At 65.0% G+C, this 54957-nt stretch carries 54 protein-coding genes and 1 other RNA gene (2 of these 55 running past the window's edge); 28 read left to right on the plus strand and 27 right to left on the minus strand.

The genetic code is table 11. The annotated features are described in order from the left end of the window. Both ACP16H_RS13440 and ACP16H_RS13445 read right to left on the minus strand, forming a co-directional pair. On the minus strand, nucleotides 1–164 hold the start of the coding sequence (locus ACP16H_RS13440; protein WP_425072823.1) for a 2-hydroxyacid dehydrogenase. 775 nt of this gene lie to the left of the window's left edge; the window shows 164 of its 939 coding nt (coding positions 1–164); the start codon lies at nucleotides 162–164; its stop codon lies off the left edge, out of view. Beyond that, nucleotides 161–1342, minus strand: a complete 1182-nt coding sequence (locus ACP16H_RS13445; protein WP_425072824.1) for a pyridoxal phosphate-dependent aminotransferase — start codon at nucleotides 1340–1342, stop codon at nucleotides 161–163. Before ACP16H_RS13445 ends, ACP16H_RS13440 begins: the two co-directional genes overlap by 4 nt. 332 nt (nucleotides 1343–1674) lie before the next feature. Here ACP16H_RS13445 and ACP16H_RS13450 point away from each other — a divergent pair, with 332 nt between their 5' ends. From ACP16H_RS13450 to ACP16H_RS13460, 3 genes are all read left to right on the plus strand, one after another. Next, a complete protein-coding gene (locus tag ACP16H_RS13450; RefSeq protein ID WP_425072825.1) occupies nucleotides 1675–2586 on the plus strand; it encodes a sugar ABC transporter substrate-binding protein in 912 nt (303 codons plus the stop codon). A gap of 117 nt (nucleotides 2587–2703) precedes the next feature. Continuing rightward, on the plus strand, nucleotides 2704–3819 hold the full coding sequence (locus ACP16H_RS13455; RefSeq protein WP_425072826.1) for an ABC transporter permease: 1116 nt from the start codon (nucleotides 2704–2706) through the stop codon (nucleotides 3817–3819). 97 nt (nucleotides 3820–3916) lie between these two features. Next, on the plus strand, nucleotides 3917–4687 hold the full coding sequence (locus tag ACP16H_RS13460; protein WP_425072827.1) for an ATP-binding cassette domain-containing protein: 771 nt from the start codon (nucleotides 3917–3919) through the stop codon (nucleotides 4685–4687). A gap of 74 nt (nucleotides 4688–4761) precedes the next feature. Here ACP16H_RS13460 and ACP16H_RS13465 read toward each other — a convergent pair whose 3' ends face one another. The 6 genes from ACP16H_RS13465 to ACP16H_RS13490 form a co-directional block, all read right to left on the minus strand. After that, nucleotides 4762–5517, minus strand: coding sequence for an SDR family NAD(P)-dependent oxidoreductase (locus tag ACP16H_RS13465; RefSeq protein ID WP_425072828.1), 756 nt, complete (start codon nucleotides 5515–5517; stop codon nucleotides 4762–4764). A 109-nt stretch (nucleotides 5518–5626) separates the two neighbouring features. Continuing rightward, nucleotides 5627–6598 (minus strand): D-erythronate dehydrogenase, encoded by a 972-nt coding sequence (denD, locus tag ACP16H_RS13470; RefSeq protein ID WP_425072829.1) that lies wholly within the window; start codon nucleotides 6596–6598, stop codon nucleotides 5627–5629. Continuing rightward, the gene (locus ACP16H_RS13475; RefSeq protein WP_425072830.1) at nucleotides 6595–7512 is read right to left on the minus strand and encodes a sugar kinase; all 918 of its coding nucleotides are present in this window, start codon (nucleotides 7510–7512) and stop codon (nucleotides 6595–6597) included. The genes denD and ACP16H_RS13475 overlap by 4 nt, the downstream gene beginning before the upstream one ends. Further along, nucleotides 7509–8630, minus strand: coding sequence for a fumarylacetoacetate hydrolase family protein (locus tag ACP16H_RS13480; protein ID WP_425072831.1), 1122 nt, complete (start codon nucleotides 8628–8630; stop codon nucleotides 7509–7511). The genes ACP16H_RS13475 and ACP16H_RS13480 overlap by 4 nt, the downstream gene beginning before the upstream one ends. A gap of 67 nt (nucleotides 8631–8697) precedes the next feature. Next, entirely contained in the window at nucleotides 8698–10086 is a 1389-nt protein-coding gene (locus tag ACP16H_RS13485; RefSeq protein WP_425072832.1) for an FAD-binding oxidoreductase, read from the minus strand. Then, on the minus strand, nucleotides 10079–10678 hold the full coding sequence (locus tag ACP16H_RS13490) for a LysE family translocator (RefSeq protein ID WP_425072833.1): 600 nt from the start codon (nucleotides 10676–10678) through the stop codon (nucleotides 10079–10081). Before ACP16H_RS13490 ends, ACP16H_RS13485 begins: the two co-directional genes overlap by 8 nt. A gap of 168 nt (nucleotides 10679–10846) precedes the next feature. On the opposite strand from ACP16H_RS13490, the gene ACP16H_RS13495 reads away from it, so the two are divergent. From ACP16H_RS13495 to ACP16H_RS13505, 3 genes are all read left to right on the plus strand, one after another. Then, complete coding sequence (locus ACP16H_RS13495; protein ID WP_425072834.1) at nucleotides 10847–11608, plus strand: SDR family oxidoreductase; 762 nt, start codon at nucleotides 10847–10849, stop codon at nucleotides 11606–11608. Nucleotides 11609–11695: 87 nt separating this feature from the next. After that, complete coding sequence (locus ACP16H_RS13500) at nucleotides 11696–12616, plus strand: NAD(P)-dependent oxidoreductase (protein ID WP_425072835.1); 921 nt, start codon at nucleotides 11696–11698, stop codon at nucleotides 12614–12616. Nucleotides 12617–12646: 30 nt separating this feature from the next. Then, nucleotides 12647–13537, plus strand: coding sequence for a phytanoyl-CoA dioxygenase family protein (locus tag ACP16H_RS13505; RefSeq protein WP_425072836.1), 891 nt, complete (start codon nucleotides 12647–12649; stop codon nucleotides 13535–13537). Nucleotides 13538–13652: 115 nt separating this feature from the next. Here ACP16H_RS13505 and ACP16H_RS13510 read toward each other — a convergent pair whose 3' ends face one another. Continuing rightward, nucleotides 13653–14351 (minus strand): RraA family protein, encoded by a 699-nt coding sequence (locus tag ACP16H_RS13510; protein ID WP_425072837.1) that lies wholly within the window; start codon nucleotides 14349–14351, stop codon nucleotides 13653–13655. Between the two features lie 9 nt (nucleotides 14352–14360). After that, nucleotides 14361–14840, minus strand: coding sequence for a hypothetical protein (locus ACP16H_RS13515; protein WP_425072838.1), 480 nt, complete (start codon nucleotides 14838–14840; stop codon nucleotides 14361–14363). 228 nt (nucleotides 14841–15068) lie between these two features. On the opposite strand from ACP16H_RS13515, the gene ACP16H_RS13520 reads away from it, so the two are divergent. Both ACP16H_RS13520 and ACP16H_RS13525 read left to right on the plus strand, forming a co-directional pair. Next, nucleotides 15069–16850, plus strand: coding sequence for an IlvD/Edd family dehydratase (locus tag ACP16H_RS13520; protein WP_425072839.1), 1782 nt, complete (start codon nucleotides 15069–15071; stop codon nucleotides 16848–16850). Nucleotides 16851–16942: 92 nt separating this feature from the next. Continuing rightward, nucleotides 16943–17686 carry an SDR family oxidoreductase gene (locus ACP16H_RS13525; RefSeq protein ID WP_425072840.1) on the plus strand — a complete coding sequence of 248 codons (744 nt, stop codon included), beginning with the start codon at nucleotides 16943–16945 and terminating at the stop codon, nucleotides 17684–17686. Nucleotides 17687–17726: 40 nt separating this feature from the next. Here the strand turns inward: ACP16H_RS13525 and ACP16H_RS13530 are convergent, their stop codons facing one another. The 8 genes from ACP16H_RS13530 to ACP16H_RS13565 form a co-directional block, all read right to left on the minus strand. Beyond that, complete coding sequence (locus ACP16H_RS13530; protein ID WP_425072841.1) at nucleotides 17727–18635, minus strand: DMT family transporter; 909 nt, start codon at nucleotides 18633–18635, stop codon at nucleotides 17727–17729. A gap of 56 nt (nucleotides 18636–18691) precedes the next feature. Beyond that, a complete protein-coding gene (locus ACP16H_RS13535) occupies nucleotides 18692–19414 on the minus strand; it encodes an SDR family oxidoreductase (protein ID WP_425072842.1) in 723 nt (240 codons plus the stop codon). A gap of 22 nt (nucleotides 19415–19436) precedes the next feature. Then, nucleotides 19437–20498 carry a Gfo/Idh/MocA family protein gene (locus ACP16H_RS13540; protein WP_425072843.1) on the minus strand — a complete coding sequence of 354 codons (1062 nt, stop codon included), beginning with the start codon at nucleotides 20496–20498 and terminating at the stop codon, nucleotides 19437–19439. Nucleotides 20499–20647: 149 nt separating this feature from the next. Beyond that, complete coding sequence (locus ACP16H_RS13545) at nucleotides 20648–22141, minus strand: UxaA family hydrolase (RefSeq protein ID WP_425072844.1); 1494 nt, start codon at nucleotides 22139–22141, stop codon at nucleotides 20648–20650. Nucleotides 22142–22289: 148 nt separating this feature from the next. Beyond that, nucleotides 22290–23240, minus strand: coding sequence for a phytanoyl-CoA dioxygenase family protein (locus tag ACP16H_RS13550; protein ID WP_425072845.1), 951 nt, complete (start codon nucleotides 23238–23240; stop codon nucleotides 22290–22292). A gap of 117 nt (nucleotides 23241–23357) precedes the next feature. Then, on the minus strand, nucleotides 23358–24950 hold the full coding sequence (locus ACP16H_RS13555) for a TRAP transporter large permease (RefSeq protein ID WP_425072846.1): 1593 nt from the start codon (nucleotides 24948–24950) through the stop codon (nucleotides 23358–23360). Then, nucleotides 24950–25759 carry a TRAP transporter small permease subunit gene (locus tag ACP16H_RS13560; protein ID WP_425072847.1) on the minus strand — a complete coding sequence of 270 codons (810 nt, stop codon included), beginning with the start codon at nucleotides 25757–25759 and terminating at the stop codon, nucleotides 24950–24952. The genes ACP16H_RS13555 and ACP16H_RS13560 overlap by 1 nt, the downstream gene beginning before the upstream one ends. A 99-nt stretch (nucleotides 25760–25858) precedes the next feature. Continuing rightward, nucleotides 25859–26869: a TRAP transporter substrate-binding protein gene (locus tag ACP16H_RS13565; RefSeq protein ID WP_425072848.1), complete on the minus strand. Its 1011-nt coding sequence runs from the start codon at nucleotides 26867–26869 to the stop codon at nucleotides 25859–25861. 226 nt (nucleotides 26870–27095) lie between these two features. Here ACP16H_RS13565 and ACP16H_RS13570 point away from each other — a divergent pair, with 226 nt between their 5' ends. The 7 genes from ACP16H_RS13570 to ACP16H_RS13600 all read left to right on the plus strand — a co-directional run bounded on the left by ACP16H_RS13570 (nucleotide 27096) and on the right by ACP16H_RS13600 (nucleotide 35091). Continuing rightward, complete coding sequence (locus ACP16H_RS13570; RefSeq protein ID WP_425072849.1) at nucleotides 27096–27788, plus strand: GntR family transcriptional regulator; 693 nt, start codon at nucleotides 27096–27098, stop codon at nucleotides 27786–27788. A gap of 46 nt (nucleotides 27789–27834) precedes the next feature. Next, nucleotides 27835–28680 carry a fumarylacetoacetate hydrolase family protein gene (locus ACP16H_RS13575; RefSeq protein ID WP_425072850.1) on the plus strand — a complete coding sequence of 282 codons (846 nt, stop codon included), beginning with the start codon at nucleotides 27835–27837 and terminating at the stop codon, nucleotides 28678–28680. 193 nt (nucleotides 28681–28873) lie between these two features. Continuing rightward, entirely contained in the window at nucleotides 28874–30034 is a 1161-nt protein-coding gene (locus tag ACP16H_RS13580; RefSeq protein ID WP_425072851.1) for an acyl-CoA dehydrogenase family protein, read from the plus strand. Continuing rightward, nucleotides 30034–32145 carry an acetate--CoA ligase family protein gene (locus ACP16H_RS13585; protein WP_425072852.1) on the plus strand — a complete coding sequence of 704 codons (2112 nt, stop codon included), beginning with the start codon at nucleotides 30034–30036 and terminating at the stop codon, nucleotides 32143–32145. The genes ACP16H_RS13580 and ACP16H_RS13585 overlap by 1 nt, the downstream gene beginning before the upstream one ends. 1 nt (nucleotide 32146) lies before the next feature. Continuing rightward, a complete protein-coding gene (locus tag ACP16H_RS13590; RefSeq protein ID WP_425072853.1) occupies nucleotides 32147–33058 on the plus strand; it encodes a 3-keto-5-aminohexanoate cleavage protein in 912 nt (303 codons plus the stop codon). Between the two features lie 127 nt (nucleotides 33059–33185). After that, nucleotides 33186–34328 carry a Gfo/Idh/MocA family protein gene (locus tag ACP16H_RS13595; protein ID WP_425072854.1) on the plus strand — a complete coding sequence of 381 codons (1143 nt, stop codon included), beginning with the start codon at nucleotides 33186–33188 and terminating at the stop codon, nucleotides 34326–34328. A 208-nt stretch (nucleotides 34329–34536) separates the two neighbouring features. After that, the gene (locus ACP16H_RS13600) at nucleotides 34537–35091 is read left to right on the plus strand and encodes an NADPH-dependent FMN reductase (RefSeq protein WP_425072855.1); all 555 of its coding nucleotides are present in this window, start codon (nucleotides 34537–34539) and stop codon (nucleotides 35089–35091) included. Nucleotides 35092–35179: 88 nt separating this feature from the next. Here ACP16H_RS13600 and metF read toward each other — a convergent pair whose 3' ends face one another. Then, nucleotides 35180–36046 (minus strand): methylenetetrahydrofolate reductase [NAD(P)H], encoded by an 867-nt coding sequence (metF, locus tag ACP16H_RS13605; RefSeq protein ID WP_425072856.1) that lies wholly within the window; start codon nucleotides 36044–36046, stop codon nucleotides 35180–35182. 133 nt (nucleotides 36047–36179) lie between these two features. Here metF and ACP16H_RS13610 point away from each other — a divergent pair, with 133 nt between their 5' ends. Beyond that, nucleotides 36180–37085, plus strand: a complete 906-nt coding sequence (locus tag ACP16H_RS13610; RefSeq protein WP_425072857.1) for a LysR family transcriptional regulator — start codon at nucleotides 36180–36182, stop codon at nucleotides 37083–37085. Between the two features lie 3 nt (nucleotides 37086–37088). Here ACP16H_RS13610 and ACP16H_RS13615 read toward each other — a convergent pair whose 3' ends face one another. The 3 genes from ACP16H_RS13615 to ACP16H_RS13625 form a co-directional block, all read right to left on the minus strand. Beyond that, nucleotides 37089–37454, minus strand: coding sequence for a hypothetical protein (locus tag ACP16H_RS13615; RefSeq protein WP_425072858.1), 366 nt, complete (start codon nucleotides 37452–37454; stop codon nucleotides 37089–37091). Between the two features lie 146 nt (nucleotides 37455–37600). Continuing rightward, a complete protein-coding gene (locus ACP16H_RS13620) occupies nucleotides 37601–37936 on the minus strand; it encodes a hypothetical protein (RefSeq protein WP_425072859.1) in 336 nt (111 codons plus the stop codon). Nucleotides 37937–38063: 127 nt separating this feature from the next. After that, nucleotides 38064–38270: a cold-shock protein gene (locus ACP16H_RS13625; RefSeq protein ID WP_425072860.1), complete on the minus strand. Its 207-nt coding sequence runs from the start codon at nucleotides 38268–38270 to the stop codon at nucleotides 38064–38066. A gap of 249 nt (nucleotides 38271–38519) precedes the next feature. Here ACP16H_RS13625 and ACP16H_RS13630 point away from each other — a divergent pair, with 249 nt between their 5' ends. Next, on the plus strand, nucleotides 38520–38834 hold the full coding sequence (locus ACP16H_RS13630; protein ID WP_425072861.1) for an arsenate reductase family protein: 315 nt from the start codon (nucleotides 38520–38522) through the stop codon (nucleotides 38832–38834). Between the two features lie 25 nt (nucleotides 38835–38859). Here the strand turns inward: ACP16H_RS13630 and ACP16H_RS13635 are convergent, their stop codons facing one another. The 5 genes from ACP16H_RS13635 to thrS form a co-directional block, all read right to left on the minus strand. Continuing rightward, complete coding sequence (locus ACP16H_RS13635) at nucleotides 38860–39426, minus strand: DoxX family protein (protein WP_425072862.1); 567 nt, start codon at nucleotides 39424–39426, stop codon at nucleotides 38860–38862. After that, the gene (locus ACP16H_RS13640) at nucleotides 39423–40184 is read right to left on the minus strand and encodes a putative DNA-binding domain-containing protein (protein WP_425072863.1); all 762 of its coding nucleotides are present in this window, start codon (nucleotides 40182–40184) and stop codon (nucleotides 39423–39425) included. The genes ACP16H_RS13635 and ACP16H_RS13640 overlap by 4 nt, the downstream gene beginning before the upstream one ends. After that, the gene (locus tag ACP16H_RS13645) at nucleotides 40181–41053 is read right to left on the minus strand and encodes a DUF692 domain-containing protein (protein WP_425072864.1); all 873 of its coding nucleotides are present in this window, start codon (nucleotides 41051–41053) and stop codon (nucleotides 40181–40183) included. The genes ACP16H_RS13640 and ACP16H_RS13645 overlap by 4 nt, the downstream gene beginning before the upstream one ends. 55 nt (nucleotides 41054–41108) lie before the next feature. Then, on the minus strand, nucleotides 41109–41411 hold the full coding sequence (locus tag ACP16H_RS13650) for a DUF2282 domain-containing protein (RefSeq protein ID WP_425072865.1): 303 nt from the start codon (nucleotides 41409–41411) through the stop codon (nucleotides 41109–41111). A 391-nt stretch (nucleotides 41412–41802) separates the two neighbouring features. Further along, nucleotides 41803–43746: a threonine--tRNA ligase gene (gene thrS, locus ACP16H_RS13655; protein ID WP_425072866.1), complete on the minus strand. Its 1944-nt coding sequence runs from the start codon at nucleotides 43744–43746 to the stop codon at nucleotides 41803–41805. A gap of 116 nt (nucleotides 43747–43862) precedes the next feature. Between thrS and ACP16H_RS13660 the strand changes: the two genes are divergently transcribed. The 11 genes from ACP16H_RS13660 to rnpB all read left to right on the plus strand — a co-directional run. Next, entirely contained in the window at nucleotides 43863–45107 is a 1245-nt protein-coding gene (locus tag ACP16H_RS13660) for an MFS transporter (protein ID WP_425072867.1), read from the plus strand. Nucleotides 45108–45140: 33 nt separating this feature from the next. After that, nucleotides 45141–45812, plus strand: a complete 672-nt coding sequence (locus ACP16H_RS13665; protein WP_425072868.1) for a DNA-3-methyladenine glycosylase I — start codon at nucleotides 45141–45143, stop codon at nucleotides 45810–45812. A 186-nt stretch (nucleotides 45813–45998) separates the two neighbouring features. Continuing rightward, nucleotides 45999–47441 (plus strand): hypothetical protein, encoded by a 1443-nt coding sequence (locus ACP16H_RS13670; protein WP_425072869.1) that lies wholly within the window; start codon nucleotides 45999–46001, stop codon nucleotides 47439–47441. 245 nt (nucleotides 47442–47686) lie between these two features. After that, nucleotides 47687–48427: an alpha/beta hydrolase gene (locus ACP16H_RS13675; RefSeq protein WP_425072870.1), complete on the plus strand. Its 741-nt coding sequence runs from the start codon at nucleotides 47687–47689 to the stop codon at nucleotides 48425–48427. Further along, nucleotides 48424–49335, plus strand: coding sequence for an alpha/beta hydrolase (locus ACP16H_RS13680; RefSeq protein ID WP_425072871.1), 912 nt, complete (start codon nucleotides 48424–48426; stop codon nucleotides 49333–49335). The genes ACP16H_RS13675 and ACP16H_RS13680 overlap by 4 nt, the downstream gene beginning before the upstream one ends. A 31-nt stretch (nucleotides 49336–49366) precedes the next feature. After that, nucleotides 49367–49801 carry a VOC family protein gene (locus ACP16H_RS13685; RefSeq protein WP_425072872.1) on the plus strand — a complete coding sequence of 145 codons (435 nt, stop codon included), beginning with the start codon at nucleotides 49367–49369 and terminating at the stop codon, nucleotides 49799–49801. Nucleotides 49802–49980: 179 nt separating this feature from the next. Then, the gene (locus ACP16H_RS13690) at nucleotides 49981–50943 is read left to right on the plus strand and encodes an ester cyclase (RefSeq protein ID WP_425072873.1); all 963 of its coding nucleotides are present in this window, start codon (nucleotides 49981–49983) and stop codon (nucleotides 50941–50943) included. A gap of 296 nt (nucleotides 50944–51239) precedes the next feature. Further along, nucleotides 51240–52355, plus strand: coding sequence for a LysM peptidoglycan-binding domain-containing protein (locus tag ACP16H_RS13695; RefSeq protein WP_425072874.1), 1116 nt, complete (start codon nucleotides 51240–51242; stop codon nucleotides 52353–52355). Nucleotides 52356–52358: 3 nt separating this feature from the next. Continuing rightward, on the plus strand, nucleotides 52359–53411 hold the full coding sequence (locus ACP16H_RS13700; protein ID WP_425072875.1) for a transporter substrate-binding domain-containing protein: 1053 nt from the start codon (nucleotides 52359–52361) through the stop codon (nucleotides 53409–53411). A gap of 212 nt (nucleotides 53412–53623) precedes the next feature. After that, on the plus strand, nucleotides 53624–54334 hold the full coding sequence (locus tag ACP16H_RS13705; protein ID WP_425072876.1) for an alpha/beta fold hydrolase: 711 nt from the start codon (nucleotides 53624–53626) through the stop codon (nucleotides 54332–54334). 267 nt (nucleotides 54335–54601) lie between these two features. Further along, an RNA gene (rnpB, locus tag ACP16H_RS13710) (RNase P RNA component class A) lies at nucleotides 54602–54957 on the plus strand; it runs 58 nt beyond the window's last position.

A 54957-nucleotide genomic window follows, 5' to 3' on the forward strand; every position in this document is an offset into this window, starting at 1 on the left:
GGCAGGTGGCCCTTGTAGGCTATGGCGCGGACCTCGGTGCGCAGGGTCATGTCCATGGCGGCGATGTCCGCCGGGGTGCCGACGAAGGCCGAGGCATGGGCGGCGGAGAGGCGGGAGCGTTCCTCGTCCGTGAAAGGGTTGCCGACGATCAGAAGATTGGTCATGCGCGTTGCTCCAGCAGGTTACGGATGCGCCGCAGCGCTTCCTGGATGTTCTCGGTGGAATTGGCGTAGGAAAAGCGCAGGTAGCCCTCTCCGTACTTGCCAAAGGAGGTGCCGGCCACGGTGGCGACGCCGCCTTCTTCGAGGAACAGAGTCTGGGCCTCCATCGCGGAAAGTCCAGTGCCCTCGATGTTGGGGAAGGCGTAGAAAGCGCCGCCCGCGTCGGCGCAGCGCACGCCGGGCAGGGCGTTCAGGCCGTCGACGATGACGCGGCGGCGTTCGTCGAAAGCGGCGTTCATGGTGTCGACGCTGTCCTGCGGGCCTTCGAGCGCGGCGATGCCTGCGAATTGCGTGGCGGAGTTCACGCAGGAGTGGTCGTTGACGCAAAGACGCGTGACATGCGGCACCAGTTCATCGGGCCAGACGGCATAGCCCAGCCGCCAGCCGGTCATGGCGTAGCGCTTGGACCAGCCGTCCAGCACGATCAGCCGGTCGCGGATTTCCGGGTATTGCAGCAGGGACACGTGTTCGCGCCCGCCGTAGAGCATGGTCGAGTAGATCTCGTCCGAGAGGATGGCGACGTGGGGGTGCGCGGCGAGGCCTGCGACAAGCTTGTCGATCTCGGCCTTTGGGGTGACACCGCCCGTCGGGTTGGCGGGGGAGTTGATGATGATGAGACGCGTGGCGGGGGTGATCTGGGCGAGCACCTCTTCGGCGGAGAAGGCAAAGCCGTTCTCTTCCTTCAGGGCCATGGGTACGGCGGTGGCGCCGGAGTACTTGATGACCGACTCGTAGATCGGGAAGCCGGGGTTGGGGTAGATGATCTCTGTCCCCGGTTCGCCGAACATCAGCACGGCAAAGAACATCGTGGGCTTGCCGCCCGGCACGACGACGATGTTGTCGGGGTTGACCTCGACGTTGTGGCGGCGGTTGAGGTCGGCAGCGACGGCCTGACGCAAGCGGGGAATGCCGTTTGCAGGGGTGTAGCCATGCTCGCCGTCGTGCAGCGCTTTCACGGCGGCCTCGACGATGTGGTCGGGCGTCTTGAAGTCCGGCTGGCCGATGCCGAGGTTGATGATGTCACGCCCTTCGGCAGCCAGCGCGCCCGCGCGGGCCAGCACGACGAAGGCGGACTCGGTGCCGAGCCGCGACATGCCTGCCGCGAGTTTCAGGTTCGCCATGGATCCTCCCATTCGTGAAAAGCCGGCCCCGCCGGTTGTTGTGGAATTTGGTATACCAGAAATTCCGTCGATGAAAGGCCATACAGGAACGGTGGGGCGGGGCTTTCAGGCGATGATGTAAACTCTCATCCACGGCGGGAATGCCATCAGGCGTGATAGAAACTCTCATGAAACGAAATGGCGTGACTCGACGGATCGGTGACGGAGCGTTAGCGATACCGTATTCGCTGGTGACAGCTTGTCGCAGCGAGGCTAACGTGCGCTGACCGCCCGAGGAGGGGCGGACAGCACGGCCTGAACCAACGGGCCGGACCAACTGGAGGAGACGACCAATGAAAAAGACGCTTCTGGCGGCGACCGCCCTTGCAGCGCTGGCAATGCCTGCCTTTGCAGAGCGCTACGTGATGATAACGCACACCCAGGGCACCGACCCCTTCTGGCCGGTGGTCGAGAAGGGCGGCAAGGATGCCGCTGCGGCCGTGGGCGCGGAACTGGAATACAACTATGATGCTTCCGGTGACATGGCCGGCATGGCAAAGCTGATCGAAGCCGCAGCGGCCACGCAGCCCGACGGCATCATCGTGTCGCTGCCCGACGCGGACGCGCTCGGCGGCGCGATCAAGGGTGCTGTGGATGCGGGCATTCCCGTCATCACCATCAACTCGGGACTCGAAGCGTCGAAGGAAGTTGGCGCGCTGATGCACATCGGCCAGCCGGAAAAGCTGGCAGGCACCGCCGCAGGTGAGCGCGCAAAGGCTGAAGGCGTGTCCAAGGGCCTCTGCCTGAACCAGGAAGCCTACAACACCGCGCTGGCCGACCGCTGCCAGGGCTACTTTGACGGCCTGGGCCAGGAACTGAACATGATCGACGTGTCCAACGACGTCGCCCAGATCAAGACCCGGACCGCAGCCGCCCTGCAGGCGGACGAGTCGATCGACGGCCTGCTGGCCACCGGCCCGCATGTCTGCGAAGCCGCTGCCGAAGCCGTGGCCGAAGTGGGCGCGGACGTGCACCTGTCTTGCTTTGACATGTCGCCGGGTGTCATCAACCTCATCAACGACGGTGCGGTGCAGTACACCATCGACCAGCAGCAGCGCCTTCAGGGCTACCTGCCGGTGATCTTCCTGCACCTCTACAACACCAACGCAGGCATGCTGCCGGGTGCGAACGTGCCCTCCGGCCCGGGCTTCGTCGATGCGTCGAACGCGTCGAGCGTGTCCGAGCAGGCAGGCGTGAACCGCTAAGCGGCCCTCATTTCGGTGAAAATCCCGGGGGACAGACGGACACGCCTGTCCCCCTTTCCATAAGCAATTCCCGCTCCCTCCTCCGGGGGCTTCTCAAGACATGAAGGGGGATGACCCATGTCTGATCGCAGCGAGGCGGACCGCCTGACGCGCGAAACCGGCCTGACACGGCTGGCGCGCCGACCCGAGATCGGCGCGTTTTCGGTGATGGTGGTGATCGTGATCGCCCTGGCCATCGCCTCGGATTTCAAGGCCTTCAACCCGCTGGGCCTGAAGAACAACATCGCCATCATCGCGCAATACGGCATCATCGCCACCGGTGCCGCCGCGCTGATGATCGCGGGCGAGTTCGACCTGTCGATCGGGTCGATGATCGGCTTCACTGGCATGATCATGGCCATGGTGCTGAAATACGGCTTCACGCCGCTGGGCATCCCGCCCGGCCTGCCGATTGCGGCCTTCCTGATCGCCATGACGGCGGCGCTGTTCCTGGGCTGGCTGATCGGCACCATCGTGGTGCGGTCGGGGCTGTCGTCCTTCATCGTGTCGCTGGCCTTCCTGTTCTTCCTGCGCGGCGCGACCGAGGCATCGTTCCGCATCATCAACCAGTCGACGCAGATTTCCGGCCTCGAGGATTTCAAGCAGACCTCGTGGTTTGCCGACATCCTCGGCGGCGAGGTCTTTGGCTGGTTCTATGACCTGTGGTTCGCGCTGGGCGGCAACCTCAACCGCAAGGGCGAGCAGTGGGTGACGGGGTTTGACGCGCGGTTCATGTGGTGGCTGGTGATCGCCGGTGTCGCGTGGTTCGTGCTGTCGCGCACGCAGCTGGGCAACTGGATCTACGCCACGGGCGACGACAAGGCCGCGGCCAATGCCAACGGCGTGCCCGTGAACAAGGTCAAGATCGGCCTGTTCATGTTCACCGCCTTCTGCGCCTGCATCTTCGCGGCCTGTCAGGTGTTCGACACCAACACCGCCGACGCGGCCAAGGGCAACCTGCTGGAGCTTTTCGCCATCGCCATCGCGGTCGTGGGGGGTACGCTGATGACGGGCGGTTTTGGCTCGATCCTTGGCGTGGCCTTTGGCGCGATCACCGTGGGCCTGGTGGCGAACGCGGTGTTCTTCATCCCGTGGATCGACGGGTCGTGGTTCCGCGTCTTCGTCGGCACCATCCTGCTGGCCGCCGTCTTCGCCAACGAACGCATCCGCAAGCGCATCACGGGGGGGATTTGACGATGCTCCGCGTCAGCAACAAAAATGTGTCGGCCTTCGCGTTGGAGGCGAAGCCGACAGGCAGCGAAGGTCGACGCTTCATTCGAGGAGGATCGTGATGACGACACCGTATCTGAAGGTCGAGAATGTCGTGAAGAAGTTCGGCCCGTTTACGGCGCTGAACGGGGTGAACCTGGAGGTCTACCCGGGCGAGGTGCACGCGCTGTTGGGTGACAACGGCGCGGGCAAGTCGACGCTGATCAAGACGCTGGCGGGCGTACACCAGCCCACGTCGGGGCAGCTGTACATCGAGGGCAAGCCTGTCAATTTCCGCAGCCCCCGAGATGCCACGGCGGCAGGGATCGGCACGGTCTACCAGGACCTCGCGCTGAACCAGCTGATGAGCGTCACGCGCAACTTCTTCATGGGGCGCGAGCTGAAGGGGCCGCTCGGCACCCTGCGCATGGCGGAGATGGACAAGATCGCGCATGACGAGATGCTTAAGATCGGCATCAACTTCAGCGACCCGACGCAGGCGGTGGGCACCATGTCCGGCGGTCAGCGTCAGACTCTGGCCATTGCGCGGGCGATCTACTTTGGCGCCAAGGTGCTGATCCTCGATGAGCCGACCTCGGCGCTGGGGCAGAAGCAGCAGATGGAAGTGCTCAAGACCATCATGCGGGTGAAGAAGCGCGGCGACATCGCCATCATCTTCATCACCCACAACGAGATCCACTCGCAGCTGGTAGGGGATCGGTTCACCTTCCTCGCGCTGGGCGAGGTGATCGGCGCGGGCAAGGCCGGGGAGCTGAGCCACGACGAGATCCGCCGCCTGATGGCGGGCGGGACCGAGATGAAGGATCTGGCGGGCGAACTGGCCGCGATCTGACGGTTTGGTGGTTTCTCACAGGGAGGGCGGGGTATAACCCCGCCCTACGCATGTCCAGAGGGTGTGTTTGCGGATCAGATGGACCCGGCCTCGACCATGTAGGCATTCGCCGTACACATGGCGGCATCGTCCGAGGCGAGGAACAGCACCATCCGGGCAAGGTACACGGGATCGATCAGGTCGGGCAGGCATTGGCCTTGGCGGTGCTTTTCCAGCGCCTCGGGCGTGGCCCAGAGGGTTTTCTGCCGCTCGGTCATGACCCAGCCGGGGACCACGGTGTTGACGCGGATGCGGTGCGGACCGAGGTCGCGGGCCATGGTGCGGGTCAGGCCCTCGACGGCGGCCTTGGCGGTGACATAGGCGGGCATGCCGCCCACGGCCTCGCGCCAGCTGTTCGACGACATGTTTATGATCGAGCCGCCGCCGGCCGCGATCATGCCGGGGGCCACGGCCTGGATGGCAAAGAACATGTGCCGCAGGTTGGTGTTCTGGCGTTCGTCCCAGTAGTCGGGGGTCACGTCCTGCCAGCCGTGGCGGTCGTCACGGGCGGCGTTGTTGACGAGGATCGTGGCGGGGCCGAGTCTCTCGGCGAGTTTGGCGAAGGCCGCGCGCAGGGCGTCGATGTCGCGCAAGTCGCAGAATTCGAAGGCGATGTCCCCTGCGGTGTCATTGGCCAGCGCTTCAGCGGTGGTGCGGTCGAAATCGACGAAGCCCATGCGCGCGCCCTGGGCGGCGAAGGCCTTGGTGATCTCGGCACCGATGCCGGAGGCGCCGCCGGTGATAAAAACGGTCTTGCCCTTGAGGCTGGGGTAGTGGGCGAATTGGGTCATGTCGGGCCTTTCATTGGGGGTGGGGGGGGGGGGGGGGGCGCTGCCCCCTCGGCCCGTGCCGGGCCTCCCCCCGGAGGTATTTGGACCAGGAAGAAACAGGCGCGCGCGCTCAGGATTGCGCCGGTGCAATGTCTTCTTCGAGGAAGTAGCGGATGTTGTCCTCGAAGCTGTCGTCGGCTTTGAGGCCGAGGCGGGCGGCCTTTTCCGGGCGGATGTCGAGGCGCCAGCCCTTGAGGATCTCGGCGATCTCGGGCTGTTCTTCCCAGCGGATGAGTTTTGCCGGTTCCGGGCCTGCCACGGCGGTCATGGCGTCGATCATCTGGCGGATGGTCCAGACGCGGCCCGGCATGGTCATTGTCGGGTTCTTGCCCATGTCCTCGGCGGGGATTTCCGCGCCTTTGACGAGGTTCAGCGCGCATTGCTTCGGCGAGAGGTAGAAATGCGGGAAGTCGGGGTCGACGGGGCAGATCGCCTCCTGGCCTTGCAGCGGTTCGCGGAAGATCGAGGACATGAAGGAGGAGGCGGCGCGGTTGGCCTTGCCCGGGCGGACGGAGATGGTCGGCAGGCGGAAGCCGCGCCCGTCGATGAAGCCGCGCCGCGTGTAGTCGTTCACGAGGATCTCGCCGATGGCCTTTTGTGCGCCGTAGCTGATCTGCGGGTTGAGCGCCGAGTGGTCGGTGTAGGGCTGGGGCACCTCGCCGCCGAAGACAGCGATGGAGGAGGTGAAGACCAGAACGGGCTTCGTGCCGAGGGCGCGGCAGCGGTCGAGCACGTTGAGGGTGCCGAACATGTTGACCTTGTAGCCGAAGTCGAAGTCCTGCTCGGCGTGGGCCGAGACCACGGCGGCGAGCAGGTAGATGACATCCGTGTCTTCGGTGATGTTTGCCGCGACCGAGGCCGGGTCGGTGATGTTGCAGGTCGTCGCCTCGACCGGGAAGGGGGCGTCGATCAGGGGCGCGTCCGAGAGGTCTGCGAGGGTGAGCTTCGTGATGGGTTTGCCGCGCAGGGTGCCCTTGGCTGCGAGGGCGCGGGCGAGTTTCTGGCCGACAACTCCGGCGCCGCCGATGATGAGGATGTTCATTTGGATTCTCCTTCGAAGAGGGCGGGGGCGAGCGCTCCGCGATGTTGGATGACGTTCGAGGCGAGGGTAGCGGCCTGTTCGGTGGCCTGTTGCAGCGATTGGCCGAGGGCGCGGGCGGCGAGGAAGCCTGCGGCGAAGCTGTCGCCTGCGGCGGTGCTGTCGGTGACTTGCGCGACGGATGGCGGGGTGACTTGGACCGTGCCCTCGGTGGTGTGCCAGGCCGTGGCGGGGGCGCTGCCGTTCTTGACCACGACGGTTGTCGCGCCGCCCCTGGCGTAGCGGGTGACGGTGTCCCGCGGAGTCTGATCGGGGAAGATGCTTTGCTCTTCGTCGAAGGAGGGCAGGACGGTGTCCGCCACCGAGGCACCGAGGGTGAGGCCGTCGCGCATGGCGTCGATGGAGCCCCAGAGTTTCGGGCGCAGGTTGGTGTCGAAGCTGACATGTGCGCCTTGCGCGCGGGCGCTAGCGAGGGCAGCGCAGAAGGTGGAGCGCGCCTTGGGCGGCAGGATGGCGAGGGTGATGCCGGAGAAGTGGATGTTACGCCGACCCTTCAGCATGGCGGCGAGGCGGTTGGGATCGTCGGCAAGGGTCTTTGCCGCCGACTGGCCGCGCCAGTAGGAGAAGCTGCGCTCGCCGTCCTTCAGCGAGATCATGTAGAGGCCGACGGTGCGCTCGGGGTGGCGGGCCAGCGCGTCGGTGTCGAGGCCCTGGGCGCGGATGAAGTCGGCCATGTCGTCCGAGATGGCGTCCTGCCCGATGACGGTGCCGTAGGAGACGGACCACTCAGGCGGGAGCAGGCGGCGAGCGTACCACGCGGTGTTGAAGGTGTCGCCGGCAAAGCCTTGTTTCAGCAGGCCGTCCTGTGCCGGAGCCAGTTCGACCATGATTTCGCCAAGCGAGAGGAAGCTGCTCATAGCAGGCCTCGGGCGGCGAGGTTCTTCATCAGGGCGGAGACGCCGAAGTCCCACGGCGCGCAGTCGGTAGAGAGGCGCACGGTGTTGGTGAGCGCACCCAGTTTCGGTTCCGCGATGGTCACAATGTCGCCGATTTTATGAGTGAAGCCCTGGCCGGGGGCGTCGCGGTCCTCGGTGGGGGCGAAGAGCGTGCCGAGGTAGAGGAAAAAGCCGTCCGGGTACTGGTGATGCGCGCCGATGGTCTGGGCGACGATCGACCCCGGTTTGCGGCTGATCTTCGACATCGACGAGCGGCCATTGAGGGTGAAGTCATCCTCGCCCGTGACGGTGAGGGTCAGTTCGGCGTTTTCCATGTCCTCCATCGTGTAGCTCTCGTCGAAGAGGCGCAGGAAGGGGCCGATGGCGGCGGAGGCGTTGTTGTCCTTGGCCTTGCCCAGCAGGAGCGCGGAGCGGCCCTCGACGTCGCGCAGGTTGACGTCGTTGCCGAGCGTGGCGCCCACGATCTTGCCCTGCGAGGTCACGGCGAGGACGATTTCCGGCTCGGGGTTGTTCCATTTCGACATGGGGTGCAAGCCCACGTCCGCGCCGTGGCCCATGGCGGCCAGCGTCGGGCATTTGGTGAAGACCTCGGCGTCCGGGCCGATGCCGACTTCGAGGTATTGTGACCAGAGGCCCTCGGTTTGCAGGACGCGCTTGACCTCCATGGCCTTGTCCGAGCCGGGCACGATGCCTGCGAGGCTGTCACCGATCACGGCTGTGACCTTCTTGCGGATGGCGTCGGCGCGGTCGGGGTTGCCGGCGGCCTGTTCCTCGATCACCCGTTCGACCATGGACTGGGCGAAGGTGACGCCCGATGCCTTCACCACTTGCAGGTCGCAGGGGGCAAGGAGGCGCATGTCGGGGGGCATCTGGTCGACGCGGCCTATGTCCTCGCCCCGTTGCGCGTGGACGTAGGTCAGCAGGTCGTCGCGTTCGAGCAGGTCGCGCATGGTGGGGGTGTCGCGCGAGGTTATGTCGAAAAGACGGTCGTCGCGCAGAACGCAGATGGCGGGACCCGTGTTCGGGCGCCAGACGCGGGCGAGGAAGGTGCCTTTGGGATCGGGGTTTTGCAGGGTCATCGGGTCATTCCGTTTTGGACAGGTGCGGACGAATTTTCTGCGAAAATTCAGACGTGGGTGTGCGAGGTCAGGCGGGGGGCAGCATCTTGCCCGGGTTGAGGATGTTGGTGGGGTCGAGCGCGGCCTTGATGGCGCGCATGGTGGCGACGGCGACACCGTGTTCGGCCTCCATGAAATATTGCTTGCCGACGCCGATCCCGTGTTCGCCGGAGACCGTGCCGTTCATCGTGAGGGCCATGGCGCCAAGTTGGTGCACGTAATCCTCGGCGCGTTGCATGACCTCGGGGTTGGCGGGATCGACCGAGAGGCCCACGTGGAAGTTGCCGTCGCCCACGTGGCCGACGATGGTGGCGGTCAGGCCCATCTCGGCGGCCTTGTCCTGCGCCCAAGTGACAGCTTCGGCCAGTCGCGAGATCGGCACGCATGTGTCGGTGGGCCAGATGTTTCCGGCCTGTCCGTCCTTGGCCCCCAGCGCGGCGGAGGCGTAATGCGCGTTGTGGCGCATGGCCCAGAGGGCGTTGCGGTCCTCGGTCGTGGTGGCGGTTTGCCAGCCGGAGACGCCGAAGTCCTCGGCAATCGCGCTGAAGGCGTCCGTCTGTTCCTGCACGCCCGCTTGGGAGCCGTGGAATTCGAGGAAGAGGTGGGGGACTTCGGGGAGGCTGCTTTTGGCGTATTTGTTGAAGCCCTTGACCATGAACTGATCGAGCAGTTCGATCCGGGCCATGGGGATGCCGGACTGGATGGTCAGGATCACGCAGTTCACCGCTTCCTCGACGGTGGCAAAGCGGCAGGTGGCGGCGGCGGTGGCCTCGGGCTGGCCGTGCAGGCGGACGGTCATTTCCGTGATGATGCCGAGCGTCCCTTCGGAGCCGATCATGAGGTGGGTCAGGTCGTAGCCGGTGGCGGACTTGCGCGCCTGCGTGCCGGTGCGGATCACGGTGCCGTCGGCGAGGACGACCTCGAGGGCGAGGATGTTCTCGCGGATGGTGCCGTAGCGGACGGCGGTCGTGCCAGACGCACGGGTCGCCGCCATGCCGCCGAGCGAGGCATCGGCGCCCGGGTCGACGGAGAAGAACAGGCCTGTCGCCCTCAGCTCCTCGTTCAGGCGCTTGCGGGTGATGCCGGGTTGCGCGACGCAGAGCAGGTCCTCGGGGGCGACATGCAGCACCTTGTTCATGCGGTTCATGTCGAGGCACAGCCCGCCGTTCAGCGCCAGGTGCTGGCCTTCGAGGCTGGAGGCCGCGCCATAGGCGGTGACGGGCAGCCCGTGGCGATGGCAGATCTGCATGATCTGCGAGACCTCGGCGGTGGTCTCGGGGTAGGCGACGGCGCAGGGCAGGGTTTCCGGGTAATAGGTCTCGTTCTGGCCGTGCAGGCGGCGGTCGGCCTCGGAGGTGGCGAGGCGGTCGCCCAGCAGGGCGGACAGGTCGGCGAGGGCGGTGGACGTGTCAGGCATTCTTGAGACCGGAGATGAGGGCGAGAGCGACCACCATGAGCATGGAGGCGGCCATCGCGTAGTTGATGCGGCGCTGGGTGCGGTCGGAGAGGTTCATGCGGTGCAGCGAGGCTCCGGCGAACAACCAGCCGAGGTGGATCGGGATCCAGATGGCGTTGACGATGACCAGCTTGGCGAGGGTTTCGAAGACGAGGTTGTCGGGGGCAAAGGGGAAGCCCGCGTAGAGGGTTGTGTTGACGGCGTAGGCCTTTGGGTTGATCGCCTGAAGCGCGATTCCGGCGAGGATGGCGGGGGGGGCCTTGGCCTCGATGAAGGCAATGCGCGCGCCGGCAAAGGCGATGCGGGAGGCGAGGTAGAGCAGGTAGGCCAGCGAGGCGGCCATGAGCAGCCAGCGCACCACGGGAACGGACAGGATGATCGCGGCGATGCCGGTGATGACGGCGAGGGTCACGAGGTTGGTGCCGATGAACAGACCCGTCACGTAGCGCAGCCCGGCGCGGAACCCGTAGGCCGCACCAAGCCCCGCCGTGGACAGAACCCCCGGTCCCGGCGTGACGATCAGGAAAAACACGGCTGCGGCAAAGGTCAGCATGGCGCGACCCCGGCGCGGACCATCTGGTCCTGTTTCAAGATGAATCCTCCCTCGCACCGTCCCGGTGCTTGCATCGGCCCCCGGATGGTATACCATTTTGAAGAAAGCGGCTGACGCGGCGGATGTCAACACGGGGGACGGCTGCGCGATGCCCCGCGAAGGAGGAATATGGAACTTTTCAGTCTGACGGGCCGTCGCGCCCTGATCACCGGCTCGTCGATGGGCATCGGGTTTGCACTGGCGCGCGGGTTGGCGCAGGCCGGGGCGACGGTGGTGTTGAACGCGCGCAATGCGGAGCGGCTGGCCGACGCGGCAGAGGTGTTGCGCGGCGAGGGGCTGGCGGTGGAGACGCTGGTCTTTGACGTGACGGACGTGGCGGCTGTGCGCGCAGCGGTGGATGGGTTCGAGGCCGAGCATGGCGCCATCGACATCCTGGTGAACAACGCCGGGATGCAGCATCGCACGCCGTTGGAGGATTTCCCGCCGGAGATGTTCGACCGGCTGATGGTGACCAATGTCAATTCGGCGTTTTACGTCGGGCAGGCCTGTGCGCGGCACATGATCGCGCGGGGCGCGGGGCGGATCGTCAATATCGCCTCGGTGCAGACCTTGCAGGCGCGGCCCGGGATCGCGCCCTACACGGCGTCCAAGGGCGCGATTGCCAACCTGACCAAGGGCATGGCGACGGATTGGGCCCCCAAGGGCCTGAACGTGAATGCCATCGCGCCGGGATATTTCGACACGCCGCTGAATGCGGCGCTGGTGGCCGATCCGAAGTTCTCGGCCTGGCTGGAGGAGCGCACGCCGCAGGGGCGCTGGGGCCGGGTAGAGGAACTGGTGGGCGCTTGCGTCTTCCTGTGTGCGGAGGCGTCGAGTTTCGTGAACGGGCACGTGTTGTTCGTCGACGGCGGGATCACGTCGCGGCTGTAAGGGTCGGGGGCGGCTCTGTCTGGCCCTTGGCCAGAAGCGCCCGCCCGCCGACCCTTGGGCCGTTTGGGACAATTGGGAGGAGAGACTATGACTGACAAACCGATCATCGGCTTCATCGGGCTGGGCTACATGGGCCATGGCATGGCGAAGAACCTCGTGGAGAAGGGCTACACCGTCTTCGTGAAGGGCAACCGCAACCGGACCCCGGTGGACAGCCTCGTGGCGAAGGGGGCGACCGAGGTGGCGACGGCGCGCGAGATGGCGGAGCGCTGCGACGTGATCCACACCTGCCTGTCGAACTCGCCGCAGGTGGAGGCGGTGTTTCGCGGTGCGGATGGTATCCTGGCCGGGGCGCGCGCGGGGCTGGTGGTGATCGAGACCTCGACCGCCGATCCGGTGTCGACCGAGGCGCTGGCGGCGGAGCTGGCTGAGAAGGAGGGGCACATGGTGGATGCGCCGCTGGGCCGGACGCCGAAGGAGGCGGAGGCCGGGACGCTGGATTGCATGGTGGGGGCCGATGAGGACGTGTTCGAGCGTGTCTTGCCGGTGATCCAGTGCTGGGCGGGCAACATCAACCGCGTGGGTGGTGTCGGCGCCGGGCACAAGATGAAGCTGCTGATGAACACCATCAGCATGGGGTATGCGGCGCTGTATGCCGAGGTGACCGTGCTGGGGGCGAAGTCCGGGATTTCACCGCAGACCGTGCAGAAGGTCATCGGGTCGTCGCGGCTGGGCAACGGGTTCTTTGACACGTTCATGCGTTGCGTCGTGGATGGGGAGCGGGACGTGCATAAGTTCTCGATCGCCAATGCGTCGAAGGATCTGCGCTATGCGTCGAACATGGCGGCAGCGGCGGATGTCATGACGCTGTGCCTGTCGGCGGCACGGCAGTATTTCGTGCATGCCGAGGCGACGGGTCATGCGCAGGATTACGTGCCCTGGCTGGCCGACCACGTCGGCGCGCTGAACGGGATCGACATGGTGAAAGAAGCAGAGAAGGGGCGCTGAGGCGTCCCTTTTTCTTTGGGAGGATTGGAGATGCTGACGGAATACCAGAGGGAGTTTTATGCGCGTGAGGGCTATCTGAGGGTCGAGAACGTGCTGACGCCGGAGGAGCTGGCGCGGGCGCAGGAGATCGTGGCGGAATGGATCGAAGGGTCGCGGAGGGTCAGCGAGAGCGATGAGTTGTTTGATCTTGACCGAGGGCATTCGGCGGAGACTCCACGCCTCACGCGGGTGAAGCTGCCGCATCGCAACCATCCATTCTTTTGGGAACTGCTGCGCGGGTCGCGGATCACGCAGGTGCTGAACGACCTGTTGGGGCCAGACACGGTCATCAATACGTCGAAGCTTAACTGCAAGGCTCCAAGCGGCGGGGCTGCGGTGGAGTGGCATCAGGACTGGGCGTTCTACCCGGCGACGAATGACTCGCTTTTGGCCTTTGGTGTGTTGCTGGAAGACATGGACGCGGAGAACGGTCCGTTGATGGTGATCCCGGGCTCGCATCGCGGGCCGGTGTTGTCGCATCACCATGACGGGGTGTTCTGCGGCGCGATTGATCCCGCGGACCCGGATTTCGACCTGTTGAAAGCGGTGACGCTGACCGGCAAGGCGGGGGACATGACGGTGCATCATGTGCGCATCCTGCATGGATCGGCGCCCAATACCTCGACGCGGGCGCGCAAGATCCTGTTCTACGAATGCACGGCGGCGGATGCCTGGCCGTTGTTGGGGGGATCGAGCTACATTCACGGGTTGGGACAGCGCGGGTTTCACGCGGATTTGCTGGACCGGGTGGTTACCGGCGCGCCGTGTTATGCGCCGCGGGTCGAGGCGGTGCCGGTGCGGATGCCTTTGCCGCCTGCGAAGGACAATACGTCGATCTTCAAGACGCAGATGATGGGCGGGATGAAGAGCGCCTTCGTATAGGGGGCGGTTCGGGGCGGGCCCTGCGGGCGGGGGGCTCTGCCCCCGTCTGCCTGAGGCAGACTCCCCCGAGGGTATTTGGATCAAGATGAAGGTCAAGCCTGCGTGCGTGGTGAGGTCAGTAGATCACCACGGCGCGGCCTTCGGCGAGCATCTTGCGGGTGTCGAGGGGTTCTCGGAAGCCGTCGCGGACCTTGGCGGCGAGCTCTTCTTCCATGCGTTTGACCTCGGCAACCTTTGCGATGACGTCGTCGATACGGGCGAAGGGGACGACCACGACTCCGTTCAGATCGCAGACGACCATGTCGCCGGTGGAGACGTGGCGGCCGCCGACGACGGCACTGGTGGCGGTGACGCCGGGGCCGTTGGCGGAGGGCGAATTGGGGTTCAGGCCGGTGCACCAGCAGGGCAGGCCGGTCTTTACGATGCCCTCGTAGTCGCGCATCGGGCCGTCGGTGACGAAGGCCGCAGCGCCGGCGTTCTTCAGCATGCCGGACACCTGGTCGCCGATGGTGGCGCATTTCTGGTTGCCGTGGGCGGCGTGCACGAGGATGTCCCCGGGAAACATGTGTTCGATGGCGCCGAGCGTGGCGATGATGTCGGACGGGCCGCTGTCGCAGACCAGCGCCGGACCGGCGGCGAAGGTCGGCAGGTCGCGCCCGAAGCCCAGCGGCGAGATCGTGGTGTCCATGGCGGCGGTGCCGCCCATGGCGTCGGCGATATGCGCGGTTTCGACCCCCTGAAAGGCGGCGATCTGGGCCTCGGTCGGGCGGGGGGCAGAGGCGATGAGCGTGAGGGCGGGCGGGGATTCGATCATGGGGTCCTCTCAGTCCTTGGTGACGCGCCACAGAAGGCGGATGTAGGCGAGGCCGGTCGCGGTGGCTTCGCAGCGGGTCTTTTCCAGCAGGAGCCGGTCGTCTTCGATTTCGGTCAGGTGGCCGAGTTCTTCGAGCCGGTCGCATTGCAGGAGCCCGGCGAGCAGGTCGTATTTCGTGTCGATGCGGGTGCGTGCGCCAATCTGTTCGGGCGCGTCGTGGGTGATCTCGTCAAGGCGCGCGGCGGTGGCGCGGGTCCAGGCCTCGCGGGCCGTGTCGAAGCATAGGGTGACGAGGGCCGGGGTTTCGGCGCTGATCGACTGGCAAGGGGCGTGGACCTGCGCGAGGCAGAGTTTCGGGTCGGCGCCATCAGAGCGGGCGCGTTCGACGCAGGCAGGTGTGGCCGCCGTGGAAATGTCCTGTGCCAGTGCGGGCAGCGTCCAGCCGGTCAGCAGGAATGTGGCGGCCAGGGCCACGGGTCTTGAAAACATGTATCCTCCGGCACCCTTCGAAGGGGTGTCTTTGCGATGGTATACCAGATGGCCACGGGCAGGTTGTCAAGGGGTGGCTGCGCAGGGTGCTTGCATTTGGTATACCAAATGGCAAGGATACCGCAGCGGCGCCCGCCGGGATTCGGGCTGTTTGGGCTTTGGTCCTTGCAGTGATCCGAGGCAAGGATGCGCCCGACCAGACAAGCCCGAACCGGGCAGGGAGGAACAATGTCAGACACCCGCGCGAACAAGCGGTTTCGTAGCCAGGAATGGTTCGACAACCCGAACAACCCGGGGATGACGGCGCTGTATGTCGAGCGTTACCAGAACAGCACGTACACGCAAGAAGAGCTGATGTCCGAGCGTCCGGTGATCGGCATCGCAAACAGCGGCAGTGACATCGCGCCCTGCAACAAGATCCACGTCTTCCTGATGGACCGGATCAAGGCGGGCATCCGTGAGGCGGGTGGCATCCCGATGGAATTCCCGGTGCATCCGATCCAGGAGACGGGCAAACGGCCGACGGCGGCTTTGGACCGGAACCTGACGTATCTTGGGCTGGTGGAGGTGCTGCATGGCTACCCCATCGACGGGGTGGTGCTGACCACGGGCTGTGACAAGACCACGCCTGCCATGCTCATGGGTGCGGCCACGGTGGATATTCCGGCCATCGCGCTGAACGGCGGGCCGATGCTGGACGGGTGGTGGAAGGGCAAACGCGCGGGCTCGGGTGCGATCATCTGGGAGAGCCGTCGTCTGCTGGCCGAGGGCAAGATCGACTACGAGGAGTTCATGAGCCGGGTGTGTTCGTCGGCGCCCAGCCTTGGGCACTGCAACACGATGGGCACGGCCTCGACGATGAATGCCATGGCCGAGGCGCTGGGCATGTCGCTGACCGGGAACAGCGCGATCCCGGCGCCGTTCCGCGAGCGGATGGCCATGGCTTACGAGACCGGCAAGCGAATCGTGCAGATGGTGCTGGATGATCTGAAACCCTCCGACATCCTGACGCGGGAAGCATTCGAGAATGCCATCGTAGTGAATGCGGCGATTGGCGGGTCGACCAACGCGCCGCCGCATTTGCAGGCCGTCGCCCGCCACGCCGGTGTCGAACTGAACGTGAAGGACTGGGAGACGGTCGGCTTTGACGTGCCGCTTTTGGTGAACATGCAGCCTGCGGGGGAGTACCTTGGCGAAAGCTTCTTTCGCGCGGGCGGGGTGCCGGCAGTCATGGGCGAGTTGCGCAAGGCGGGCCGCATCCATGACGGCGCGATGACCGCGACGGGCAGGCCCATGGGTGAGAACCTCGATGGGTGGGAGAGTCAGGACACCGAGGTCATCAAGACCTACGATGCCCCGATGCGCAAGAATGCAGGGTTCAAGGTGCTGACGGGCAACCTGTTCGACTCGGCGCTGATGAAGACCTCTGTGATCTCGGCGGACTTCCAGAAACGCTTCCTGTCGCATCCCGGGGCCGAGGGGGTCCACGAGGCGCGGGCCATCGTGTTCGAGGGCCCGGAGGATTACCACGACCGGATCAACGAGCCGGCCTTGGCCATCGACGAGAACTGTATCCTGTTCATTCGCGGTGTCGGCTGCGTGGGGTATCCCGGTTCCGCCGAGGTGGTGAACATGCAGCCGCCGGACGCGCTGATCCGGGCAGGCATCAATCATCTGCCGACGGTCGGGGATGGCCGTCAGTCCGGGACATCGGAAAGCCCGTCGATCCTGAACGCCTCGCCCGAGGCGGTGGTCGGCGGTGGTCTGGCTTATTTGCAGACCGGCGACATGGTGCGCCTGGACCTGAACGCGTCGCGCATGGACGCGCTGGTGGACGAGGCAGAGTGGCAGGCGCGGATCGATGCCTGGGAGGCACCGGAGATCGTGAACCAGACGCCATGGCAGGAGATCTATCGCACCCATGTGGGCCAGCTGGCCGATGGCGGCTGTCTGGAACTGGCCACGGCCTATCAGAAGGTGGCCAGGGCGCTGCCGCGTGACAATCACTGAGCCATTTGCCCGGCGGTGAGACCGGGGAGGCGCTGCCTCCCCGGACCCCTCCGAGGTATTTTTGAAACCAAAGAAGCAGGGAGGGGGCGCGCATGTCTGACGCGAAATCCATCATCATCACCGGGGCTGGGGCCGGGATCGGCAAGGCCTGTGCGCTGAAGTTCCTTGAAGCGGGCTGGAAGGTCGGCCTCGTCGGGCGGCAGCCGGGGCCGTTGGAAGCAGTGGCCGATGGTCACAAGGGCGCGCTTGTGCTGCCGGGCGACGTGGCGCAGGAAATGCAGGTCGAGCAGATTTTCAATCGTGCCGCCGCCGAGTGGGGGCATATCGATACGCTGTTCAACAACGCGGGCGTGTCGGTCATGGGCGCGACCATCGACGAGATCAGCGTGGCCGACTGGCGGCGCTGCATGGATATCAACGTCACCGGGTCGTTCATCTGCGCCCGCGCGGCGTTCAAGCGTATGCGCGCGCAGGACCCGCAGGGCGGACGGATCATCAACAATGGCTCTGTCTCGGCGGATGTGCCGCGCTGGGGATCGGCACCCTACACGGCGTCGAAGCACGCGGTCACGGGGTTGACGCGGTCGATCTCACTCGACGGGCGGCCGTTCAACATCGCCTGTGGGCAGATCAACATCGGCAATGCCCTGACGGACATGGCGGAGGCGATGACCAAGGGCGTGCCGCAGGCGGATGGGTCGATTGCGGTGGAACCGGTGATGGATGTGCGCCACGTGGCCGACGCGGTCCTGCACATGGCGGAGCTTCCGCTGGAGGCCAACGTGCAGTTCATGACGGTGATGGCGACCAACATGCCCTATATCGGGCGCGGCTGAGGTCTTTTGGTTTCGTAGCAAAGGGGGCTTCGGCCCCCTTTTATCGTTGTACTGGCAGGGGACGCCGAACCTTGCCGCGGACCATGCGTTCGCGTTGCCAGATGTAGAGGCCAGAGGCGATGATGATGGACCCGCCGCCCAGAGTGTAGATCGTCGGCAGCGTGTCGAACAGCAGCCAGCCTGCAAAGGCGGCCATGAAGAGCTGGACGTAAATCACCGGCGCAAGGATCGACGCGTCCGCCATGCGGTGCGCAACGGTGGCGCAGATATGCCCTGCTGCACCGAAGCAGCCGATCAGAAGGAACGGGAGCCACGCGGTGCCTTCGGGCCATGTCCAATTCTGGAAGACGAACGGCATGAGTGCGAGGGCTGCAAAGCCTGAGGACCAGAGTTGTTGCGTGGCATTGGCTTCGATATCGGCCAGCATCCGAGTCATGACAAAGTAGAGCGAGGCGCAGACCAGCCCGCCCAAGGTCAGGAACATGGCCGGGTGAAACTCCGCCCCCCAGGGCTGCATGACGACAAGCACGCCGATGAAGCCGGTGCAGACGGCGACGATGCGGCGCAGGCCGACCTTTTCGCCCAGAAGCGGGATCGCCAGCAGGGTGATGACGATGGGACCGGCGAACATGATCGTGGTGGTCACGGTGATCGGCAGGAACTTCAGCGCCATGAAGTTGAGAATGGTCGACCCCAGCAGGAAGGTTGAGCGCAGCAGTTGCCGCCATGGTGCATGGCTGCGGAAGGCAGAGGGATCACGCAGGCCGAAGGCAAGGACGGCGACAATGAAATGCCCGGTGTAGCGGGCAAAGACCACTTGCAGCGCGGGCAGTCCGGCGAGGATCAGGAGCTTCGCCGAACTGTCGATGCAGGTGAAGAAGGCCACGGCCAGGACCATCAGCAGGACGCCGGTGCGGGTGCGCTCCTCGCGCGGTTTTGCTTCGGTCATGGCCTTGTTCCCCGTGCATGAGCCTGTCGGTCGCGCCTTTAGGTCGCGCTTGTGGGTTACGCTGCCGCCCAACCGCCGTCGATCACATGCGCCTGACCGGTGGTGAAGGCGCTCTCGTCCGAGCCGAGGTAGATGGCCAGGTGCGCGATCTCTTCGGCGGTGCCGATGCGGCCCATGGGCTGGCGGGCCTCGAAGGCGCGGCGTGCCTCGTAGTAGTCGCCCATGGCGCGCAGGCGGTCATGCAGCGAGGGGCTGTCGACGGTGCCGGGGCAGATGCAGTTCACGCGGATGCCCTGCTTGACGTAATCGACGGCGACGGATTTCGTCAGGCCGATGACGGCGGCCTTGGACAGGCCGTAGATGCAGCGGTTGGGCGCGGCAACAATGCTGGACGCCACGGAGGCGATGTTGACGATCGAGCCGCCGCCGCGTTCGATCATGCCGGGCAGCGCCGCCTGCATGGCATGGAATTGCGATTTCACGTTGAGCGCGATGGCGAAGTCGAACTCGTCATCGGTGCCGTCCAGCAGCGGGCCGGCGTGCACGAAGCCTGCGCAATTCACGAGGATATCCGGCGCGGCATTTTCGATCGCCGAGGTCAGCGCGGCCTTGTCGGTGACGTCCAGCGCCTGCGTGGTGGCGTCCAACCCGTCCAGAAGGTCGGCCTTCAGGTCGGTGGCCGTGACGGTCGCGCCCTCGCGGGCAAAGCTTTCGGCAATGGCGCGGCCGATGCCCTGTCCGGCGGCGGTGATGAAGGCGCGTTTTCCTGCAAGTCTCATGTCTCGTCCTTTCGCGGCGGGGTCAGACCCCGGTGTAATCTCCCGGCACATCCGCCGGCGTGACAGGGCGCGCTGTTTTGCCTGACAGGGCGCATGCCAATGTCATCTCCATGGCGGCGATGCCGTCCGCAGCGGTGCAAAGCACGTCGTCGCGACCACCGGCGACCACCGCGGCAAAGCGGTCGATCTGGGCCAGCAGCGGATCGAGCTTTTCGAAGCGGCGCGCGTCGTGCAGCGCGAGGGGTTTCGACCACTCGATCTCTCCGGGCGCGGAACGGCCCCATCGCGTGACAGACGGAAAGGCCAGCGCACCCTCGGTGCCTATGATGCGCAGGTAGTCCTCGCCGGATCCGGCAATGGCGGGGTTCTCATGGCTTGCCGCTTCGAAGGACCACGGTGACGCGCCAGCGTCCGAGATCAGGAACGACCCCAGGGCACCATTGGCAAAGCGAAAGGCCAGGGCGGCGGTGTCCTCGATCACAAGACCACGGCGGGCGGAGGACAAAAGGGCTGTCGCTTCGATCATCTCGCCCACGAGAAAGCGCAAAAGGTCGATTTCATGGGTCAGGTTGGTCAGCAAGGGGCCAGCCCCGGGCGCGCGCCGCCAATCTGCCTCGTAATAGCTGTCATGCTTGCGAAGCGACCAGAGACCCTGAATACCGACGAGGTCTCCGATCTCGCGCAGGGCGTCGCGTGCAGCGATGGAGAACGGGTGGCAGCGACGATGGTGCCCGGTAAAAAGGGGCAGGCCCTTGGCTTCGGCCTGATCGCGCATGAGGCGCGCCTCGTCCAGCGTGGCGCCAAGCGGCTTCTCTCCGATGACGGCCCATCCGCGCGTCAGACAGCCCGTCACAGAGGTAAAATGGTCCTGCGTCGGAGTGGCGACAATGGCGGCCTGTACGTGCCCGGGCACATCATCCAATGCGGCAACCATCGGCAACCCGGCCTGCTCCAGCCTGTCGCGCAATGCCGCGTGAGGCTCCACGACGGCCACAAGCTTGATGTGGGCAGATTGGCGCGCCACGTCGATATGGCGCTGTCCGATGGACCCTGCGCCCACGATACACAGCGGAAGTCCGGCCATTGCTAACCCTTTCGCACTTGATTTGGGGTGATGGTCGACGCACCGCCCCTGCCTTCATCTTGATCGAAATACCTCGGGGTTCGGGGCAGAGCCCCGCCGCGCCCGAAGGGCGCGCAGGTCGCCCCGGCCAAAGAACGGGGCGACGTTCCCTACATCACGGCGCCAATCTGCCAAGGCACGAATTCATAGTCGCCCAGGCCCTGTTCCTCGGACTTCGATACCTCTCCCGAGGCCATGCGCAACCACATCTCGTAGATCTCGCGGCCTACCTCCTCGACGGTCTTGCCCTCGGTCAGGATGCTGCCGGCGTTGACGTCCATGTCCTCGGTCATTCGGTTGTACATCTCGGTGTTGGTGGCGACCTTCATCGAGGGACTGGGTTTCGCGCCGAAGGCAGAGCCGCGCCCGGTGGTAAAGCACACCAGATTGCAGCCGCTGGCGATCTGACCGGTCACCGAGGCGGGGTCGTAGCCGGGGCTGTCCATGAAGGTGAAACCTTTGGCGGTCACCGGTTCAGCGTATTTGTAGACCCCGGTCAAAGGCGTGGTGCCGCCCTTTGCCGCGGCCCCCAGCGATTTTTCCAGGATGGTGGTCAGGCCACCTTTTTTGTTGCCGGGTGAGGGGTTGTTGTCCATCGAGCCCTTGTTGCGGGCGGTGTAGTCCTCCCACCAATGGATCAGGTCGACAAGTTTCTCGCCCACTTCCCGGTTGCTGGCGCGGGCGGTCAGCAGGTGCTCGGCACCGTAGATCTCGGGCGTCTCGGCCAGAACGCCGGTGCCGCCCTGGGCCACGAGAAGGTCACAGGCATAGCCGACGGCGGGGTTGGCGGTGATGCCGGACCACGCGTCCGAGCCGCCGCATTGCAGCGCGACCATCAGCTCGGAGGCCGGGCATTCCTCGCGTGTGGCCTGGTTGACGATGGGCAGCATGGCTTCGATCTTCTTGATGCCCAGATCGACGGTCTTGCGCAGGCCGCCCACGTCCTGGATGTTCATGGACTGGAACAGGGGGCCGGGCTGCAGACCGTAGGCCTCGACCAGCCAGTCGATCTGGTTCATCTCGCAGCCGAGGCCCGCCATCAGCACACCCCCGACATTGGGATTGCGGGCGTAACCCCACATGACGCGCTGGAGGGCTTCGAAGCCTTCGGAGCCCTGACCCGCCATGCCGCAACCGGTGCCATGCACGAAGGCGACGACGCCGTCAACGTTCGGGTAGGCGGCCAATTTTTCATCCGAAAAATGCGCCGCGATCCTGCGGGCGGCGGTGGCGGAACAGTTCACCGAGGTGAGGACGGCAATGTAATTCCGGGTGCCGACGCGGCCCGTAGGGCGTTTGTAGCCCATGAAGGTGTCGCGCGACGTGACCGCGGGGGCGGGGCGAATATTCGTCGAATATTCGTACTCCGTGTCGACGTTGCGGAACTCGAGATTGTGGGTGTGGACATGGCTGCCGGTGGCGATGTCTTCGGCAGCGTAGCCGATGACCTGTGCGTATTTGATGACCGCTTCGCCCTTTGCGATGTCCTGCGTGGCCAGCTTGTGACCGCGTGGGATCAGTTGGGTTGCGCCGTGCTGGCCGACTTCGAGGGCGGTGACGGCGGTGACGACGTTGTCGGCATCTGAGAGGCGGACGGTGCTCATGTTGACCTCGGGTCTGTGGCGGAGGTGGAGGATCGGGGGCCAGCCCCCGACCCCCTGCGGTATTTGGAAAACCAAAGAAGCAGGGGGCGGTGATCTACTAATATGCCAGTCATGTCTGCGCCTTCCAGCCGCAGGTTGCAAGGGGGACTCAGGCGCAGACGGGGGCGTCGGATGACCAGCGGTGGATCGGGATGTGGGGACGGGTCGCCAGTTCGGCGCGCGCGGCTTCCCACAGGCCTTTCCACGCCTCCCAGTCGCGCAGTTCGGCGGCCGGATGGGCTTCGGACCGGGCGATAAAGGAGGGAAAGTGGCTGCGTCCTGTGGGGTGGCCTGTCACGTTGAAACGGATGTCGAAGGACCAGCGGAAGTCCTGCGACTGGTTGGCCAGAGACGCGTGCGGCGTCAGGGGATGGAAAAGCACCGCGCCGCCAGCCTTGACCGGGAGGGTCAGCGCCTTTGTCTCGTCGAGACATCCGGGCGCGATGGCGGTCTGCTTCTGCGGACAGTGTGGATACATTTGCGGTTTGCCGGGGACGACCTGCAGGCAACCGTTCTCGACCGTGGCGTCCGAGATCGCCAGCCAGACAGTGACCATCCGGGTGCTGTCGGCCTCGGCATGGGCGACGGCCTTGTCCTGATGCCAATCCGTGGCCGTGATGTGGGCGCGGGGTTCGTCCTTTACCAGGGTTGGAGCCGGGGGCTTCAGCCGGACGTGCTGGATGGGGTTGGAGGTCAGTTCCGGGCCGATCAGGTCCTGCACCATGTCCAGCAGCCGCTTGTGTGTGATCATGTCAAAGACGGCCGGGCCAAAGTGAAAGGGAGTATCGGCAGTGATCTCGCCGCCCGGCAGGGAGATGTCCATCGGTTGGAACCAGTCGCAGCCTGCGGCGTAGGAGGTCAGCAGCTTTTGCCAGAAATCCTGATCCCCGGCGGAGGGAACGCGGCCTTCGGTTTCCCATCCGGCATAGAGGCGGTCGAGCAGGGCCGCATATTCAGAGCGGACGGCGTCGAGGGTCGCGGTGTCGAGCACGTTGTCGACGACGAGGTAGCCCTCGGTCTCGAACTGGCGGATCTGATCGTCGGAGAGCATCAGGGACATGGGTGTGCCTTTCCGTGAAACGCGCGGCGCGCGCGGGCGGGTCGGGAGCAGGTCCGGCGCAAAGCGCGAGTGGCAGTCAGTGGTTCAGGGGCGCCGTGTGGGGCGCCCCTGCGAGGATCAAAGGAAGATCGTCACGATTGGCGGCCATGCCAGCAACACCAGCAGCGCCAGAAGCTGCAGGGCGATGAAGGGCAGGAAGCCTTTGAAGATGTCGGTGAGCGAGATATGCGCAGGGGCCACGGACTTCAGGTAGAAGGCAGCCGGACCGAAGGGCGGCGACAGGAAGCTCACCTGCATGTTCATGCAGAACACCACGCCGAACCAGATCGGGATCATGCGCGCGTCGATGTGGCCGAACCAGCCGATTTCTTCGGCGGGCAGGCGGGTGACGATGGGCAGGAACACCGGCATGATGAGCAGCACGATCCCCACCCAGTCCATGAACATCCCCATGATGAGGAAGATGAACATCATGATGAGGATCACGCCCATGGTCGGCATGTCTGCGCCCACGATCAGGTTGGCCACGTAGGTCGGGCCGCCGGCCAGCGTGTAGGCCGCTGCCAGAGCCGCCGCGCCGATGGTGACCCAGATGATCGTGCCGGTGGATTTCACCGTGCGCATCAGCGCGTCCCAGACGATTTCGAAGGTCATCTCGCGGCGCAACAGGCCGATGACGAAGACAGCGACGACGCCCATGCCCGCAGCTTCGGTGATGCCGGTGATGCCGCCGTAGATCGAGCCGAGGACAACGCCGATCACGACAGTCGGAGCAATCAGGCCGCGGCCCATTTCCCAGCCTTGCGCGGTACGTTCCTTGCCCACCAGGACAAAGGCGACCAGTCCGAAAATCACGAAGGCACCGGCCAGCCAGGGCAGGTCAGACGTCATGCCCAGCAGGATCGGATCGACGCCTTCGGTCGGCACGTTGGCCCCGGTGACGGTGAAGAACAGAGCGCGCAGGAAAAGGGCAGCCGTGATGTACATGCCGAACTTCGACAGGAAGCCGAGGAACATCATGCTCTTCTCGCGGCCTTTGGGGGCGGTCGGGTCCTCGGGCGGCAGCGGTGCCATGTCCGGATTCATCTGGGTGCGGACGATGATGTACACGATGAAGAACGAGGCCAGCATGAAGCCGGGCAGGAAGGAGGCTGTGAACAATGCCTTGATCGAGGTTTCCGTCACCAGCCCGTAGAAGATGAGGACGATGGACGGTGGAATCATGGTGCCCAGAGAGCCGGAGGCGCAGATCGTGCCGATGGCGAGGTTCTGGTTGTACCCAAGCCGCAGCATCTGGGGCAGGGCGATCAGGCCAAGCAGCACGACTTCGCCGCCGATGATGCCTGACATGGCGGCCATGATGACGGCCATGACCGAGGTCACGATGGCGATGCCGCCGCGCACCCGGCTGAGCCAGACGTTCAGCGAGGAATACATGTCCCGCGCGATGCCGGATCGCTCCAGCAGTGCCGCCATGAAGATGAAGAGTGGCACCGAAATGAGGACGTAGTTCACCATCTGCCGGTAAACCGCCTGCCCGAGGACGGAGAACGGGCCTTTGCCGAAGGAGCGGAAGAGGATGTCCGCGTCGAATTTCATCAAGAGCGTGACGACTGCCAGGAATGCCGAGGCAAAGCCCAGCGGCATCCCGATCGCCAGCAGGGCGAACATGCCCAGCAACAGGACCAGGGAGATCGTTCCAACGTCCATCAGTGTTTCTCCTCGAGGGTCTTGCGGATGTTCTCGATCTCGTGCTCGTCGATGTCATCGGCGGAGTGATGTTCAGGCGCCTTGTTCCAGTCCGCGATCAGGTTCGAGATGGCTTGCAGCCCGACGAGGATCGCGATGATCAGAACGGTCGCCTTGACGGTGCCGGGAATGGGCGGATCCCAGGCGGAGCCATAGCCTTCGAGGGTCAGCAGGCGCTTTTCGGCATCGGCGTATCCCCCCCAGACGAGGCAGAAGATGAAGACCCAGATCAGGAAGACCGAGACCACATCGGAGGCCTTCTGCATCCAGCGCGGCATCAGGTCGTAGATGACGTAGATCCGGATGTGGCTGCGCTGCTGCATGGCATAGAGGCCGGAGAACAGAAAGACGAAAGCCGCGATCCACAGCGACAGTTCATTCGCCCAGAGCGTGCCCCCGTTGAAGACATAGCGGGCAACGACTTCGAAGCTCATGGTGATGACGATAAATACCGTGGCCAGCATCGAGAGGCGCCCGAGGATGAGGCTCACGATGTCGAAGGGGCCGGAACGGTCTACCTCGATCACGCCCTTGATGTCGGACATCCAGATGGCGCCGAAGAGCAAGGCCAGAGACAGGCAGATCAGCATGGCCCAGACGATCGGACGCCCGGCGGGGCGGATCATCTCGTGCATGCCGATAGGCTCGGCGGTGACGAATTGTGCAATGACGAGCCAGACATAGATGGCTGCCGTCAGGGCCATGAAAAGAAACATGGCCGACTTGATTGGTCCCCGGAGGGATCCGAGCCAGACGCTCTCCCCGTTCATGTGTTGCCTCCCCGCAATTCACGAACTCTTTGTTTGTATTGTGAAAACGGCGGGCCCTTTGCCCGGGCCCGCCGTCCGTTTCAAACCGTCAGTCGCGCATCACTGGGACAGCAGGCCCAGGTCGCTGAGGTACTTGCGGTGGCTTTCCACCAGTGCGGCAGCTTCGGGCGAGCGGGTTGCCCAGTCGTCCCATGCCACCTGCGCGCCCTTGCGGAACGCGGCGCGGTCTTCAGCGGACCAGTTATGCAGGGTCACGCCCTTTGCGGTCAGCATGGCTGCCGCTTCGGCGTTCTTCTTTTCGTTCGACAGGGCGGTGTGCAGGGACAGTTTCTGCATCGCGGTGTCGATGATGCGGCGATGTGCGTCGCTCAGGCCGTCCCACACGTCCTTGTTGCAGGCGAGGTGGTCGGAGGGCATCGAGTGGAAGCCGGGGTAGGTGGCATGGTTCACAAGGTCATAAAGACCGAGGCCCACGTTGTTCGACAGGCCCGACGCGTCGGCGCCGTCGATGATTCCGGTTTCCAGAGCGGTGAAGATCTCGGTGAAGTCCATCACGATCGGCTGCGCGCCCAGACCTTCGAAGATCTCGGTTTCCAGACCCGGAGGCGAACGGAACTTCCAGCCCTTCAGGTCTTCGAAGCCGGCCAGCGGCTTGGACGAGGACAGCGATTCCTGACCGTAGATCCACCAGCCGATCAGCTGCATGCCCTGCGCGTTGTACAGCTCCTGCGCGGCATCGTAGCCACCGCCGTAGTAGAGCCAGGACAGCTGCTGCCACGGGGTGTCGTAGCCACCCATGATGTCACCGACGAACTGGAACGCGGGGTTCTTGCCGGTCTGGTAGGCGCCGCCGGTCATGTCGCAGTCGAGGATGCCGTTGATCGCGGCGTCGAAGGTCTCGGTCGTGGCGACGACGGACGAGGAATAGAACATCTCGATGTCGATGGCGCCGCCGGACATGGTTTCGATGTCATCGGCGAACTGCGCGGCCAGGATGCCCGAGGGATGCTCGGAGGCGTAGTGCGTCTGGATACGCAGGGTCACGTCCTGTGCGGAAGCGGCAGTTGCAGCAATGGCAACGGCCGCGGCCGTCGTCAGAAGTTTCTTCATGTTGTCCTCCCGTGTGACGGCTCAGAGCGGCCGCCTTCATGAATTAGGAAAGGCTCCTCCGCCTCCCGTTTCAGGATGGTATACCAACCCGGTGTTCGCACGCTAACGAAACCCCCGTCGACAGGCAAGGATTTTTGGTATACCAAATTTCGACTATGGGAGGCCTTGCCCATTGGGTAAGGAAAACGGCGAAAAGTCAGAAAAAACCAGAAAGGTGGGCTGCGCCATGCCGGAGGAGACACTGCCGGAACAGATCGCGAATCGCCTGCGACGGGACATCTTGCGCGGGGATCTTGCGCCCGGGACACCGGTGAAGGAACGCGATCACGCCGGGGAACTGGGGGTCAGCCGGACCCCGATGCGCGAGGCGATTCGCATCCTGGCGAAGGAAGGGCTGGTTCTGCTGCGCCCGGCGCGTTCGCCCATCGTGGCGGAGCCATCCTTTGAAGAGATCGCGCATAACATCGAGGTCATGACCTCGCTGGAGCTTTTGTCGGCGCGGCTGGCCTGCGACCGGGCTTCGGACGAGGAGATCGAGGCCATCGCCGAAATCGCCGAACGCATGGCGCGGGAATACGACGAAATGGACATGCTGGACCTGTTCGAGCTGGACATGGGGTTCCACCGCGCCATTGCGGAGGCCGCGCACAATCCTGTGCTGGCCGAAATGCACGCGGCGCTTCTGGCGCGGCTGTGGCGGGCGCGCTATCTGTCGGCGACGCGCAAACGCTCGCGCGATCGGGTGCTGCATCAGCACGCCGAGATCGTGAAAGGCCTGCGCGCCCGTGATCCGGAACTGGTGACGGAGAATGTGCGCGCGCATCTGTTCCGGCTCCTGATCAACGTAAAGGACTTCTTCCTGAGCGAAGGCGAATTGCCCCCGGAAGAAACCCAGACACCCGCCGCCGCGGGCGAATGACGCGCGTGGCAAAAGACATTGAACAAAACCCTATGAAGGAGCGGTTATGAAATTGTTGCGCTACGGCCCGGTGGGTCAGGAGAAACCGGGGATGTTGGATGCGGAGGGGCAGGTGCGTGACCTGTCGGCGCATGTCAGCGATTTCGCGGGAGAGACCGTTTCGCGGGCGGCGCTCGACAAACTGCGCGCCATCGACGTAAACAGCCTGCCCGTGGTGGCAGAGCCGGGCCGCATCGGGGCCTGCGTGGCATCGGTGCCGAACTTCTTTTGCGTCGGCCTGAACTATGCCAAGCACGCGGCCGAAAGCGGCATGGCCGTTCCTGCGGAACCGATCCTTTTCAACAAGGCGACGTCTGCCCTGTCCGGACCTTTCGACGACGTGGTGATCCCGCGTGGATCGGAGAAGTCCGACTGGGAGGTCGAGCTGGGCGTGGTGATCGGCAAGGAGGCGTCTTACGTGTCCGAGGCCGACGCGCTGGATTACGTGGCGGGCTATTGCACCATCAACGACATGTCCGAGCGCAGCTTTCAGATCGAGCGCGGCGGTCAGTGGGTAAAGGGCAAGTCGGCCCCGACCTTCGGTCCGACCGGCCCGTATCTGGTGACGGCAGACGAGGTGGGCGATCCGCAGACGCTGCGCGTGACGCTGAAGCTGAACGGCGAGACCGTTCAGGATTCGGAAACTTCGGACATGATTTTCACCGTGGCACAGATCGTGTCGCACATGAGCCAGTTCATGAAGCTGGTGCCGGGCGACATCATCGCAACCGGAACGCCTTCGGGCGTGGGCATGGGCATGAAGCCGCCGCGCTACCTGAAGCCGGGCGACGTGATGGAGATCGAGGTTCACGGGCTGGGCGCACAGCGCCAGACGGCAGTGGCGGCGTCCTAAGCGCCTGCCACGCAGTACGAATTTCGGAAGGAGGCGCTGTGCGCCTCCTTTTTTGTCTGGGCGGCTTTATTCGGGCGGCTTTAATCTGGGCGGCGAAATCGACCGGAGATGTCGCGGACGGAACAGGTCGGAGGTGTTTCTCGTTTGAATGCCCGGACGAATCCCTCTCTCATGAGGCCAACAGGAGGCGCTCATGCATTTCGGACTGACCGATGAACAGGAGATGATCGTCTCCACCGTGCGGACCTTTGTCGAGAAGGAGATCTATCCCCATGAGGCGGAGGTCGAGCGCACGGGCGAAGTGCCGCCGGGACTCGGAGAGGCGCTGAAACAGAAGGTCATCGACCTTGGGTTCTACGCCTGCAACTTCCCCGAGGAGGTCGGCGGCGCGGGGCTGTCGCATCTGGATTTCACGCTGGTGGAGCGCGAGTTGGGTCGAGGGTCCATGGCGCTGACGCATTTCTTTGGCCGCCCGCAGAACATCCTGATGGCCTGCGTGGGCGAGCAGCGTGAGAAGTACCTTCTGCCCGCGGTGCGCGGCGAGCGCATGGATGCGCTGGCCATGACAGAACCGGACGCGGGGTCGGACGTGCGCGGGATGAAATGCGCCGCGCGACGCGACGGCGGCGACTGGGTGGTGAACGGCACGAAGCACTTCATCTCTGGCGCGGATCACGCTGATTTCTTTATCGTTTTCGTGGCCACGGGGGTGGATGAGACGCCCAAGGGGCCGAAGAAGCGGATCACCTGTTTCCTCGTGGACCGGGGGCATCCGGGGTTCACGGTGCGCGAGGGCTATCGGTCTGTCTCGCACCGGGGCTACAAGAACTGCATCCTTGAATTCAACGACTGCCGTCTGCCGGAGGCTCAGGTCCTGGGCGAGGTGGATGGCGGTTTCGCCGTGATGAACGAATGGCTGTATGCCACGCGTCTGACCGTGGCGGCTTTCTGTGTCGGGCGGGCGCGGCGCTGCTTTGACATGGCGGTGGACTACGCGGCGCAGCGCAAGCAGTTCGGGCAGGAAATCGCCAAGTTCCAAGGCGTTGGGTTCCAGGTCGCCGATATGGTGACCGAGATCGACGCGGCGGATTGGCTGACGCTGGCGGGGGCGTGGCGGCTGGATCAAGGCCTGCCTGCCAACCGCGAGATTGCCTCGGCCAAGGTTTATGCGTCGGAGATGCTGGCGCGGGTGACAGATACGAGTTTGCAGATCTTTGGCGGCATGGGGTTGATGGACGACTTCCCGATCGAGAGGTTCTGGCGCGATGCGCGGGTGGAGCGGATCTGGGACGGCACGTCGGAGATCCAGCGGCACATCATCAGCCGGGAGATTTTCCGGCCTATGGGCGCGTGATGCGGGGGGAGTCGGGGCACAGCCCCGACCTACGCCTGCAACGGCTGTTGCGCCCGAAGAACATCGCCGTGGTGGGCGGTGGCGCGTGGTGCGCCAACGTGGTGCGCGAGTGTCGCAAGATCGGGTTTGCCGGTTACGTCTGGCCGGTGCATCCGACGCGGGGGGAGGTTGGCGGCGTCGCGGCCTTTGCGTCTGTTAACGATTTGCCGGGGGCGCCGGATGCGGTGTTTATCGGCGTGAACCGGGGGGCCACGGTTGAGGTTCTGCGGGCCCTGTCGGCGCTGGGGGCGGGAGGTGCGGTGTGCTTTGCCGCCGGGTTTTCCGAGGCGCAGCAAGAGCTTGCCGATGGCGGGGACTTGCAGGCGGCGCTGGTCGAGGCCGCCGGGGAGATGCCGTTCCTGGGGCCGAATTGTTACGGCTTCGTCAATGCGCTGGAGGGAGCGGCACTGTGGCCCGACCAGCATGGGCTGGTCAGGGCCGAGCGTGGCGTGGCGATCCTGACGCAGAGTTCCAACGTCGCGCTGAACCTGTCGATGCAGGCGCGAGGGCTGCCGATTGCGCTGATCGGGACGGTGGGGAACCAGGCTGCGGTTGACCTAGCGCGCCTCGGTGAGGCGGTGCTGGAGGACCCGCGCATCACGGCGCTGGGGCTCTATATCGAGGGCATTCGCGATGTACGGGGCTTTGAACGGCTGGCGGCGCGGGCGCGGGAACTGGGCAAGCGCATCGTGGCGATGAAGCTGGGCGCGTCCGAGCAATCGGCGCGGGCGGCGGTGTCGCATACGGCGTCCTTGACCGGGTCGGATGCCGGGGCGCGGGCGCTTTTGCGCAGATGCGGCGTGGCGCAGGTGTCGTCCCTGTCGGCACTGCTGGAGACGTTGAAGATCTTGCACGGGGTGGGACCGCTGGCGTCGAACCGGGTGGGGTCGATGTCCTGTTCCGGGGGCGAGGCGAGCCTGATGGCGGATACCGGGCTGGCCTATCCGGTGGCGTTCCCGGAGCTGGATGAGGTGCAGCGCGACGGGCTGCGGGCCGTGCTGGGGCCGAAGGTGGCATTGGCCAACCCGTTGGATTACAACACTTATATCTGGGGTGATCTGCCCGCGATGACGGGCTGTTTCGCGGCCATGATGGCGGGGGACGTCGGGCTGGGCACCGTGGTGCTGGATTTCCCGCGTGGGGATCGTTGTTCGGACGCGGACTGGCTGCCGGTGCTGGATGCGGTGGAGGGGGCCGCACGGGCATCGGGCAAGCCGATGGCTGTTCTGGCCACATTGGTGGATACCTTGCCGGAGGCTGTGGCGGAAAGCTGTTTCGCGCGCGGAATCGTGCCGCTGTGCGATTTGCCGGCAGCGTTGGAGGCGATCGGGGCGGCGGCGTTCCTGGGGGAGCCGGTGTGCGCGGAGCCGGTGTTGCAGGTAGAGGGGGCGCCGCCCCCCGTCGCCTTTGGCGACTCCCCCCGGAGGTATTTGGACCAAGAAGAAGCTGGGCTGTTGTCCGAAGATCGGGCGAAGGCGCTGCTGGCGTCCGTTGGGGTTCGGGTGCCGGGGCGGGTGGTTGTTGCCGGTGTCGAAGCGGCTGCGGAGGCGGCGCGGGGGATCGGCTTTCCGGTGGTGCTGAAGGGCACGGGGTTTGCGCACAAGTCCGAGGCGGGGGCGGTGAAACTAGGGCTTTTGTCGGCGGAGGCGGTTGCTGCGGCTGCGAAGGACATGGGCTGTGACGGCTTTCTCGTCGAAGAGATGGTGACGGGCGGTGTGGTCGAACTGCTGGTCGGTGTCTTGCGCGATCCGGCGCATGGATTTGTCCTGACGCTGGGCGCGGGCGGGGTGATGACAGAAGTCTTGCGCGATACGGTTACGATGCTCTTGCCGGTGCGGCCGGAGGAGGTTCGTTCGGCGCTGGCGCAGCTGCGGATTGCGCCGGTGCTTGCGGGGTGGCGCGGGTCGCTGGGCGTCGACATGGAAGGACTGGTGGAGGCCGTGATGGCCGTGCAGCGGCTGGTGGTGGCCGAGGTGGAGCGGATCGAGGAGGTGGAGATCAACCCCTTGATCTGCAAGGCGGATGGCGTTGTGGCCGTGGATGCCTTGATACGTTTGAAGGAAGGGAACTGATATGCCGTTGACGATGAATCGCGAGGTTTTCATCACCTGTGCCGTGACCGGGTCGGGGGGGACGCAGGACCGCTCGCCGCATGTGCCGCGCTCGCCTGCGCAGATTGCCGAGAGCGCCATCGCGGCGGCTGAGGCCGGGGCGGCGGTGGTGCATTGCCATGTGCGCGACCCCGAAACGGGGGCGCCGTCGCGACGGTTGGAGTATTACCGCGAGGTGACGGATCTGATCCGTGCGGCGGATGTGGACGTGGTGCTGAACCTGACGGCGGGGATGGGGGGCGACATGGTCTTTGGCCCGACATCATCGCCGTTGCCGCTGAAAGAGGCCGGGACGGATATGGTGCGCGCGGCGGAAAGGGTCGCCCATGTGATTGAATGCAAACCGGAAATCTGCACGCTCGATTGCGGGACGATGAATTTCGCCGAGGCCGATTACGTCATGACCAACACGCCCGGGATGTTGCGGGACATGGGGCGGATGATGACCGAGGCCGGGGTGAAGCCGGAGATCGAGGCATTCGACACCGGGCACCTGTGGTTTGCGCAGGAGCTGGTGAAGGAAGGCGTGTTGGAGGGACCGGCGCTGGTGCAGTTGTGCATGGGTGTGCCTTGGGGCGCGCCGGACGATCTGAACACCTTCATGGCCATGGTGAACAACGTGCCAAGGGATTGGACCTTCAGTGCTTTTTCGCTGGGGCGCAACCAGATGGCCTATGTTGCCGCCGCCGTGCTGGCAGGGGGCAATGTGCGCGTCGGGTTGGAGGATAACCTGTGGCTGGACAAGGGTGTTCTGGCGACGAACGCGCAGCTGGTCGCGCGGGCGAAGGGCATCATCGAGGCCATGGGCGCGCGGGTGATCGGGCCTGCGGAGGTGCGCGAGAAGCTGGGATTGGTGAAGCGTTTGCCGGGGTGAAACCGGGCTGTGCAGGTGCAGAAAATCCGGCGGTTCCGGCGGATTTTGGCGATGCAGAATCCATGCAGAAACCATGCGGAAACCATGTGTATCGCATGTGCAGCATTCTGGTCTGGGGAGGGGATGAATGCGGAAGATCAATTGGGGGTTGATCGGCGGCGGTGAAGGCAGCCAGATCGGTCCGGCACACCGTCTGGCGGCGGGGCTGGACGGGGCCTTTGACCTCGTTGCCGGCGCTTTGGATCATCGGGCGGAGGCGGGGCGGGCCTATGCGGTGCGGCTGGGCATCGCGCGCGGCTATGGCGACTGGCGCGAGATGCTGGAGGGCGAGCGCGGGCGCCAGGGCGGCGTGCAACTGGTGACGGTGGCGACGCCCAATGCGACGCATTTCGAGATCACCAAGGCCTTCCTTCAGGCGGGTATCCATGTGCTTTGTGAGAAGCCCATGACCATGAGCGTTGCCGAGGCCGAGGAGATCGTGGCGTTGTCGCGCGAGACAGGGGCGATCTGCGCGGTGAACTATGGCTACACCGGTTATGCGCTGGTGCGGCACATGCGGGCCATGGTGGCGCGGGGCGATCTGGGCCGGGTGCGGCTGGTGGTGGCGGAGTTCGCGCATGGCCATCACGCGGGCGGTGATGATGCCGAGAACCCGCGCGTGCGCTGGCGGTATGATCCGGCACAGGCGGGGGTCTCGGCGCAGTTTGCCGATTGCGGCATTCATGCGCTGCATATGGCGAGTTTTGTCATCGGGCAGGAGGTGAAGCGGCTGGCGGCGGATTGTGTGTCCTGTGTCGAGGGGCGGGTGCTAGAGGATGACGCACAGGTCAACCTGCGGTTCGACGGGGGCGCGGTGGGGCGGTTGTGGACATCCTCGGTGGCGCTGGGGCGGCAGCATGGGCTGACCTTGCAGGTGTTCGGCGAGAAGGGCGGGCTGGCCTGGGCGCAGGAGCAGCCGAACCAGTTGATGTGGATGCCTTTGGGCGGGCGCAAGACGGTGATCGAGCGCGGCGAGGGCGGGCTGTCGCCCGAGGCGGACCGGGCCAGCCGCGTGACGGTGGGTCATGCGGAGGGGATGCCGCTGGCTTTTGGCAACATCTATGCCGACCTTGCGGAAGCGATCCGGGCGCGGGCGGAAGGGCGGGTGATGGACCCGGCGGCGGACCTGTATCCGAAGGCCGTAGATGGCTTGCGGTCGATGGCGGCGATTGCCGCCGTGGCCGAGAGCGGCGGGGTCTGGGTGGACGCGCGACCCCCGTCCTTGCGGTAAAGGGCTGGGCGCCGCCATGTGCCGCGGGATGAAAGGTCGGTAGAGGGCTCTGCCCCCGTCCCCTTCGGAGACTCCCCCGGAGGTATTTGCGCCAAGAAGAAGCAGGGGCGTGGTTTCGCGCACAGGCTGTGTTCGGCCATGGGCAGGCGACATTTTTGTCGGACGGGTTATCTCTGGGTCAAGCGCCCTTGGTGGGCGGGACAAGGAGATGACAATGAGTTACGAAGTTGCCGTTCTGGTGGGGTCGCTGCGCGACGGATCCTACAATCGCGCTTTGATCGAGGCGATGATTGCGCTGGCACCGGAGGGAATGAATTTCCGGTTTGTCGAGATTGGCGACCTGCCGTTTTACAACCCCGATCTGGAGGGCGAGGGCGTGCCCGCGGCCTGGACGCGGTTTCGCGGCGAGATGGCGGATGTGGACGCGGTGCTGTTCGCGACGCCGGAATATAACCGTTCCGTCCCTGCGGTGGTGAAGAACGCGCTGGACGTTGGCTCGCGCCCCTATGGCGAGAGCGTCTGGGGCGGCAAACCGGCGGCGATCGTGACGGCCTCGATGGGGGCGACGGGCGGCTTTGGTGCCAACCACCATTTGCGGCAGTCGCTGGTGTTCCTCGACATGCCAACCATGCAGCAGCCGGAAGCCTATGTCGGCAAGGTGCAGGATATCCTGACCGACGGCGGTGTCGTGGAAGGCAGCCGCGAGTTCCTGGCGGGGTTCATGGCACGCTTCGCAGCCTGGGTGCAGACCCACAAGGGGTGAGCGGCGCGGCCTTCGCCGCGTGATGGTAGAATGCAAAACGCCCCGGCCATCAGGCGCGGGGCGTTTCCTTTGTCTGGGTCGCCTTGGCTCAGGCGACGTTTTCCAGCTTCAGCTCCGGCGTGACGCCGAGGGCAAAGCAGACGTCGCGGGTCAGTTCCGGGCGGTTGAGCGTGTAGAAATGCAGCTTGTCCACGCCGCCCTGGATCAGCTCGTCGCAGAGTTCGGTGCAGATCGCGGTGGCCAGCAGGTCGGACCGACCGTCACGCTCGGCGGTCTCGAAGGCGTCGACGACCCACTGGGGGATCTTGGTGCCGCAGCCCTCGGCAAAGCGGCGCGCGCCTTTCCAGTTCTCGATCGGCAGGATGCCGGGGGTGATATACTGGTCGATCCCGGCCTTTGCGCAGGCGTCGCGGAAGCGGAAGAAGGTCTCTGCCTCGAAGAAGAATTGTGTCAGCGCCTCGGAGGCACCGGCGTCGAGCTTGCGCTTCAGCCAGTCGATGTCGGCCTTGGCGGTCGCGGCTTCGGGGTGGACGTCCGGGTAGGCGCCGACGCGGATGGTGAAGTCGCCGGTCTCGGCCAGCGCTTCGATCAGCTCGACCGAGTTGGCGAAGCCCTCGGGGTGGGGCACGAAGCCGTTGGAGCCCTTGGGCGGGTCGCCGCGCAGGGCGACGATGTCGGTGACGCCGACCTTGGCGAAGTCGCGGGCGACTTGCAGGGTCTCTTCCTTCGTGGCGTCGACGCAGGTCAGGTGGGCGGCGGTGCGCAGGCCGGAATGCTTGTGGATGGTGGCCACCACGTCACGGGTCAGATCGCGCGTGGTGCCGCCGGCGCCGTAGGTCACGGAGACGAAGCGCGGCGCCAGCGGGGCAAGCACCTGCACCGAGTCCCAGAGGCGGAAGGTGCCTTCGATGTTTTTCGGCGGGAAGAATTCGAGGCTGATCTCGGGGCGGGTCATGGTCTGTCTCTCTATCTTTCGGGGCCGGGTCGCGATTGCGACGCATCGGCTGCTGTTTGCGTCTTGTCCTCTATATGGCACTTGCAGCATGGTGAGGCAAACTCATAAAACTCATCTTCAACATGAGGTGAATATGCATATCGAATTCCGTCACCTGCGGACAATCAAGGCGATCCACGACCATGGCGGGCTGGCAAAGGCGGCGGATGTGCTGAACATCACGCAGTCCGCTTTGTCCCATCAGATCAAGGGGCTGGAGGATCAGGCCGGGGTGGAATTGTTCGTGCGGCGGTCCAAACCGATGAAACTGTCGGCGGCGGGGATGCGGCTGTTGAGGCTGGCAGAGCAAGTCTTGCCGCAGGTGGAAGCCGCGCAGGAAGAGTTCATGGGTCTGCGTGCGGGGCGGTCCGGGCGGCTGCATATCGCCATCGAGTGCCACGCCTGTTTCGAATGGCTGTTCCCGGTGCTGGAGGGTTTTCGCAAGAAATTCGGCGATGTGGACGTGGATATTCGCCCCGGCCTGGCCTTTGACGCGCTGCCCGCGCTGATGAAGGAAGAGGTGGACGTGGTGATTTCCTCCGATCCGGAGGAATTGCCGGGGGTCGAATTCGTGCCCCTGTTCGATTATGCGCCGGTCTTCGTCGCCTCGGCGCAGCATCCGTTGGCGGAGAAGGATTATATCGACGCAGAAGATTTCCGTGGGCAGACGCTGATTACCTACCCGGTAGACCGCGCTCGGTTGGATATCTTCAAGCTGTTGCTGACGCCTGCCAAGGTGGAACCGGCGGCAATCCGGCAGGTGGAACTGACGGCGGTGATCCTGCTGCTGGTGGCGTCGAATCGCGGGGTGTCGGTGCTGCCGGACTGGGTGGTGCGCGAGGTGAAGTATTCCTCGGACTACATCACGCGGCCCTTGACGAAGGACGGGGTTACGCGCCGGTTGTATGCGGCGGTGCGGACGGAGGATCTGGAGAAGCCCTACATGAAGGAGCTGATCCGTCTGGCGGGGCAGGAGGCCAAGCGGTTGCAGGCGGCGTGATCGCTAGCGGCAGGCGCTTTCGGCCTGAGATCGGGCGAGGTCCCAGTCGTTGGCGTAGCGCCAGCCTGCGGCCCGAGGGTTGCGGTCTGCCAGAACCTGCGCTGCGGTCTGGCGGAAGCAGGCGCAGTTCACGCCGGGCAATTCCTCGCGGCAGTAGGCCGCAGGGTCGAAGACCTGCGTGCGGCCGCTGGCATCCTTTGCCTCAAGCAGTCCGCGCTGGCCGTCGAGCGGCCGATAGTGCTGGAATTCGGGGAATGTGCCGGCATCGGGCTGCGTCAGGGGGGGCAGGAATTGTACCCCGACGACAAGCGCGCCGGTGGTCAATAGCCCGGCGGCGATGAGGATGGCATTGGTCCCGACAAGTGGCATGCAAGCTTTCCCAGGCCGGGTCGCATTTGTCGTCGCCCGGCGCGGGTACAGTCTGGCGGGATCGGGTTAACGAGACCCTTGCCGGATGAGGTCAGCCGCACACCAAGTGTCGACAATCTGATCTTTTCGGCAGGTGCCGGGCAGAGTTAACTGCAGACGTCGGCGGCCTGTGTCCTGACCAGGTCCCAATCGTCGGCATATTTCCAACCGCTTGCGCGCGGATTGCGGCTGTTCAGCAGTTGGCGGGCCGTGGCGTTGAAGCAGCCGCAATTGACGCCGGAGAGCTGCGCCTTGCAATAGGCCATTGGGTCCGTTGCGACCTTGCGAATGCCACTGCGCAACCGGAAAGGATGAAATTCCGGAAAGGTCTCGGCATCGGCTTGGGTCAGGGGCGGCAGGCGTTGAACCCCGAAAAAGACCGAACCGGTTGTGGCCAGAAGCGCAGCGGTGATGAGCGCGGTTGTGTTGCCGAGGATGGGCATGACGTCCTCCTTTTCCGGGACGCATGTACCAAATCCCGAGTCGCTCTCATTTTAAGCAAATCGGGTTAACGCTTGGCTTGACGGGACGCGAAACTGGCCGCGGCCCGTAAACTCGTTCCGGTAACCGTCACATGAGCTGAAGGTCCGAGGCCATGGTGCGACCGTCGCGGCCTTCACGCAGCTCGAAGCTGACTTTCTGGTTGTCCGCGAGGCCGGTCAGACCGGACCGCTCGACTGCTGAAATATGTACAAAAACGTCTTTTCCGCCTTCGTCAGGCGCAATGAAGCCGTAGCCTTTGGTGGTGTTGAACCATTTCACGGTGCCGCTCGGCATGGTTTCCGCGCTCCTTTCCAAGTCCATCGTCAGGCCCCATGATAGGGTGGGGCCACCCTGTCACGTTCGCCTTTCAGAACCGGAAGCGCAGTAATCCCTGCGTGTCGGTCGCAGATCGTCGAAGGTCACTCTACTTTTGGATAGGTCGCTTTCGGAAAAATCAAGAAAAACTGAATCGTGTTTCAGTGGAGGGCCGTTTATGTGAACTTGGTTAACGAGGTTTGGGCACAAAGCGGGCGAGGACGGCGCATGGTTCTGTATGGTTTGAAAACCTGTGACACCTGTCGGAAAGCGTTGAAGGCGCTGGAGGGCGCGACGTTTGTCGATGTGCGCGCGGAGGGCGTTCCGGACGAGGTGCTGATGTCCGCGCTTGAACGCTTTGGTGACAGGGTGCTGAACACGCGGTCGACGACGTGGCGCGAGATGGATGCGGCGGCCCGGCAGGGCGCACCGTTGGATCTGATCCGCGCGAACCCGACGCTGATGAAACGGCCGCTTATCGTGGATGGCGCAGCGATGTATCTGGGCTGGGACAAGGCCACGCAGGCCGCGCTGGGCGTCTGACAGGCGCAGGCAGGGAGTCTCCGCCCTACGCAGTGACGGGACGGGTGCCGGGCAGACGCCGGGTCACCAGTCGGTCAAGGGACAGTGCGCCCGCGCCGGTGATGACCAGCGCCAGCAGAAGCGTGATCCAGAGCAGCCGTTCGTCGATCAGTTGATAGCGGGCATCGAAGAGGCGACCCAGCGTGCCGCCGTGACCTAACACGTCGGTGGCGGTCTGCACGGCGATGAAGCCAATCATCCCCAATGCGGCGAGGCGGGTGGCGAGGCCAAGCACGATCAGCAGGGGCAGGGCGAATTCGGCGAATGTGCCCATGGCGGCGACAAGGTCGTGGAACAGGCTCAGTTTCGATGGGTCATAGCCCGCAGCCTCGAACTGGCGGGGGAAGATCTGCGCGTAGACGCCTGATTCCAATGTGAAGATGTCGAAGGGGCCGCCGCCTTGGCGGGCAAAGACCTTTGTCCCCGCGCTTTGCCAGTAGTAGCCGAACAGGCTGGCGGCAAAGGCCGCGCGTAGCAGGAGCGGTAGCAAGGGAGTGAGGCGGTCGAGCCGGCGATGGATGGCCGGGAGCAGGGTCGTGGCGAGGCGGATCATATGGCATCTCCGTCGATGTGCAGGGTGGCAATGGCCGCGTCCCTGAGGAGTAGCGTCAGCGTCGCGGTCGGGTCGAAGTCGGGGCCTGCGGTGGCTGCGGCTTCTGCCAGTGGCAGGCTGCGCCTCAGGGCTTGCAGAAAATCCGCGCCGCCCTTGGGCAAAACACGCGGCAGCGGGTCGAGTGTCGGGCGGGTAATGAGAATGTCCTCGGCCACGGGCTTGGGTGCGGGGCTGCCGGGGTCAAGCGCGCGGCGGTGGATCTGGAGGATCGGCCAGGGGGAGCGGACAAGGCGCGTGGCGGGCGCAAGGGTCAGGCGGGCGTGGGCGAGTTGCGCCTCTGTCAGCGACGCGATGCGGTCGGGCGCAAAGGGCGGGACATCGGCAGCGTGGTAGGATTGACGCAGCGCCAGCTCCAGCCGCGCCAGATCGGGCAGGTAGCCCATGTGGGAGAGATCCGGGAGGGTTTCGAGGAAGGCCGGGAAGGTCTCTCCGTAGAGCATGAGGATTGGCGAGGCGGGCGGGGTGAGACGCAGGTAGCGCGTTGCGACGCTGGCAAAGTTGCGTTCGCCCAAGAGGCTGGCGGTGGCCGGGAAACCGGTCTCCAGCGCCTCGCGCACGGAGGCGGTGACGTTGTTGCGGTAGACATCGTAGCGGCGTCCGGCGGGGCGGCCAAGCGCGTCGCGCAGACCGGGCGGCGCGGGCTGTGACGGGTCGAGCAGCCCGGCGCGGAATTGTTCCTGAGGGATGAGGGACGTCATGCGGGCACGCCGTGGTTTGCCGGTGTGGCGAGGCGGGTCAGGGCGTCTGCGGCGCGGGTGGCCTCGGTCGCAAGCGTCGGCCAGTCCGGTACGTCGGTGTCCCACTCGATGAGCAGCGGCAGCGGGCCGGAGCGCGCAAGCGTCAGGTCGAGCAGCCGCCAGACGGGATCGGCGACCTCGCGTCCATGGCTGTCGATCAGCAGGGGCGCGCCGTGCTCGTCCTCCTGCGTGTCGTGGCCCGCGAGGTGGATTTCGCCCACGGCATGCAGCGGGTAGTGCGCGATGTAGTCCTGCGGCGAGAAGTCGAGATTGGTGGCGGACACGAAGACGTTGTTGATGTCCAGCAGCAGCCCGCAGCCGGTGCGGCGGGTGATTTCGTGCAGGAAGTCGGGCTCGGCCCAGGTGCTTTCGGCGAAGGCGAGATAGCTGGAGGGGTTTTCCAGCAGCATCGGGCGATCAAGGGCCTCTTGCACCTGGTCGATATGGGTGCAGACCCGGGCGAGGGTCGCGTTGGTGTAGGGCAGGGGGAGGAGGTCGTTGAGGAAGGCCCCGTCATGGGTGGACCATGCAAGGTGTTCCGAGAAAGAGGCGGGGTGCAGCCAGTCATTCAGGTGGCGCAGGCGGGCGAGGTGGTCGCGATCGAGGGGCGCTTCGCCGCCGATCGACAGGCCGACGCCGTGCACCGAGATTGGGAAGCGTTCGGAGAGGGCGCGGAGAAGCGCGTGGGGGCGGCCACCGTCGCCCATGTAGTTCTCGGCGTGGATTTCCAGCCATGCGACGGGGGCGGGATCGTTCAGTATCGCGGTGTGGTGCTGCGGCTTGTAGCCGACGCCGGGGGCGGGCGGGAGTATGTTGGAACGGTCGAACATGGGCGGCCTCGCTTGGGGAAGGCAGGTCGGGGAATAACCCCGACCTACGCGTGGTTCAGGCGTTCGGCAGGTCGCGGTCGAGCGCCTCGAGGCTGCCCATGCGGGCGTGGCCGTCCGCCATGGCGGGCAGTTCGATGGTCGTGCAGGTGCCTGCGTCCACCAGCGTCCAGGCGTTGCCCTGGTAATCGACGGTAGAGGTGCCGGCACAGGTCGTGCCCGGACCGGCGGCGCAGCCGTTCTCACCAGCCAGCGCGACGCCGTAGCACTTTTCCTGCTCCATGGCCGATGCGCCCGATGCTGCGGACATGGCGGCGGCGAAGGCGCCCATGAGGGCGACGGTCTTGATGCGTGCGGTCATTGTGTAATCTCCGTGTGGTTGTTTGCGTAACCGTTTCCGCCGGTCGTCCCCATGACGAGGCGGTGCCCTGACGATGCCGCGCAGTCTGCGGATCGGCCATTCACGGGCCTGTGGGTCACGCCGCTGTCAGCGCGCGTCATGGCGATGTGAGAGGGGAGGCGGTGCGAAAGCCTGCAATTAAAGGGCGAATCGCGGAGTTGACGTAACAATTGACGCTTGGTCAGGCGCTTTGCCCGACGAATTGTTACAGGCGCGCGGGGTGGAGGGCTGTCGGCGAAAGCTTGCTCACGCAGTTCGTCAGCGATGTTACAGCCCGGGGCGCGGTGAGGTGGTCGCGCCGCAAGCAAAAGGGCGGCCAGTCAGGCCGCCCTTCAGCGTCATTTCAGCACTGTCAGCGCAGGTCCGGCGGCGTGGCCTCGAGACCCAGTTCCGACGTGATCGCGTCGAGCGTTGCCGTCGACGTCTGTTTCTCACCCAGGCGACGTACAGAGACGGTGCGCTCTTCGACCTCGCGGTGGCCGACGGCGAGGATCACCGGGACCTTGCCCAGCGAGTGTTCGCGGACCTTGTAATTGATCTTCTCGTTGCGGATGTCGGCCTCGGCGCGGACGCCTGCAGCCTGCAACTGCGCGACGACCTCGTGCACGTAGTCATCGGCGTCCGAGGTGATCGAGGCGACAACCACCTGACGGGGTGCGAGCCAGAAGGGCAGCTTGCCGGAGTGTTCCTCGATCAGAATGCCGATGAACCGCTCGAAGGAGCCGAGGCAGGCGCGGTGCAGCATGACGGGGCGGTGCTTTTCACCATCCGCGCCGATGTAGTTCGCGTCGAGCCGTTCGGGCAGGACGAAGTCCACCTGGAAGGTGCCGCACTGCCAGACTCGGCCGATGGCGTCGGTCAGCGAGAATTCAAGCTTGGGCCCGTAGAAGGCGCCTTCGCCCGGGTTCATTTCCGGTTCGACACCTGCGGCGCGGGTCGCGGCCAGCAGGGCGGATTCGGCCTTGTCCCAGACCTCGTCGGATCCCGCGCGTTTCTCCGGGCGGTCCGAGAACAGCACGCGGAATTCGGCGAAGCCGAGGTCCTTGTAAATCGCCGAGAGGAAGTCGATGAACTTCTGGCATTCGGAGCCGATCTGTTCCTCGGTGGCGAAGATATGCGCGTCGTCCTGCGTGAAGCCGCGCACCCGCATGATGCCGTGCAGCGCGCCCGAGGGTTCGTAGCGCGCGCACGACCCGAATTCGGCCATGCGCAGCGGCAGGTCGCGGTAGGATTTCAGGCCGACCTTGAAGATTTCCACGTGGCAGGGGCAGTTCATCGGCTTCAGCGCGTTGATCGCCTTTTCGCGGGCATGGTCCTCGTCCACTTCGACGATGAACATGTTTTCCTGGTACTTTTCCCAGTGGCCGGATTTTTCCCACAGCTTGCGGTCGACCACCTGTGGGGTGTTGACCTCGACATAGCCGCCCTTCTTCTGCTGGCGGCGCATGTAGTCCTGAAGCGTGGTGTAGATTGTCCAGCCGTTCGGGTGCCAGAAGATCTGGCCCGGGGCCTCGGGCTGGAGGTGGAACAGGTCCATTTCGCGGCCAAGGCGGCGGTGGTCGCGCTTGGCGGCTTCTTCAAGGAAGTTGAGGTGCGCTTTCAGCTCCTCACGGTTGCGGAAGCCCACGCCGGTGATGCGTTGCAGGTTGCGCGAGGTGTCGCCGAACCAATGCGCGCCGGAGACGCCCATCAGCTTGAAGGCGTCGCCCGGCAGCTGGCCGGTGTGTTGCAGGTGCGGGCCGCGGCAGAGGTCCTGCCACTCGCCGTGCCAGTACATGCGGATCGGCGCACCCTCGGGGATGCGGTCGACGAGTTCCACTTTGTACTGTTCGCCCGCGTCCTCGTAGTACTTGCGGGCGCGGTCGCGGTCCCAGACCTCGGTGCGGACTTCGTCGCGGGCGTTGATGATCTCCTTCATCTTCGCCTCGATGGCGCCGAGGTCCTCGGGGGTGAAGGGCTCTTCGCGGTCGAAGTCGTAGAACCAGCCGTGTTCGGTCACGGGGCCGATGGTGACCTTCACGTCCGGCCAGATCGCCTGAACGGCGCGGGCCATGACGTGGGCAAAGTCGTGGCGGACGAGCTCCAGCGCCGGGGCCTCGTCCTGCAGGGTGTTGATGGCGATGCTGGCATCGGCCTCGATCGGCCAGGCGAGATCCCAGTGCTGGTCGTCGACCTGCGCGGAAATCGCCTTCTTGCCGAGGGATTTGGAGATGCTGGCAGCCACTTCGCCGGGCGTCACGCCCTTGTCGAAGTCACGTTTCGAGCCATCTGGGAAAGTCAGGGAAATCTGGGCCATCGGCCTCGTCTCCTCGTCGGTTTGGCGCCCACGGAACGCCCGGTTGCGGGTTATGGTTTACGGTGCCCTCATTGGCGGTGCAGGGCGGGGCTGTCAAGCGCCGCGAGGGATGCGAGATGAGCGATACGACGAGTGAGGTTTACGACCGGTTGACCGGGGCCGAGGATGCGCCGGAGGTCGAGGCCCGCAACGGCTTGCGGCACATGCTGTCGCTGTCGATGAACAAGGTGGCGGACGGACTGATCGACCCGAAGCTGGTGCTGAGCTGGCTGGCGAATGCCTTGGGTGTTCCGGCGGCGGTGGTGTCGAGTTTCGTGCCGATCCGCGAGGCGGGGGCGCTGTTGCCGCAGATCCTGCTGGCGGGGCGGGTCGAGGCGTTGCGGCATCGCAAGTGGGCCTGGGTGACAAGCGTCGTGGGGCAGGGGATCGGCGCTGCGCTGATCGCGCTCGCGGCACTGACGCTGGATGGCATGGCGGCGGGACTGGCCATCGCGGCAGCGCTGGCGCTGCTGGCGATCAGCCGGTCGCTCGGGTCGGTGAGTTACAAGGACATCCTCGGCAAGACGGTGGCCAAGACGCGGCGCGGCGCGGTGACGGGCGTGGCGGGATCGGTGGCATCCTTCGCCGTGCTGGTTTTTGCGCTGGTGCTGATCTTTGGCACGGGGCAGGCGCAGGGACCGGTGGTGATCGCCATCGGGCTGGCGGCGGTATTGTGGCTCGGCGCCGGGGCGGTGTTTTCGACGCTGGAAGAGAAAGCCTCGGACCCGGACCCGGAGGCCCCTGGCATCGACCTGACGCCGCTGAAGACCGATCCGCAGTTCCGGCAGTTCATCTATGCGCGCGGGGCGCTGACCGTGACGGCGCTCGCGCCGCCGTATTTCGTGCTGCTGGGTGGCGGGCAGGACGCGCTGTCAGGGCTGGGCGCGCTGCTGCTGGCGTCTTCGGCGGCGGCCTTCGTGTCCAGCTATGTCTGGGGGCGGTTGTCGGACCGCTCCTCGCGCTTGGTGCTGGCGCTGTCGGGCTTCGTCGCGGCGGGGTTCATGGCGCTGGCGGTGGTGCTGGAGGTCATGGGGCTGGCCAGCGGATACGTGATCCCGGTGGTGCTCTTCGGCTTGATGGTGGCCTATCACGGTGTGCGGCAGGGGCGGTCGATCTACCTCGTGGACATGTCGCCGGAGGACGCACGGTCGTCCTACGCGGCGCTGGCGAATACGCTGATCGGGGTGTTGCTGCTGGCGGTGGGCGCACTGGGGGGCGTGCTGTCGGCCTTTGGGCCGGTGGTGGCGCTGTCAGGGTTTGCGGCTCTGTCAGTTTGTGGCGGCTTGCTGGCGCTGGGGCTTGACGAGGTCGAGGAGGGGTGACCTTTTTTCCACGGAAAAAAGGAGTACCGAGTGATGCGGTCATTTGAAGAAATCCTCGACATCGCGGCGGACCGAAAAGGTGGGCGGTCGGTGGTGCTGGCGGATATGCCGAAGGTGAAGACGGGCGACGAGATTGCCGCCACTCCCGACCGGGACTGGTTGGCGCAGATGGCGCGGGCGCTGTTGCCCGCGGGCATCTCGTGGACCGTGGTCGAAAAGAAGTGGCCGGGCATCAACGAGGCCTTTCACGGCTTTGACGTGGCGCGGGTGGCGCATATGTCCGAGGATTGGTTCGATGAACTCATCACGGACACGCGGATCATCCGTTCGCCGCCCAAGGTGCGGGCGATTCAGCAAAACGCGGTGCTGATACAGGAGGTCTCGGCGGAGCACGGGTCCTTTGGCCGTTATATAGCGGATTGGCCGTCGGAGGATTTCGCGGGGCTTGCGCTGTGGCTGAAGGACCGGGGCGCGCGGCTGGGCGGAACGACGGGCGCCTACGTGATGCGTCAGATGGGGGTGGAGAGTTACATCCTCAGTTCTTCGGTCGTGGCCCGGTTGCGGGCAGAAGGCGTGGTGGACAAACTGCCGACCTCCAAAAAGGGCTGGGCAGCGGTTCAGGCGGCGTTCAACCAGTGGAAAGCTGAAAGCGGCGAAAGCCTGACCACGATCAGTCGCGTGCTGGCGCAAAGCGTGGACGGGTGATTCCGGCGCGGGCGTTAACTTTTAGTGGCCAGAATTTGCATTTTTTCGCGCAACTTGTGCCGTATTAAACTGGGCGGTCTGACAGTGCGATAAACTCTCCCTGAGCTTGCCGAGCTTGACCGCGTATCGACGCTGGGTCGATGCGCCGCGAAAGGGAACAAGACGATGCTTACCTGATCTGGAAAGATGAAACTTCTTGGTACGGTCGCCCTCATCATGGCGGCTATGCCGGCAACACTCGTGATGTTCGACGCCCCTCCGGCCTTTGCTGCCGGAAATGGTGGCGGCGGCGGTGATGGTGGCAATGGCGGCGGCGGTGATGGTGGCGGCTCGGGCGGGTCTGACTCGGGTTCTGGCTCTGGCTCTGGCGCGGGTGGCAAGTCCGCCACCTCGCAGCAGGGCAGTTCCGGCCATACCGTCGATCCGGATGCGCCCATCGTGGAGCCGGAAGGGGCGGGCGGTTCTGCCGGGGCAAAGTCGTCTGGGGCAAGCAAACCGGCTACCAGCAAGGCATCGACCAGCCGGTCCGGCAGTGCCAAGGCTCCGGTGGTTCAGGCGGCCCCTGCGGCTCCGGTCGTGAAAGGGGATGACGGCGTAAACCAGCAGGCGGCGCGGACCGGTGGGGCGGAGGCCGGTGGCCAGATGGCTGCTCAGGCCGAGGCCACCACGGGCAAGCCCATGACGGACCTGTTCCTGGACCTGACAGGCGAAGATGACGATTCTGACCGCCCGCTTTGGGCCGGTGTTCCCGGCGGCAAGGACGGCGTCGGAGGCGGTCAGCCGGACAATTCCGGCACCACCAAGGGTGACCTGTTTGGCGACCTTTACGTGATCCTGCGCGATGACAACGGGGTTCCGATCCTGTCCGCCGAGGGCTTTCCGCAGCCGCTGGACGCCGACGGCAACCTGATCCCGCTGGACGAGGACGGCCATCCGCTGGACGAAAGCCTCGCCCAGGAGGTCGAAATCGGGCGACTGAACGTCGGGCGTGCGCCGACCTCGGTTCTGGATCGTCGCGCCGACGAGGTGATCGACCTGTTCAACGCCGCGACCCAGATCACGACAGATGCCGCCGGGCGTCTGGTCCTGACGGTGGACGGCGTGGAGCAGACCATCGATTCGCCGCTGGAGAACCTCGCGATCTACGTCTCGCTAATGACCACGGGCACGATCCCGGGCGTCGATGACCTGCCGGGCACGGACTTCGACTACATGGTCGATGGCACCTATACCGCCGAAGACCTCGCCGGATCGGTGGCGTTCCTTGCCGCGGCCACGGACAAGTCGGGGGAGTTCACCTCGGACGAGATCGCCTACATCAACGCCTTCATCGGCGTGAACACGGAGACGATCGGGTCGGTGACCTATTCCGACATCGACTACAGCAGCTTTACCTATGACCGGGTGTCGACCTACGCCGACGTGACCGCCGAGGTGCTGGTGCAGCAGCCGGACGGATCGTGGGTGGCTGAGACGGTGAACGTCTACGAGGTGGTCTTTGGCAACGCCAATGTCTCTGCCGAGGGGACGCTGGATGCCTACACGCAGGCCGCTGACGATGCGCTGGCCATCGTGGACTACATCCACGAATACGCGATCCCCGAGACCTTCGTGGCCGCCAACAACTGATCCTTTGGGTCCTGACGGAAAGATGTGTCCCGGCCGACAAGGCCGGGACATTTTTATTTGGATGTCCGATGGCTGCTTCTGTTGGCCGCGCGGGCGTGTTGCTTGGCGTTACGGGACGCGCGGGATGACGGTCCCCTGTGTCCAGCCATGTGTTCCTCGCGCAGAGCCATGCGGTGGGCGCGTGGGTCGGGGTCTTGGCCTTTGCAACAGTTGCGCTAAGGTCAGGACAACACGGGAGGATTTTCATGGCAGAGATTGCCTTCATCGACGGACCACGCGGCGACCGTCTGGCCTATGCGTATACCGGAGGGGATGGCCCCTGCGTGGTGTTCCTGTCCGGCTACCGCTCGGACATGGAAGGCACCAAGGCGGTGCATCTGGAGGCCTGGGCAGAGGCGCGCGGGCGGGCATTCCTGCGGTTGGACTACGCCGGGCATGGGCAATCGGGGGGCATCTTTGAACTGGGCTGTATCGGCGATTGGGCGGCAGATGCCGAGGCGGTGATCCGTCACGTCTGCACCGGGCCGGTCGTGCTGGTGGGGTCCTCGATGGGGGGCTGGATCGCGTCGATCCTCGCGCGGCGGCTGAAGTCGGTCGCGGGGTTCGTCGGCATCGCCGCCGCGCCAGACTTCACCGAGGACGGGTTCTGGGCGAGCTTCTCTTACGAGCAGCGCCGACAGGTGATGGAGGACGGGCAGGTGCTGTTGCCCTCTGCCTATGAAGACCCCTACGTCGTGACTCGGAAGCTGATCGAGGACGGGCGGCGCAACCTGGTGTTGCGCGCGTCCCTGAGGATGAACTGGCCGGTGCGCCTGTTGCAGGGCACCGAGGACGAGGCGGTCACGCGGGCAACGGCCTTGACTTTGCTGGACCATATCGAGGGGCCGGACGTGTCGCTGACGCTGGTGAAGGGGGCGGACCATCGGTTTTCGACGCCGGACTGCCTTGCGCTGGTCGAGAAGGCCATCATCGAGGTCGGCGGGTGACCTCGGCGCGGTTCGACGAACGTCAGCTGGATGGTGGCGTCGACCTGTTCCTTTCGGTGCAGGAGGCGCGCGTGCCGGACCTGCGCGAAGGAGTCGCGAAGCGTGTCGTCTGGCATGGCGCGCCCGAGACCGGCACGGATTGGGCGGTGGTCTACGTGCATGGGTTCTCGGCTACGTCCGAGGAACTGCGACCCCTGCCGGACCGGGTGGCCGAGGCATTGGGGGCGAACCTGCATTTCACGCGGCTGAAGGGGCACGGGCGGTCCGGGCCGGCTATGGCCGAGGCCACGCTGGATGGCTGGATGGAGGATATGGCCGAAGCGCTGGCAATCGGGCGGCGGATCGGCAGGCGGGTGCTGGTCATGGGATGCTCCACCGGCTGCACGCTGCTGACGCTGGCGTTGCAGCAGGATATGGCGCGGGGCGTTGCGGGGGCGGTGATGCTGGCACCGAATTACCGGGTGCGCGATCCCAAGGCCGTGTTGACCACATGGCCCGGCGCACGTTGGTGGCTGCCGCTTCTGGCGGGGCGGGAGCGCGGGTTTACGCCGTCCTCCGAGGCGCATGGGCATTTCTGGACATCGCGTTACCCCTCGGTGGCCCTGCTGCCCATGGGGCAGGCGGTGAAGGCGGTGAACGCCATGGACCATGGGGCGACGCGGGTGCCGGGGCTGTTTGTCTTCGACGACCGCGACGCATTGGTGGACCACGCGCGCACACGACAGATCGCGGCGGACTGGGGCGCTGCGGCAGAGATATTTGCCGTGGAGACCGGGGCCGGGGACGATCCCGGGCATCACGTCATCGCAGGGGACATCATGTCGCCCGGAATGACCGCGCCGATTGCCGCGCGCGTGCTGGACTGGGTGCGCAGCCTGCCGCCGGAAACTGGCAGTGGTTCCGGGTAGGTCTGACGGCGGTACGAACAGGAGATTTTCGATGGATCAAAGGGTAAGCCTCATCACGCTGGGCTGTCGGGACATCGCCGCAGAGGCCGCGTTTTACGAGGCGCTGGGCTGGGCGCGGGTGCCAAGCCAGGACGGCATCGTGGTGTTCGATCTGATCGGACAGTCGCTTGGGCTGTACGGACTGGAGGATCTGGCGCGCGATATGGGCGTGCCGGTGGAGCGTCTGGGCCACGGCGCTGCGACCTATGCCTACAATGTGCGCGAAAAGGACGAGGTGGCCGCTGTTCTTGATGCGGTGCGCGTTGCCGGTGGCGAGGTGCTTCGGGAGGCGCATGACGTGTTCTGGGGCGGGCATATCGGCTATTTTGCCGATCCCGAGGGGCATATCTGGGAAGTGGCCTGGAATCCCTTCTCGGCGCTGGGACCGGAGGGGCAGTTCCGCTGGGCCGGATATTCAGAGAGTTGATGATCCGCCAACGGGAAGAGGGGGCTCTGCCCCCGTCTCCTTTGGAGACTCCCCCGAGGGTATTTTTGAAACCAAAGAAGCACGAGCGTGGGAGCCTGTCAGGGGCATGCCGCAGCTTGGTAAACGGATTTTCATCAATTTGAGCGATCCCCTAGGGCGAGACAGGCCGGAGGGGCGACATGAAGGAATTCGATGCACGGTTTAGGGATATTCAGGACTATTTTCTGACCGGGGCCCGTGAAATCTGGGAGGAGCGCGGGTTGGCGGCGGCGCTGCCGTCTTATTATCACCCGGCCATCATTCACCGCGATGCGCGGGGCGTGGCACAGGGGCCGGGAGCGGTTCTGGCCGCGGGACTGCCGGACATGGCGGCCGTTCCGGATCGCAGGCTGCTTGGCGAGGAAGTCATCTGGACCGGGTCCGACCGGCGGGGTTTCCTCGGATCACATCGCATGGTGGTGGTCGGGCGACATTCCGGCGAGAGCGCGTGGGGCAGTCCCACGGGCAAGGCGCTGCGCTACCGTGTGATGGCGGACCGCTTTGCCAAGGCCAACCAGATCAGTGACGAATGGCAAGTGGTTGATACCGCTGCAATACTCTCTCAGATCGGCCAAGATGTCCAAGGCTTTGCCCGGGCGCGGTTGGAGGACCCGGGGAGCGAAGAGCCCGTCTTTTGCCCCGAAGTCGACGTGCCCGGTCCTTACACCGGGAAAGGCAACGACAGCACGTGGGGGCTGGCCTTCGAGTTGCTGTTGGAGCGGCTCATGGCCGGGCAGTTGTCGGTCGTGCCGGAGCAATATGACCGCGCTTGTCATCTGAATTATCCGGGCGGCGCGGAATGCCACGGTTGGGCTGCTGCAGAGCGGTTCTGGCTGGGGCTGCGGCAGGCGCTGCCGGGCGCGCAATTCGTGGTGCATCACCGCATTGGACTCGAGGAACCGATGCTTCCGCCGCGCGCGGCGCTGCGCTGGTCGCTGACCGGACGGCACGAGGGTTGGGGACTGTTCGGCCGCCCGACCGGTGCGCATGTCCACATCATGGGAATCAGCCATGCCGAATTCGGGCCGGAGGGGCTGCGTCGCGAATGGACCCTGTTCGACGCCGTTGCGGTCTGGATGCAGATCCTTGCATCCGAGGCTTGAACGGGGGCCTGACCCAAAGGAGTGTTCCATCTATTCCAAAGGCTAGTTTTTGTGGTGATGTCGCGGATGTGTTAACCTAACGTTAACCGGTCAACCGTTTCGGCGGTTCGAGATTTGATTCTGTGGATAAGGTCGTCCGATACACGGGACTGGCGATTCGGACGTATGGTGATCGTCGCACTATCGTGTGCGAAGTCATTGATACATATGGACAAGACCACATTCCCTAGATGTAGCGTTGACCAGTCCCACCATATCCGGGCATTTTTCGCGGCATAACTTTGGGGGAAATCGACATGGTCACGCGCGCCAGCGTATGGGCGGCGGCATTCGTGCTTGCCGGAACAATGGGGGCATCCGCACAGGAAACCTGTGGCGGCCTGTACAAGGTCCAGCCGGGAGACTCGCTGACGCTGATCGCTGACCATCTTTATAAAGACGTGGGTGCCTGGACCGCCATCTTCCGCACTAACATCGACAAGATCCCGGCTCCGGATGCCATCCAGGTGGGCCAGACCTACCGGATGCCGTGCATCAACGGTCTTCCCAAAGGCTTGAAGGGCGGCACGCCGATCGAACAGGTGGCTGCGGTCGAAACGACCGCCGTCGCTCCGCCGCCGCAGGAAACTCAGGCGCAGCGCACCCGTGCCGAGGCAGAGCGCAAGCGGGGCGTCGACGTGAAGCTGCTGGCGGGAGACGACTTCCGTCCCTTTACCAACCGTTTGCAGATGTCATCGGGGATGATTACCGACATCGTGAACCGCGCCTTCGTGAACAACGAGGACACCGGGCAACACAAGATCTACTGGATCAATGACCGGTCGGCGCACCTCGATCCGATGCTTTCGGAAGGAATGGTCGACATCGCCTTTCCCTGGCGCAAGCCCGAGTGTGCCGAGGGCACGACGAACCGGATGTGCACCGATTTCGTCTACTCGGAGCCGATGTTCGAGATGCTGGTCGTGCTGTTCACGGCCAAGGGTTCGGGCGTGACCTATCGTGCCGAGTCAGACCTTGCCGGGCTGCGCGTCTGTGCGCCGCTGGGTCATGCCGCCGCAACGCGGGAAGGCCAGAGCGCGGGTTACCTGGCGAAGGTTGGTGCGCGCCTGCAGCAGGCGCAAACGGCCGAGGAATGCTTTATGCGGCTGGTGTCCGGGCAGGCCGACGGGGTCGCGATCAACGAGTTCACCGGCCGGGTGGTGCTGCGCGACATGCGCCTGAACGATGCGGTTGAGCTGCAACTGAGCCGCCCCTTGGCCATCGAGACCTTGCACGCGGTGGCGCATACCTCGAACCCGCGCGCCGATACGCTGATCGCCGCTTTCAATGATGGGTTGGAGAAGATGCGCGCCTCGGGCGAATACCTGAAGATCGTCGACAAGCACATGTCGAGCATCTGGGCGGGGCTCTGATCCATGGCATTCAGGAGGAACGCGGCGGCCGTAGTGGTCGCCACACTGGCCCTGACGCTGGGCATCGGCGAAGCATCCGCACAGAGCTGCACGCCTGAAGACTACGTGGTGAAGCCCGGCGACACGGTCTTTACCATCGCGCAGACCAAGTACGGCGATCCGGAGAAATGGACGCTTATCTACTATGCCAACGAGGCGGCCTTGCAGTCTTCTGTGTTTCAGGTCGCGCCGGGCGACAGCCTGAGGCTGCCCTGCGAGCCGGGCACCGAGAAGGTGGTCGAGGACGCCACGCCCTTGCGGGTGGACAACGCCGAGCTGAAGCTGCTGACAGGCGGCAACTTTGCCCCCTTTACCGATCAGGACTGGCCGGGGCAGGGGATGATCACCGAGATCGTCAACGCCGCGATGGAGTCGACGCCCGCGCCGGTGACCTATTCGATCACCTGGGAAGACGACTGGTCCAAGCACCTCTTTCCTGCTCTGGCCGAAAAGACGTTCGACATGGGCTTCCCCTGGTACAAGCCCGACTGCGACGCGACGCCGGACAACGAGCGCTGCGCCAACTTCCATTTCAGCGATCCGCTGGTGGAGATCCTCGTGCTGCTGTTCGTGAAGTCCGACAGCGGCTTTGATTACCGTGACGATGCCGACGTGGTGGGCAAGACGCTGTGCCGTCCGGCGGGGTATTTCACGCATGATCTGGACCGCCCGGGCCGAGAGTGGATCACGAAAGGTCTGATAAGGCTGGTGCAGGCCGAGAGCCCGCAGGCTTGTTTTCAGAAGCTGCTGGACGGCGAAGTGGATGCCGTGACGGTGAACGTCTTCCTTGGGGCGCAGACGATCGAGGAAATGGGCCTGCGCGGGCGCGTGGTGCCGCTGGACAAACCGCTGGCGGTGGAAGGGTTGCACGTGGTGATTTCCAAGACCCACTGGCGGGGAACGACCTTCCTTTACCGCTTCAACGCGGGGCTGGCGGCGCTGAAGGAAAGCGAGCGCTACGGGCAGATCGTGTCCAAGCACCTCGGCGTGTTCTGGGATGAAATCAAGACGCAGTAGACATCACCGTATGACAGGTGTCTCAAGGGCCGCGTTCAAGGGAGCGCGGCCCTTTCACGTTTCGCGGAGGTTTGGGCAAATTTCATCCTGTTCTCGCCCGCCCCCTTTCGCTTGGTCCTGCTTCTGTTACCTTGCGTTTACGATTGAGACGTCTTCACGAGGGGTTGGGGTGACGAGGGCAGCGGCAGAACGCGGGCAAAGGGCGCGTCGGGATGCGTGAGCCCATCGTCTTCCTGCCCGAGATGATGTGCGACGCCCGGCTCTTCGGCCCTCAACTTGCTGAGCTGTCGCGCAAGCATGCGGTCATGGCCGCCCCCATCACCAGCGGGGAGCGCACCGAGGAGATTGCCTCGAACCTTCTGGACATATTGCCGAAGCGCTTCGCACTGGCGGGGTGTGGCATGGGCGGCGTCGTGGCGATGGAGGTCGCACGGCGCGCGCCGGACCGGCTGACGCGGCTTTGCCTGATCGACACCTCTCCGCTGCCCGAGACGCCGCAGCAGGCGGCCTTGCGCGACCCGCAGATCATTCGCGCAAAGACAGGCAAATTCGAGAGCGTGATTGACGAGGTGTTGCATTTGTCCGAACTGACCCCAAGTCCGTGGCGTTCCGAGATCGTCGCGCTGGTCAAGGACATGGCGCAAGGTCTGGGGTCAGAGGTGTTCATCCGCCAGACCCGTGCGCAGCAACGTCGGCGCGACCAGCAAAGCACACTGCGCAAGCTGGCGATGCCAACTATGGTGATGTGCGGTGCCGAGAACAGGCAACTGCCGGTGAAACGCCATCAGTTCATGGCAGAGCTCATCCCGGGAGCGGCCTTGCGGGTAATCGACGGAGCGGCACATCTGGCCATGCTGGAACAGCCCAACGCGGTTGCGGACGCCATAGCGGACTGGCTGGCGATGCCGCTGCTTTTGCGGTGAACGCAGCGTATTGATCGGAGTGTTGTCGAGCGGTTTCGCTTGCCTTCGGCAAGCGACCCGGGGGGGGGGGGGGGGGGCCCCCCCCCCCCCCCCCCCGCCGGGGAGGCGCTGCCTCCCCGGACCCCTCCGAGGTATTTGCATCAAGATGAAGGCAGGGGCGGGTTTTGCGCCCTACGGGTGATATTCGTCGCTGCAGTCCGTTCACTGGGCACCATCGGCTGAACGAGGGCTTGCTTTGTGGCACGCGGCTTTCTATGTGGGGCGCGCGCGGAGGGCCGGACGGCCGCTTGGGGTAACCCGAGAGGAAAGTCCGGACTCACCGAAGCACCGGTGCCGGGTAACGCCCGGGCAGGGCAACCTGACGGAAAGCGCCACAGAAATGATACCGCCCCCGGGTTCGCCCGAGGGTAAGGGTGAAACGGTGGGGTAAGAGCCCACCGGGGGGATGGCAACATCGCCCGCATGGCAAGCCCCACCGGGAGCAATGCCTAATAGGGACCCCGCGTCCGCCTGATGCCTCCCCGGGTTCGCCCGGCTGGTCATATCGGGACAGGGCGGCTTTGGCCCGAGGGGTTCGGGTTGGCAGCTAGAGCCACGTGGCAACGCGTGGCCCAGAGGAATGG

The sequence above is a fragment of the Sagittula sp. S175 genome (assembly GCF_049800975.1).
Classification (GTDB): Bacteria; Pseudomonadota; Alphaproteobacteria; order Rhodobacterales; family Rhodobacteraceae; genus Sagittula.

What these genes read in the sequence shown, in the direction of transcription:
- ACP16H_RS13445 (WP_425072824.1), bottom strand. Translation starts at nt 1,342, where the DNA reads ATGGCGAACCTGAAACTCGCGGCAGGCATGTCGCGGCTCGGCACCGAG.
- ACP16H_RS13450 (WP_425072825.1), top strand. Translation starts at nt 1,675, where the DNA reads ATGAAAAAGACGCTTCTGGCGGCGACCGCCCTTGCAGCGCTGGCAATG.
- ACP16H_RS13455 (WP_425072826.1), top strand. Translation starts at nt 2,704, where the DNA reads ATGTCTGATCGCAGCGAGGCGGACCGCCTGACGCGCGAAACCGGCCTG.
- ACP16H_RS13460 (WP_425072827.1), top strand. Translation starts at nt 3,917, where the DNA reads ATGACGACACCGTATCTGAAGGTCGAGAATGTCGTGAAGAAGTTCGGC.
- ACP16H_RS13465 (WP_425072828.1), bottom strand. Translation starts at nt 5,517, where the DNA reads ATGACCCAATTCGCCCACTACCCCAGCCTCAAGGGCAAGACCGTTTTT.
- denD (WP_425072829.1), bottom strand. Translation starts at nt 6,598, where the DNA reads ATGAACATCCTCATCATCGGCGGCGCCGGAGTTGTCGGCCAGAAACTC.
- ACP16H_RS13475 (WP_425072830.1), bottom strand. Translation starts at nt 7,512, where the DNA reads ATGAGCAGCTTCCTCTCGCTTGGCGAAATCATGGTCGAACTGGCTCCG.
- ACP16H_RS13480 (WP_425072831.1), bottom strand. Translation starts at nt 8,630, where the DNA reads ATGACCCTGCAAAACCCCGATCCCAAAGGCACCTTCCTCGCCCGCGTC.
- ACP16H_RS13485 (WP_425072832.1), bottom strand. Translation starts at nt 10,086, where the DNA reads ATGCCTGACACGTCCACCGCCCTCGCCGACCTGTCCGCCCTGCTGGGC.
- ACP16H_RS13490 (WP_425072833.1), bottom strand. Translation starts at nt 10,678, where the DNA reads ATGCTGACCTTTGCCGCAGCCGTGTTTTTCCTGATCGTCACGCCGGGA.
- ACP16H_RS13495 (WP_425072834.1), top strand. Translation starts at nt 10,847, where the DNA reads ATGGAACTTTTCAGTCTGACGGGCCGTCGCGCCCTGATCACCGGCTCG.
- ACP16H_RS13500 (WP_425072835.1), top strand. Translation starts at nt 11,696, where the DNA reads ATGACTGACAAACCGATCATCGGCTTCATCGGGCTGGGCTACATGGGC.
- ACP16H_RS13505 (WP_425072836.1), top strand. Translation starts at nt 12,647, where the DNA reads ATGCTGACGGAATACCAGAGGGAGTTTTATGCGCGTGAGGGCTATCTG.
- ACP16H_RS13510 (WP_425072837.1), bottom strand. Translation starts at nt 14,351, where the DNA reads ATGATCGAATCCCCGCCCGCCCTCACGCTCATCGCCTCTGCCCCCCGC.
- ACP16H_RS13515 (WP_425072838.1), bottom strand. Translation starts at nt 14,840, where the DNA reads ATGTTTTCAAGACCCGTGGCCCTGGCCGCCACATTCCTGCTGACCGGC.
- ACP16H_RS13520 (WP_425072839.1), top strand. Translation starts at nt 15,069, where the DNA reads ATGTCAGACACCCGCGCGAACAAGCGGTTTCGTAGCCAGGAATGGTTC.
- ACP16H_RS13525 (WP_425072840.1), top strand. Translation starts at nt 16,943, where the DNA reads ATGTCTGACGCGAAATCCATCATCATCACCGGGGCTGGGGCCGGGATC.
- ACP16H_RS13530 (WP_425072841.1), bottom strand. Translation starts at nt 18,635, where the DNA reads ATGACCGAAGCAAAACCGCGCGAGGAGCGCACCCGCACCGGCGTCCTG.
- ACP16H_RS13535 (WP_425072842.1), bottom strand. Translation starts at nt 19,414, where the DNA reads ATGAGACTTGCAGGAAAACGCGCCTTCATCACCGCCGCCGGACAGGGC.
- ACP16H_RS13540 (WP_425072843.1), bottom strand. Translation starts at nt 20,498, where the DNA reads ATGGCCGGACTTCCGCTGTGTATCGTGGGCGCAGGGTCCATCGGACAG.
- ACP16H_RS13545 (WP_425072844.1), bottom strand. Translation starts at nt 22,141, where the DNA reads ATGAGCACCGTCCGCCTCTCAGATGCCGACAACGTCGTCACCGCCGTC.
- ACP16H_RS13550 (WP_425072845.1), bottom strand. Translation starts at nt 23,240, where the DNA reads ATGTCCCTGATGCTCTCCGACGATCAGATCCGCCAGTTCGAGACCGAG.
- ACP16H_RS13555 (WP_425072846.1), bottom strand. Translation starts at nt 24,950, where the DNA reads ATGGACGTTGGAACGATCTCCCTGGTCCTGTTGCTGGGCATGTTCGCC.
- ACP16H_RS13560 (WP_425072847.1), bottom strand. Translation starts at nt 25,759, where the DNA reads ATGAACGGGGAGAGCGTCTGGCTCGGATCCCTCCGGGGACCAATCAAG.
- ACP16H_RS13565 (WP_425072848.1), bottom strand. Translation starts at nt 26,869, where the DNA reads ATGAAGAAACTTCTGACGACGGCCGCGGCCGTTGCCATTGCTGCAACT.
- ACP16H_RS13570 (WP_425072849.1), top strand. Translation starts at nt 27,096, where the DNA reads ATGCCGGAGGAGACACTGCCGGAACAGATCGCGAATCGCCTGCGACGG.
- ACP16H_RS13575 (WP_425072850.1), top strand. Translation starts at nt 27,835, where the DNA reads ATGAAATTGTTGCGCTACGGCCCGGTGGGTCAGGAGAAACCGGGGATG.
- ACP16H_RS13580 (WP_425072851.1), top strand. Translation starts at nt 28,874, where the DNA reads ATGCATTTCGGACTGACCGATGAACAGGAGATGATCGTCTCCACCGTG.
- ACP16H_RS13585 (WP_425072852.1), top strand. Translation starts at nt 30,034, where the DNA reads ATGCGGGGGGAGTCGGGGCACAGCCCCGACCTACGCCTGCAACGGCTG.
- ACP16H_RS13590 (WP_425072853.1), top strand. Translation starts at nt 32,147, where the DNA reads ATGCCGTTGACGATGAATCGCGAGGTTTTCATCACCTGTGCCGTGACC.
- ACP16H_RS13595 (WP_425072854.1), top strand. Translation starts at nt 33,186, where the DNA reads ATGCGGAAGATCAATTGGGGGTTGATCGGCGGCGGTGAAGGCAGCCAG.
- ACP16H_RS13600 (WP_425072855.1), top strand. Translation starts at nt 34,537, where the DNA reads ATGACAATGAGTTACGAAGTTGCCGTTCTGGTGGGGTCGCTGCGCGAC.
- metF (WP_425072856.1), bottom strand. Translation starts at nt 36,046, where the DNA reads ATGACCCGCCCCGAGATCAGCCTCGAATTCTTCCCGCCGAAAAACATC.
- ACP16H_RS13610 (WP_425072857.1), top strand. Translation starts at nt 36,180, where the DNA reads ATGCATATCGAATTCCGTCACCTGCGGACAATCAAGGCGATCCACGAC.
- ACP16H_RS13615 (WP_425072858.1), bottom strand. Translation starts at nt 37,454, where the DNA reads ATGCCACTTGTCGGGACCAATGCCATCCTCATCGCCGCCGGGCTATTG.
- ACP16H_RS13620 (WP_425072859.1), bottom strand. Translation starts at nt 37,936, where the DNA reads ATGCCCATCCTCGGCAACACAACCGCGCTCATCACCGCTGCGCTTCTG.
- ACP16H_RS13625 (WP_425072860.1), bottom strand. Translation starts at nt 38,270, where the DNA reads ATGCCGAGCGGCACCGTGAAATGGTTCAACACCACCAAAGGCTACGGC.
- ACP16H_RS13630 (WP_425072861.1), top strand. Translation starts at nt 38,520, where the DNA reads ATGGTTCTGTATGGTTTGAAAACCTGTGACACCTGTCGGAAAGCGTTG.
- ACP16H_RS13635 (WP_425072862.1), bottom strand. Translation starts at nt 39,426, where the DNA reads ATGATCCGCCTCGCCACGACCCTGCTCCCGGCCATCCATCGCCGGCTC.
- ACP16H_RS13640 (WP_425072863.1), bottom strand. Translation starts at nt 40,184, where the DNA reads ATGACGTCCCTCATCCCTCAGGAACAATTCCGCGCCGGGCTGCTCGAC.
- ACP16H_RS13645 (WP_425072864.1), bottom strand. Translation starts at nt 41,053, where the DNA reads ATGTTCGACCGTTCCAACATACTCCCGCCCGCCCCCGGCGTCGGCTAC.
- ACP16H_RS13650 (WP_425072865.1), bottom strand. Translation starts at nt 41,411, where the DNA reads ATGACCGCACGCATCAAGACCGTCGCCCTCATGGGCGCCTTCGCCGCC.
- thrS (WP_425072866.1), bottom strand. Translation starts at nt 43,746, where the DNA reads ATGGCCCAGATTTCCCTGACTTTCCCAGATGGCTCGAAACGTGACTTC.
- ACP16H_RS13660 (WP_425072867.1), top strand. Translation starts at nt 43,863, where the DNA reads ATGAGCGATACGACGAGTGAGGTTTACGACCGGTTGACCGGGGCCGAG.
- ACP16H_RS13665 (WP_425072868.1), top strand. Translation starts at nt 45,141, where the DNA reads ATGCGGTCATTTGAAGAAATCCTCGACATCGCGGCGGACCGAAAAGGT.
- ACP16H_RS13670 (WP_425072869.1), top strand. Translation starts at nt 45,999, where the DNA reads ATGAAACTTCTTGGTACGGTCGCCCTCATCATGGCGGCTATGCCGGCA.
- ACP16H_RS13675 (WP_425072870.1), top strand. Translation starts at nt 47,687, where the DNA reads ATGGCAGAGATTGCCTTCATCGACGGACCACGCGGCGACCGTCTGGCC.
- ACP16H_RS13685 (WP_425072872.1), top strand. Translation starts at nt 49,367, where the DNA reads ATGGATCAAAGGGTAAGCCTCATCACGCTGGGCTGTCGGGACATCGCC.
- ACP16H_RS13690 (WP_425072873.1), top strand. Translation starts at nt 49,981, where the DNA reads ATGAAGGAATTCGATGCACGGTTTAGGGATATTCAGGACTATTTTCTG.
- ACP16H_RS13695 (WP_425072874.1), top strand. Translation starts at nt 51,240, where the DNA reads ATGGTCACGCGCGCCAGCGTATGGGCGGCGGCATTCGTGCTTGCCGGA.
- ACP16H_RS13700 (WP_425072875.1), top strand. Translation starts at nt 52,359, where the DNA reads ATGGCATTCAGGAGGAACGCGGCGGCCGTAGTGGTCGCCACACTGGCC.
- ACP16H_RS13705 (WP_425072876.1), top strand. Translation starts at nt 53,624, where the DNA reads ATGCGTGAGCCCATCGTCTTCCTGCCCGAGATGATGTGCGACGCCCGG.